The organism is Allobosea sp. 10N428, assembly GCF_056394545.1.
Map to the genome: position 1 here is coordinate 339,675 of NZ_JBFTIC010000004.1, position 56,139 is coordinate 395,813.

A 56,139-nucleotide genomic window follows, 5' to 3' on the forward strand; every position below is an offset into this window, starting at 1 on the left:
TTTCTGCGCAGTTCCGGCGCGACCCTGACGACTTCTTGCCGCGGATCCTTCGATCGCATCAGGTAGCGCTGCTGCATGGCCGACGGCACCGGCGCAACGAAGGCGCGCGGATAGATGGCCGCTCTCGCCTCGCGCAGGACCTCCGTCGAGATATCCGTGCCCAGGATCGAGAAGCGGATCGGCTTGGCGGCATTCACCAAATCCTGCAGCACCATGGCGACCGTGTAGGCTTCCGCCCCCGTCGAGCAGGCGGCGCTCCAGACCTTCAGGCCGGCCGGGAGCGAGTCATGCCGCTGCAGCAACTGCGGCACGGCGACATTGCGCAGAAACTCGAAATGGCTCGGCTCGCGAAAGAAATCGGTCTTGTTGGTGGTCACGCAATCGATCAGGTGCACAAGCTCGTCGTCGAGCCCGCCGCGTTCGAACAGATGGGCGCCATAGCCGGACACCCCTGCCAGGCCAAGCGCACGGGCGCGCTTTCGCAGCCGCCCCTCGACCATGGTGCGTTTGGTGGGTGGCAGCTTGATGCCAACCCGACTCTCGATGATCGCAGCGATGGCCGAAAAATGCTTATCAGCCAGATAATCCGATGTGTCCGACATGGTTGGCCTCATCGGCGTCAAGCTGCCTTGCCGGCAGCGAGATCGGCCAGAGGAAGACCATCGGCTTCCATCAGGCGCTCAAGATCGAAGATGACGATGAAGGCTTCGCCCTTGCGGCCGATCCCGGCGATGTAGTTCGATTGCCAGCGGCCGCCGACATCGGGGGCGGCCTCGGTCTGGTCGGCATCGAGGCCGGTGACCTCGAAGACGCGATCGGCGACGAAGCCGACGCCCCGGGTGCGGCTCTTGACCGGCACGTCCAGGATGATGATGCGCGTCGCCTCGGTTGGCTCGGCGCGCGGCAGGCCGAGCTTCGTGCGCAGATCCACGATCGGATAGCCGGCACCGCGAACATCGATCATGCCGAGCAGGAAGGCCGGCGCATGCGGCAGCTTCGAGATCGGACGCATGTCGAGGATCTCGCGGACATTGCGGATATCGATGCCGAAGAGCTCATGATCGATGCCAAGGGTCAGGTATTGTGCGGTGTCGGCCATGGGAGACTCGCGATGCGGCTGGGGAGCCAGGCGGATTGAGGCGCGGAGAGGCCGGCCCCGCCGCCTGGGCGGGGCCGGCATGCGCTCAGGCGCGGTGGAAAGCGGCGTCGTGCTGGTCCTCGCCGTCATCCATGTCAAAGGCGAAGCCGCCATTGACGACCTTCTTGGCCGGACGTGTGCTGGAGGCAGGCGCCCGCTTCGGCTGGAGCGCGCTTGCCATGGCCGTGGCCTTGCCGCGCAGCATGGTGACGGCCCTGTCGACCCCAGCCGGGCGCGGGCCGTCCTTGCGCGCGCCGCCTTCGCCGAGCCGGAAGAAGGCAATCGTGGCCTGTAGCGTCTCGGCCTGAGCCGAGAGTTCCTCGGAGGTCGCGGAGACCTGTTCGGAGGCGGCCGCGTTCTGCTGCGTCACCTTGTCGAGCTGCTGGATCGCCTGATTGATCTGGGCGGCGCCGACATCCTGTTCGCGGCTGGCGGAGGTGATCTCCTCGACAAGCTCGGCGGTCTTCTTGATGTCGGGCACCAGCCTGGCCAGCATCGAGCCGGCCTCCTGCGCGACCTTGACGGTATCGGACGACAAGGTCCCGATCTCGGCTGCAGCCGCCTGGCTGCGCTCGGCGAGCTTGCGCACTTCCGAGGCGACCACCGCGAAGCCCTTGCCATGCTCGCCGGCACGGGCCGCCTCGACCGCCGCGTTCAGCGCCAGCAGATCGGTCTGGCGGGCGATCTCCTGGACGATGTTGATCTTGGCGGCGATCGTCTGCATCGCATCGACCGCCTTGCCCACCGCAACACCGCTCGCCTCGGCATCCTTCGCGGACTGCGTGGCCATCTTCTCCGTCTGGCTGGCGTTCTCGGCGTTCTGCTTCACATTGGCCGCCATCTCCTCCATCGACGAGGAGGCTTCCTCCGTCGAAGAGGCCTGCTCGGTGGAGCCTTGCGAGAGCTGTTCGGCGCTGGCCGACAGCTCCTGGCTGCCCGCCGACATGTTCTCGGCGGCGCTGGTCACCTGGCCGACGACATCGCGCAGCTTCTCGACCATGTTCTCGAGAGCAATGCCGAGGGTGTCCTTCTCCGACATCCTCTTCGCCTCAACGGTCAGGTCGCCGTTGGAGATCGCATTGGCGACAGCGGCGGTATCGCTGAGATTCGCCGTCATCGCGTTCAGCGCGGTGACCAGATCGCCGATCTCGTCCTTGCTCTTCACGGAGATCGACTGTCCGAGGTCGCCGATCGCAACCGCGTTGGCCAGTCCGACCGCGCTCGACAGGCCGCGGCTGATCGAAAGAGCAATCCAGGTGGCCGCGATGATGGCGATCAACAGCGAGCCCAGGACGATGCCGATGAGGAGCGTCTTCGCGAAGGCCGCCTGTTCGCTTGCTTCCTTGGCGGCGGCGGCAGCCGACTGCTTGATGAAGTCGGTATACTCATCAAGGCCTGCCATCATGTCGGTGACGGCCTCGCCGCCCTCGCCCATCGAAACCGTGCTGGCCTTGATGTTCCCCGCCTCGCCCGCAACGGCTGCGATCCGGAGGGCAGCATCGATCCCCTTGTCGAAGGCAGCGAGCATGTTTGCCGGCGACACCCCCTGCTCCGCGAAGGGGGCGGCCGCCTTGGCGAGCGCGGCGCGGACGTCGCGGGCCTGCGCCTCGGCCGATTTCTGCAGCTTCTCGACCTCGGCCACGCTCGTCGCGCCGAACAACTGCCCGATCGACCGCGTCAAGCGCAGCCATTCCAGCCGCACCGACTGGAAATCGAGAGCCAACCGCAGCGCCTCCGGCGAAGCGGAAGGCTTGGTGAGCTCGTTCAGGACCGCCGTGGAGGCGACCGTGACGCCTTGGATGAGCGGCGTCATCTCGCTGCCCCAGAGTTCCGCGGCGCGGTTGTTCGAATTCAGCTTGGCGTTGCGGATAACCTCGTCCTGCGCTGCGAAGAAGCGGTTGATCTTGGGCGTCAGAGCCTCCCAGCGGCGTTTTCCGGCCTCGCCGGCCTGGGCCTGGATTTGCTCCTTGAGCTTCATGGCGTCGAGGCGATTCTGAACCGCACTCGCGGCTTGAGCGAGTATCTCCTTGTCGGTTGCCGCCATGACGGCATTCTTTTCAGAACGCACCGATCTGTTCATCATGCTGCGCACGTCGCTTATCTGATCCAGCCGGTTGGTCCAGTTGATCAGCACGCCCTGCGTCTCGGACATGTCGGACAGCTTTTGATAGGAAAGCCCGCCTGCCACCATGGACAAGGCGATGACGATGCCGAAGGCACCGGCCAGTTTGGTCTTGATCGTCAATCTCATACTCAGTCCCCGATAAGCAACGTAACGATTTCATGCGCTGAATTGGCAGCGCTTCAGCTCAAAATCTTCTCGAGATCGGGAACGATCACGAATTCGTCGTTCCACTTGGTGATGAAACGGATGAATTCAGGCCGCCAGTGCATTCCCAGGCGCGGCGTCTGCTGGATCTGGGCCGTCGAGATTTCGGTCACCTCGTAGACCTTGTCCGCCATGATCCCGAGCGCAACGGGATCACCGTCGATCTCGATCTCGACGACAACGATGCGCGTGTCCGCAGTGTCGGCTCGCCGTCCCATGCCGAAGCGCAGACGCAGATCCGCCAAGGGGATGACATTGCCGCGCACATTGATCAGCGCCGGCAGAAAGGCGCGCGCGCCTGCAACCCGCGTCGCAGGGACCGGGTCGATGATCTCGCGCACCGCCTCGGCTTCGATCGCGAAGATCTCGCCACCGAGGCCAATCATCAGGACCTGAAGCCGCATCTCCCCGGCATGCTGCGCGCGATGGCTGGCGCTGCCCTGTGTCTGAATCCGCATCATGCCGCCTCAGGAGTCTTTTCGGTTTCGGCGCGGCTCTGGCCGAGCGAAATGAGTTGAGCGACGTCAAGAATGAGCGCAGCGGAACCGTCGCCGAGGATCGTCGCGCCCGAGAACATCGTGACATCGGAATGGAGCTTGGAGAGCGACTTGATCACGGTCTGATGGCTGCCGATGATCTGGTCGACGACGAGGCCGGCGCGCGTGTCCCCCGTCGTGATGATGATGACCTTCTGGTGCGGGTCGGACTCGCCATCAGCCTCGAAGAGATCGCGCAGCCTCAGGAAGGGCACGAGGTCGCCGCGAACGTTCAGGAAGTTGCGCCCGCGCGCCCGGGCGTCCTCGGCCGCGGTCAGTTCGACGCATTCCTCTATCGCCGAGAGCGGAATGATGTAGCGCCCCTCGCCGACGCGGATCAGCAACCCTTCGATAATGGCAAGCGTCAGCGGCAGCCGCAGCGTCACCGTGCTTCCATAGCCAGGCACGGTCGCAAGATCGATCGTGCCGCGCATGGCTTCGATCGTGCGCTTCACCACGTCCATGCCGACACCGCGGCCTGACAGCGCGGAGATCGTCCGAGCGGTGGAGAAGCCGGGATGGAACAGGAACTGATGGATCTCGTGCTCGCTCAAGGGCGCTCCAGCCGCGATCAGCCCCTGCTCCTCGGCTTTGGCGCGGATGCGGGCCGTGTCGAGCCCGGCGCCGTCATCCTGCACGGTGACAAGCACTTGAGCGCCGACATAGCGCGCGGCGAGTTCAATGCGCCCCGTCGCCGATTTGGTGGAGCCGGCGCGTGTCTCGGGCGCTTCGATGCCGTGGTCGATCGCGTTTCGGATGAGATGGACCAACGGGTCGGCAAGACGCTCGATCATGGTCTTGTCGAGTTCGGTATCCTCGCCGACGGTGATGAAATCGACGGGCTTGCCGAGATCGCGCGAGAGGTCGTGGACGAGACGGCGGAAGCGGCCGAAGAGCGAGCCCATCGGCACCATGCGCACCCCCATCGTCGAATCGCGCAGTCCCGACGCCAAGCGCTCGATTTCCTCGGCGATCGATTTGATCGCGAGGTCGGTTCCGGAATGAGCGAGCTGGCTGAGCCGCGCCTGCGCAATGACGAGTTCGCCAACGCGGTCCATCAACTCATCGAGACGCTCGGCCTGGACGCGGACGGTCGAGGTCTTGTCCTCGCCACGGCGGACGGCCTCGCTCCGCTCACCCGTTGCACGCTCCACCGGCACGGGTTGCGACTCTTTCGCAATGGCGGCAGCGGGGGCCGCGGCGGCAACCACCTCCTCGTCCCCCATCGTCGTGAGCTGCTGCGCATCCGCGCTCGCGGCCGGGCCGCGCGGCGCGATGCCAAGCTTCATCTCGTCGCGGACGAACATGAAGACATCCTCGATGTCCTCACGCGAGCAGCCGCTTTCGAGCTCGACCGACCATGCGATCATGCACGTCTCCGGATCGAGCGTGCCGAGGTCCGGGAGGGCGTCGAGATGCGCGGCAACCGTGCATGAGCCGAGCGCACGGAGATCGTCCAGCAGCACCAGCGGATTGGTGCCGTTGCGCAGGATATCCGGCTCGAAAGCAATCTCGATCAGCCAGCCCGTGCCATATGCGGCGGGCGCGGCAGGAGTCTCGTCGGCGGCAACGCTGGCGGGGGATGCCACGTCTCCTGCCGTGCCCGCGGCGATCAGGGCCTGGAGTTCTTCGACGATCGCCTCGCCAATGATCGGATCGGTCGAGTCGGGATCGTCGATCAGCGCGCGAATATAGTCCTTGGCGGCCAAGGAGACGGTGATGATGTCACGCTCCGCCGAGATCTTGCCCTTGCGGATCATATCGAAGGCGGTTTCGAAATCATGGGTGAAGGCGGCGACCCGGTCGAAGCCGAACATCGCCCCGGACCCCTTGATCGTGTGCAGCGCCCGGAAAGCCGCATCGATCAGATCGCTGTCCTGCGGCGTCTGACCGAGATCGAGCAGCGCCGCTTCCAGACTGTCCAGCAGGTCGCTGGCCTCCTGCCGGAATGTTTCAGCCGGGTCCAGCTCCATCATGTCCGCACCAGCTTGGCGACGACCGCAAGCAGTTGCTCCGGCTTGAAAGGCTTGGTGATCCACCCGGTCGCACCCGCGGCCTTTGCCTGCTGCTTGATCCCGTCATCGGACTCGGTTGTGAGGAAGACGATCGGCACTCCCGTGAAGGACGGGAGCGCACGCAAGCTGCGGATCATCTCGAGGCCGTTCATCACAGGCATGTTCAGATCGGTGATGACGAGTTCGAAGCGCTCCGCCTTCGCCTTGGCCAAGCCTTCGGAACCATCGCCCGCCTCCACCACCCTATGGCCGGAGGGCGCCAGCACGACCTTGATCATCTGCCGCACGCTCGGGGAATCGTCGACAGTCAGAATTGACGCCATGCCACTCAAGCCTTGTTGGTGAGATTGCAGTCACCGAGCTGCGCGGGCGAGATCCCTGCGCGCGCCAGCGCGGCGTTCAAGATTTCGGACGGCCCCCGCAGACTGATGCGCTTGCCCGCGGCACGTGCGGTGCGGCCGGCTGAAACCAGGAGCTGAAGCCCGGCGAGGTCGATCATGCCGAGGGCCGAACAATCGATTTCGACCTCCGCCTCCGCCTGGACAGCAGAGCTGATCTCATCGAACAGGTGGCGCACCGTTCGGAGCGAGCAATCCCGCGGAAGCATTAACGTTAGCACGAATCGAACCTTTTATGCTTGGGCGCACGTTCCTTCCGGTCACCGAGATCTCATCTGCGATCTAATGTGGAATTCAGCCATTAGTTGGCAGAATTACACGCGAACAATTGAGATGGTTTAGACCTGAAACGTTTGAACAAGCCCAGCTTTACGTTCAATTCTGATCAATATATTAATCGCGAATCAGATGTTGCACTGTTTGTCAGGCGGTTGCGCCCGGCGAATCCAAGTTGCGCAATCTGTCTCCTTGCTACGCCTACCGCAAAAAACAACGACGGCGGATTCAGGCGATCCGCCTGGCCTAGGAATTTCTGGATGGGTCGACACCTGGGATATCCGGCGCCGCCATGCGGCCAAGCGCGCGGCAGCAAGCTTGCCGCCGTTAATTGTCCGGGCCGCGCGCCGAGATCGAGAGTGGCGTGATGACACGACACTATCACCGTGCACCGGCGCGGCGGCAGGCACTGCATCACTTCGTCACCCACGACCCTCATGAAGCGATGGAGCACTTTGCAGCATGCGGAGCGAGCATCGCGATCTCGCAGCCGAACAGGCCGTCGGGACGCATTGAGATCAGCACGCTCAATCATGCGTCGGATGGCATTGTCTTCACCCGGACGAGCTTCGAGGATCCGGTCGAGATCCAGCCGCGGCAGAGCCCATGTGGATACGAGCTTCTGCTGGCGCTCAAGGGGGCGACAAACATCGAACTCGAGGATCGCGTCATTCGCTGCGAAAGGCTGCAGGCGGCGATTTTCGACGTCGGCGAGACCAAGGCGCTGCATCGCTCGGCTCACTCCGAAAACTATTCCGTCCTCCTCGACAGAAACCTGCTGACCAACCGCCTGTTCGAACTGACAGGGGCGCCGGTCATGCACAAGCTCAGATTCGAGGCCGAGCTCGACCTCGAGCAGCCTTCGGTCGGCGCCCTGAGATGCTTCCTGATGGGGCTCGATCTGTCGATGCTGGTGGAATTGCTGCAGGATTCCCGGCATGGCGCGCGACGTTTGAGCGCCCTGCTGGCCGATCTCATTCTCGAGGTTCTGCCCCATAACCATACCAAGGCGCTGGAACGGAGCTCCCATGTCATCGCCCCAAAGCACGTCAAGCGGACGATCGAATTCATCCGGGAGAATGCCCGCCGGCCGATCACTCCCGAGGAGCTCGCTGCGGTCGCCGGCGTCAGCTTGCGGGCTCTGCAGTACGGCTTTCAGAAGTTTCTGAGGGTGTCGATCTCGGAATACGAACGGTCGGTGCGGCTGGAGGGCGTCCGACGCGAGATCGAAGGCAATTCTGGTGAATCCGTCGGAGAGATTGCCCGCCGCTGGCGCTTCTCCAATTTCACTCGCTTCAATGCGCAGTTCGAGGCAGCCTTTGGCGTGAACGCGGTCGCGCTGCGCGCTCAACTCGGCCAATTCCCGTAATCACGAGCACCCGCGAATTGGAATCGGATGCAATGATCGGCACGTTTTCGTCGTGCTTGCGCCCGATACCACCGGTCGCGCGTGGAATGCCTGGCCGCGACGGAACTGGGACGCGATGAGGCAGGGCTTGCGGCCGGCCTACGCGCCGCGGATTCTGGGCGTATCGTTCTCATTGGAGCGCGATCGCGCCCGATGATCCGGATGGGCCGATGGTCCGGCCGCGACGGTCGGCCCGGCACGAGCATGGGATTCCGGCGAGCGGGGACCCGGTGCAACAACTGCGTTCGCCACGCCGTCATTCCTGCGGAGGGTCTGGCGGAAGATCTGGCCACTGCCGATATTGCTTTGGATATCGGTGCTCTCCGCGGTTCCATGAACCTGACAGCGCCGGGCGATGTGCTCAGCACGATGAGCGCGTCGGTGCGGCGAAAAGGGGAACGAACCCAACTCCGAAAGGTGAATCGCCATGACGAAGCTGATCATCCGCAACCCGGAGGAATGCGTTGCCGCGGTAAAACGCGCCCAGGCTTTGAGCGGCGCCACAGCGGGAAGCGAACAAGAGCAAGAGTTTGAAGCGCTCTCCCATGCGATCAAGGTCTATGAAGATTCGATCGCGATGATGCGCGGCGTTGGGCGGAAAGCCTCCGAACAACCAGAAGAGGGCGTCTCCGATATTGCCGGGCAGGAATGATAGCCGAGACTGCCAACCCGCTGGCCGCAACGGCTAGACCGTCATCCGCGTGCTTCGGTGGCAGGCGCGCAAGATCATTCAAGTGATCGAGCGATCTCCCGGCAGCGAAATGGCAGGCCTCGCTTCGGCGGGACCGGCTCGTTGGCTTAAGGCGTGATCTCGCCCAACGCTTTTCAAGCGGTACTCGCCGCCGATATTCTGGCGGCGACCCATTGCTTGTGGGAAATCAAAACAAAAGAAGGGGGCCGGAACATTAAGGCCGGCTCCCTTCAGGTGGCGCGGTGCTAGGCTTATACGCCGCGCAACGGAATAACGCGGACAACGCTGCACAAGTTCCCTTTGGGTAAGCATATGCGCTGGGGGAGCCGCGGTTTTCCGGCAATCTTTCCGGCAGATCGCACGGGGCTCGACCTCGCCCGGGGCCGGCCCGTCTTCGAGATCGAAGACCCGACCTTTCGATCGCGCGTGGCGCTGGCGCCGGGCTGGCGAGACGGCGCCAGCATCGGCGATTGACAACGCAAACGCCTATATTTCAAACTTAAAATATTAGACCCAGGGGAACGGGCATATGCGGGTGATCATCGTAGGTGGCGGCATCGGCGGATTGACGCTGGCGCTGATGCTTCACGCGCGCGGAGTCGCAGCGACGGTCTACGAGCAGGCCAGCGAGATCCGTGAGGTCGGCGTCGGCATCAACACGCTGCCGCATGCGATCCGGGAGCTCGCCGATCTCGGCCTGCTGCCGGCGCTCGACGAGGCCGGCATCCGCACGCGCGAACTCGTCTACATGAACCGCTTCGGGCAGGCGGTCTGGCGCGAGCCGCGGGGCCTGCATGCGGGGGCGCCGGTGCCGCAGTTCTCGATCCATCGCGGCAGGCTGCAGCGCGTCATCCGCGACGCCGTCGCCGAGCGTCTGGGTGGCGACGCGATCCTCACCGGCCGCCGCCTGCTCGGCTTCATCCAGGACGAGGGCGGCGTCACCGCCCATTTCAGCGACGCGCGCTTCGGCGAGGCCGGCGAGACCGCCCGCGGCGACGTCCTGATCGGCGCCGACGGCATCCACTCTGCCGTACGGGCCTGCTACTTCCCGAACCAGGGACCGCCGTGCTGGCAGGGCGTCCAGATGTGGCGCGGCGCCTGCGATTGGCCGGTCTTCCTCGACGGCGAGAGCATGATCATCGCTGGCGGCATGGCCGGCAAGCTGGTGCTCTATCCGATCGGCAAGGGAGCGAGCACGACCACGCGGCTCACCAACTGGGTCGTCAATATCCGCAACGGCGACCCCGAACGCCCGCCACCGAAGGAGGCCTGGTCCAAGCCCGGCCGGCTCGAGGACGTGCTGCCTTTCGCGCGCCGCTTCAGCGTGCCGGACATGGATATTCTCGGGCTGATCCGCGCTACCTCGACCTTCTGGGAATATCCGATGTGCGACCGCGACCCGCTGCCCCGCTGGACCCATGGCCGCGTCACATTGCTTGGCGACGCCGCCCACCCGATGTATCCGGTCGGCTCGAACGGCGCCTCGCAGGCGATCCTCGATGCGCGCTGCCTCGCCGACTGGCTGGTGAAGGCCGAGCATCCGCGCCAGGCGCTCGCGGCTTATGAGGCACAGCGCCTGCCGGCAACGGCCGAGGTGGTGGCGATGAACCGGGTCGGCGGGCCTGAGCGGGTCATCGACGCGGTGGAAGCGCTGGCGCCGAACGGCTTCGACGATGTCGAGCGCGTGCTGGGCTATGCCAAGCGCGAGCAGATCGTGAAGTCCTATGCCGGCAAAGCAGGGTTTTCGGCCGAGCAACTCGCAGTCCGCAAGGGCTGATCAGCCGGCTTCGGTCAACTGGCGGATGCGAGCCTTCAGGCCGACATTGGCCGTCTCGCAAGCCTTGAGACGGCGCATCAGGTCGAGCGGCACCGCCGCGGCCGGCTCGGTGAAGACAATGCCGATCCGTTCGCCGCTACGCCAGACCGCGCGGGCCGAATATTGACGCTGCCGCGACGGGATTTCGATCTCGAAGGCCTGGGGCAGCGCGACCGCATCCGACAGAACCATCAGGGCGCCGGCCTCCGACAGATTGCGGATCGTGCAATCCAGGGTGGAGCGCCCGCCGTTGAAGGCGGCCACTCCGCTCAGCAGGGTGCGCTGGCGCGGTGCTCGGCGACGTTCGGCATCCATGGTGACTGCCCCTTCGCGGTTTCACAACCTTAGATTGCAGAACGTTAAGCAGAGGTTGCGCGCTTTTACACGCTCAACGATGGATTATCCTTAACGACAGCGTCGGCCGGGGCCGAAGCGGCCGGTGGCGAATGGATGCCGCCCGCGCGTGGCGCCCGCTCACGCCCCGTCGGGCGGCGGCGGCAGGAAGTCGACCTCGTGCCTCGCCGAAAGCGCGACGACATCGGCTGGCTTCTGCTCGGCCATCGAATGGATGCCCCAGAACAGGTCGTAGAGCCGGCCGGTCGGCGAAACCCAGAACAGGCACTTCACCGTTGCATCGCTCTTGTTGAACAGGCCGTGCGGCACGTTGCGCGGCAGGCGGATCAGGTCGCCGGCAGTGGCGAAGCTCTCCTGCCCATCGAGCACGAGATCGAGCCGGCCTTCCAGCATGTAGACGAACTCGTCCTGCGTCGTGTGGATATGCGGCGGCACGAAGGTGCCGGGCGGGAAGGTGGCGTGCCAGGAGAAGCTGTCCTCCGACAGCGTTTTCGGCACATAGGTCTGGCCGAGGATGTTCCAGGAGATTCCGTCGAGTCCCTCATTGGCGCGCGTCACGCCGGCGGTCAGCGGCTTCATGGGTGTTTCCTCTCTGTTGAAGATCGGTTGATCGTAGAACACATCGTCATCCCGGACGCAGCGAAGCGGAGATCCGGGATCCATCGTCGAGCGCCGGCGTCCTTCGATGGATACCGGCTCGGCGCGGCTTTCGCCGCTTGGCCGGGATGACGGCGCGGGTGAGTGAGATGTCCGGAGACGCGAAAACTCGATTGTCCTCTGCCCTCAGAAATGCAGGAAGCGATCCTTGACGGCGCTGTCGTTGCGTAGCTCCGCGCTGGTGCCGCGCCAGACGACGCGCCCCTTCTCCAAGACGACATGGCGGTCGGCGATCCGGACGAGAGCATCGACGTTCTTGTCGATGACGAGGATCGATTCTCCTTCAGCCTTCAGCGCCGTCAAGCAGTTCCAGATCTCCTCGCGGATCAGGGGTGCGAGCCCCTCGGTGGCTTCGTCGAGGATGATCAGCTTCGGGTTGGTCATCAGCGCGCGGCCGATCGCCAGCATTTGCTGCTCGCCGCCGGAGAGCTGATTGCCGCGGTTCTCCCGCCTTTCCCTGAGGCGCGGGAAGAAGGCGTAAATCCGTTCCAGGTCCCAGCGCTTCTTGCCGGAACGGTCGGCCGCAGTGGCAATCAAATTCTCTTCGACCGAGAGCGTCGGGAAGATCTGGCGCCCCTCTGGCACGAGCCCGATGCCGGCCTGCGCGATGCGGAAAGGCGCGGCGCCAGTGAGATCGCGCCCGGCGAAAGCGACACGGCCGGCCCGCGCCGGCAGCAGCCCCATGATCGCGCGCACCGTCGTGGTCTTGCCCATGCCGTTGCGGCCGAGCAGCGTCACCACCTCGCCTTCGCCGACAGCGAGATCGACATCGAACAGGATCTGCGCTTCGCCATAGCCGGCATCGAGCCCTTCGACGGTCAACATGGCGCGTAGCCGGCCTTTGTCATTCCGGGGCGCGCAGCGAACCCGGAACCCACGACTGGGTCCGACAATCCCGCAGTGTCCAAACTGGCTCGCCCGGTCGTGGGTTCCGGGTTCTTCGCTTCGCGAAGCCCCGGAATGACAAGGCGAGAGTAATAGACCGCCATCTCAGCCCTCCTCGCCGAGATAGGCCTGCCGCACGGCGGGATCAGCCTTGACGGCAGCGGGCTCGCCCGAAGCGATCACGTCGCCATAGACCAGTACGGTGACGCGGTCGGCGAGCGCGAAGACGGCGCTCATGTCGTGCTCCACCAGCAGCATGGCGAAGCGACCCTTGAGGCTCTTCAAGAGTGCGATCAGCCGCTCGCCCTCCTCATGGCCGACGCCGGCCAGGGGCTCGTCGAGCAGGATGAGCTTCGGCTGCAGGGTGAGCGCCATCGCGATTTCGAGCGCGCGCTTCTCGCCATGGGACAGGCTGCCGGCCGGAGCATGGGCGCGACCGGCGAGACCGACGGCCTCCAGAGCCTCCCAGGCGGGTGCGTTGAGCGCCTCGTCGCGCGCCGCGTCGCGGAACAGCGAGAGCGGATGAGCGCTGCGCGCCTGCACGCCGAGCGCGACATTCTCCAGCGCCGAGAGCGAAGCGATGGTCGAGGTGATCTGGAAAGTGCGGGCGAGCCCCGCTTGCGCCCGCTTCTGCGGCGGCAGGCGGGTGATGTCCGTACCGCCGAACAGGATAGCGCCGGAATCCGGCCGCAGCGTGCCGGAGATCTGATGGACGAGCGTCGTCTTGCCGGCGCCGTTGGGGCCGATCAACGCATGGAGCTCGCCCGGCGCGATGGTGAGGTCGACCCCGTTGGTGACCTTGAGCGCGCCGAAGGATTTGGCGAGCCCCTTCAGTGTGAGCGCCGGTTCAGCCATTGCCGGGCCCCATGAGCTTGGCGATGAGGCCGGCGATGCCGCCACGGGTGAACAGCACGAAAAGCACGATCATCGGGCCGTAGATCGCCTTCCAGTTCTGGGTCAGCGCGGAGAGCACATCCTCCACCGCCAGAAGGGCGATGGCGCCGACGATCGCGCCATAGAGCGAGCCGACGCCGCCGAGCACGACCATGAAGATCAATTCGCCCGAGCGCTGCCAGGACATGAAGGCCGGGCTGACGAAATCGGTCTGGTTGGCGAGCAGGAAGCCGGAGACCCCCGCCATCATGCCGCTGATCACATAGGCGGCGAGCCGGACATGACCGACATCATAGCCGGTGACCGTGACGCGCACGGCGTTCTCTCGGGACGCCCTGAGCACGCGACCGAAGCGCGAGGCGACYAGCCGGCGCGCCAGCCAGTAGCAGACCGCCAGCGTGCCGAGCGCGATGTAGTAGAAGCCGGTGCGGTTGGCGAAGATCTCCCGCCCCAGGAACGTGCTCTTCTCGTAGAGCGTCAGCCCGTCATCGCCGCCATAGGCCGAGAGCGCCTGGGCGAAATAGAAGGCCATCTGACCGAAGGCGAGCGTGATCATGATGAAGGCGACGCCGCGCGTGCGCAGCGAGACATAGCCGGTGACGGCCGCGAAGATCGCGCAGACGATGAGGATCAGCGGCAACGCGACCAGCAGTTCGGTCTGGCCTTCGGTGATTAGGATGCCCGCGCCATAGGCCCCGATGCCAATGAAGGCCGCGTGGCCGAAGGAGACGAGACCGCCGACGCCGAGAATGAGATCAAGCGAAAGCGCCGCGATCGCGAAGATCATCGCCCGCGTCACCAGCGTCAGCCAATGCGAGGGCAGGCCGAGCGCGGTCGCGATCGGCAATAGCGCCAGTAGGCCGAGGATGACGAGCGGCGCCAGCCGGCGGGCGGTGGGAAGTGCCGGGCGCCCGATGGCCGAAGGCGTCGTAACCGCGCTCATGAGCGCCCCTTGGCCGGCAGCAGCCCCTCCGGCCGCACGAACAGCACGGCCGCCATCACCAGATAGATCAGCATCGAGGAGAGAGCCGCCCCGGTCGCCCGCGCCGAGGCCGGCGCCATGAACAACCGCAGCAAATCGTTCATGAAGGAGCGGCCGAGCGTGTCGACCAACCCGACGATCAGCGCCCCGACGAAGGCGCCGCGGATCGAGCCGATGCCGCCGACCACGATAACGACGAAGGCGAGGATCAGCACTGTGTCGCCCATGCCGGGCTCGACTGAGAGGATCGGCGCCGCCATCACCCCGGCAAAACCGGCGAGCATTGTGCCGAAGGCGAAGACGATCATGAACAGCTTGCGGATGTCGACGCCGAGCGCGGAGACCATCGGCGCGTTCGAAGCACCTGCCCTGAGCAGCATGCCGGTCCGGGTCTTCTCGACGACGAACCAGAGCAATGCGCCGACGCCCAAGCCAGCCGCGATCAGGGCGAAGCGGTAGACGGGATAGAGGACGTCGCCGAGCAGCCGGACGTTGCCTGAGAGGAATTCCGGCACCGGCACCGAGAGCGGCGCCGCGCCCCAGATCATCTTCACCGCCTGGTTGAGCAGCAGGATCAGCCCGAAGGTCGCCAGCACTTGATCGAGATGGTCCCGTTCATAGAGGTGGCGGAAGACCAGGAACTCGAAGGCCAACCCTAGTAGCAGCGCCGCCGCGAGCGCCAGCACGAGCCCGAGCATGAAGGAGCCGGTCAGACCGACGAAGGTGACGGCGAGATAAGCGCCCAGCATGTACTGGACGCCGTGGGCGAGGTTGATGAAGTCCATCACGCCGAAGACCAGCGTCAGGCCGGCGGCGACCAGGAACAGCAGGATGCCGAACTGGAGGCCGTTCAGGAGCTGGACGATCAGGAGGCTCGTGGTCATCGCGCGGTCCTACGTCAGGGCCGGTCATGAGACGTCATGCTCGGGCCTGACCCGAGCATCTCGTGACGAAGAGATCCCCGGGTCGAAGCTTCGCTTCGCCCGAGGATGACGCTTCGCGTCACTTCAGCGCGCAATCCTTGGCGTGCGGATCGGCATAGTCGGCAAACACCTTTTCCGCGATCTCGGTCTGGAACTTGCCGTCGGCGCGCTTGGCGACCTTGACGAGGTAGAAGTCCTGGATCGGATAGCCGTTGGTGTTGAACTTGAACTTGCCGCGCAGCGAGGTGAAGTCAGCCTTCTTGATGGCGTCGCGCAGCTTGTCGGGATTGCCGGTGCCGCCGGCCGCCTTCACGGCCGAATCGATCAGCATCGCCGCGTCATAGGCCTGCTGGGCGTAGGAACCCGGCACGATCTTATAGGCGGCTTCATAGGCCTGGACGAACGCCTTGGTCTGCGGGTTGTCCATATTGGGCGCCCAGGTCATGCCGCCATAGAGCCCGACCGCCGCATCCTGCTGCGCCGGCAGGGTCGATTCATCGACCGTGAAGGCGGAGAGGAAGGGGATCTTGCCCTGCAGCCCGGCCTGCGACCACTGCTTGACGAAGTTGACGCCGAGGCCGCCGGGGAGGAAGGCGAAGACGACGTCGGGCTTCGTTGAGGCGATCTTGGCGAGGTCAGCCGAGAAATCCAGCGCGTTCAGCGGCGCGTAGACCTCGTCGACGATCTCGCCCTTGAAATAGCGCTTGAAGCCGGCGAGCGAGTCCTTACCGGCCTGATAGTTCGGCGCGATAATGTAGGCGGTCTTATACTTCTGGTCCTGCGCGTATTTGCCGAGGACCTCGTGCACCTGGTCGTTCTGGTAGGAGGTGACGAAGAAGTTCTTGTTGCAGGCCTTGCCGGCCATGGTGGACGGGCCGGCATTCGGGCTGATCAGGAAGGCACCGGAATCGAGCACGGGCTTGGCGATGGCGCCAAGGATGTTCGAGAAGACCGGGCCGACGACAAAGGCCGGCTTCTCGCTTTCGACATAACTCCGCACCCGGTCGACCGCGACGTCGGGCTTCAGCTCGTCATCGATCACCGTGATCTTGACCGGCACGCCGCCGAGCTTGCCGCCGTTCTTGTCGACCGCGAGCTGGAAGCCGTCGCGGACCTGCTGGCCGAGCGCCGCCCCGGGGCCGGTCAGCACGCTGACCACACCGATCTTCATCGGCTCCTGCGCCTGTGCGGATGCAATGGAGAATGCCAGCGCCCCGCAACCCAGCGCGAGTGCGAATTTGAGTGTCGTCATCGATACCCTCCCGGGACGAACGAGCGAAAAGGGGGCGCGGCCGGGTTCCCTTGGACTTCTATGGCTCGCGCCGGAGCATAATGTTTCAAGCTTAAAATATCTGCAAGGGTCTGCCCGGCAGAAATTTTGCGCCGCCGCGCCCAAATGATTCACACTCTGATGCCGGACGCCAGTGGGGCGCACGCATTCCAACACGACCGCTTGCGAATTCATGCGGCGTGAATAATCTCGAAAGCTCCGTTCCTCCGAGCCGGGTGTCGCCGTGTCATTTGTTACACAGCCCGTCGTCGCCCTCTTCATTTCGCTGGCTCTCGGCTATCTCATCGGCAAGATCAGGGTGGGGCCCGTCCAGGTCGGCGGCGTCTGCGGGACCTTGTTCGTTGCCCTCGCCCTCGGGCAATTCGGCGTGACGATCAGCCCGGATCTGAAGAACGTCGCCTTCGCGCTCTTCATCTATGCGCTCGGCTTCACCGCCGGGCCGCAGTTCTTCAACAATATCCGCGGCGGACTGCGCTACGGCGTCCTCTCCTTCGTCGAGGTCGCGACGGTGCTGGCCCTGGTCGCGGTCGCCGTGCTGCTGTTCAATCTGGATGCGGGCACGGCTTCTGGCCTGTTCGCGGGCGCGGCGACGGAATCGGCAGTGCTCGGCACGGCCTCCGACGCAATCTCGCGCCTGGCCCTGCCAGCGGCCGAGATCTCCCGGCTGCAGGCCAATATGGCCACCGCCTACAGCGTCACCTATCTGTTCGGGCTCGTCGCCATCGTGGTCTTTACGACGCAAATCGCCCCGCTGCTGCTCGGGATCGATCTGCGCAAGGAGGCCACGGCTCTGGCGCAGCAGCTTGGGGCGGAGAGCGACAACGGCACGGAGAACGGCGTCCCCGAGATCGTCTCGCGTGCGTTCCGTGCCGGCCCCGTCAGCGGCAGCATGGTCGGCGCCTTCGAAAGCAGCGTCAATGGCGTCGTCACGATCGAACAGATCGGGCGCAGCTCGGGGTTCATCAAGGCGACGCCGGAAACCCAGATCGAACCCGATGACGTCGTCCTGGTCATCGGCCGTCGTCGCTCGGTCATCGCGGTCAGCGAGCGCTTCGGCGCCGAGGTGCCGATGCCGGCCGGCGACAATGTCCCCCTTGTCGAGCGTCAGGTCGTGCTCGTGCGCCGCGAGGTGACCGGCCTGCGCATCCGCGACCTGCGCCGGCTCGCCAGCGACGAGCAGCGGCGGGGCGTCTTCATTTCCCGCGTGCGGCGCCTCGGCCAGAGCATCCCGGCCCTGCCCGGCACCGTGCTGGAGCAGGGCGATATCCTGACGCTCTATGGATCCGAGGATGCGATCACGCGCGCTGCGACCGAACTGGGTCATATGCTGCCGACAACGTCGGCGACGGATTTCGTCATGCTCGGTCTCGGCGTCGTCGCCGGCCTCCTGCTGGGCGAACTCGCGATTCAGGTCGGTCCGCTCAATCTGACGCTCGGCACAGGCGGTGGTGCCCTGATCTCGGGGCTCGTCTTCGGCTGGGTGCACATGCACCGCCCGCTCCTCGGCGCCATTCCGCCCGCAGCGGCCGAGTTCATGAAGGATTTCGGCCTGGCGACCTTCATCGCGGCCATCGGCCTCTCCGTCGGCCCGGACGCCCTCGCGCTGCTCAAGCAATACGGGCTGATGCTGCCGGTGCTGTCGATCCTGGTTTCGGCCGTACCGGGCCTGATCTCTCTCTATATCGGCCACCATCTGCTGAAGATCGAGGCACCGATCCTGCTCGGGGCGATCGCCGGCCAGCATTGCAGCACGCCGTCGATCAGCGCGCTGGTCTCGCTCGCAGGCAATTCGACGCCTGTGATCGGCTATACCGTGACCTATGCGATCTCGAACGTGCTGCTGCCGCTGATGGGGCCCGTCGTCGTCGGCATGATCGAGCTGATCCACTGAAACAGTGGCAGCCGCAGCAGGGGAAGACTGCGGACACGTGATCCTGGCCGCCCGGCCGCCGGCCAGCCTTGACCTCGTTTTCCGTCTTCTCTTTAAATCCGAAGCGGGGGGCGCCGCAGGGATCACCATGCTACGCGCCATCATTCTCGCTGCCGGGCTCCTCGTTCTTTCCGGGCCGGCTCATGCCTATAGCAACGCACTCAGCCGCGGCCTCGCGGATTTCCTCAACATCTTCAGCGAACAGCCGATTCCGCGCCAGGTCGTGCCGTGGAGCGGCCAGCAGCCTCCCGGCACCGTGGTGATCTCGACGAGCCATCGGCGTCTCTACTACGTCCTCGGCAGAGGCCAGGCACTGCGCTACGGCGTCGGCGTCGGGCGGCAGGGCTTCAGCTGGGCCGGCACCAAGACGGTCTCGATGAAGCGCGAATGGCCGGATTGGCGGCCGCCGGCGCAGATGCTCAAGCGCCGCCCGGATCTGCCGCGCCATATGGCCGGCGGCATGGACAATCCGCTCGGCGCGCGCGCGATCTATCTCGGATCGAGCCTCTACCGCATCCACGGCTCCAACGAGCCCGACACGATCGGCGCGGCGGTCTCCTCCGGCTGCATCCGCATGACCAACCGCGACGTCATGGACCTCTACGACCGCGTCCGGCTCGGTACGAAAGTGGTGGTGCTTCGATAGGGTTGCCTAACCAACCCGAAGCCCGCTTCAGTGCACCGGATTCTGCCGCCCGCCATGTCGCCGCATAGGCCGAGGCGGAGCGAGCGAGATTGCTGGCACGCGGTTCCAATCTCGGCAGGAGGGCGAAGAGTACGGTCATCGCCATCGCGAAGACCGGCATCGCGAGACAGGCGATCAAAGGATCGGCGAATCGGTCGGATTGGCCGGCTGCATCAAAATGGATCGCGTTTCCTGTGTCGGGCGGCCCCTGCCCGAGCGAAGGCGGACGCGGCGAGCATCGCGCCGATCACGAGGTGGCTTTCGAGGAGCGACGACCGGGTCAGGGCTGGTGTGACCGTTGTGCCACGTTTGCCGCTCTGGAAGAGGTCGGCTTCGCACAGGACTGCGACGCGGCCGCGGCCTCAAGAACGCAAAAGCCAGCCGGATGAGGGCTGGCTTCGGTCATCTAACAATGCTGGTGAAGAGTGATTTGGTGGAGCCAGGCGGAATCGAACCGCCGACCTCTTGAATGCCATTCAAGCGCTCTCCCAACTGAGCTATGGCCCCACACGCGACGACCGAGTTGGGATTCGGCCGTCAAAACCGGGTCTTTCGAACCACCTCGATGGTTCCGTCCGGGCCGCCGTCCAGCGACGCAGCGGTCTATAGGCGGCCCGGGCTGAAGACACAAGCGCTTAATGTCGCCTTGTCGTCATCTTTTTTCGAGGCTGTGGATCAGTTGTCCTCGTCGCCCTCGATATCCCCGTCGATCAGGTCGGAAACGTCGTCGTCGCCTTCCTCATCTTCCTCGAGGAAGGTGTCGTCGTCCTCAGCGCCGATGTCGTCTTCGACCTCGATGTCGTCCTCGGTCGTGACGACGGCGTCCTTCTCCGACGCTTCCGCATCGGCTTCGTCGAGCGAGACGATCTCGACCGCGCCATCGGCAGCCTCGGTCTCCTCCTCCTCTTCGGCCGCCGGCTTGCTAGGCGCCTTGGCCTGCGGCTCGAACATCGTCCGCGGATACGCCTGCCCCGTATAGGGCGAGACGATGGGATCCTTGTTCAAATCATAGAACTTGCGCCCCGTGACCGGGCAAACGCGCTTCGTTCCGAGTTCCGGTTTCGCCACTGCGTCGGACCCTTCAATCATCATGTTCTGAAAAGCAGGCGCGTCCGTTAGTCGGGGCGCGCCGCGCTGTCAAATGCTGATTTGATCTATGCGGCAACTGCGCGCAAGAGCGGAACCGTTTCAACCGCCCCTCAGGTGGCGGCGCGACCGCGCATTGGCGCGGCTTGCGCCAGCGTGCTAGAGCCGAATCCGGTCAGGTTGAAGCAACCTGATCGGTGAATCCGTCTCTCACATACCGATAGAGAACGCGTGATCCGATCAGGTTGCATGGCAGTCTGATCGGCGCGGGCTCCAGGGCGGGCACGCACACGTTGCTTCCGGAGCGCAGAGACCCCGACCCCGTGTCCCACGACCACGAACCCGTCCCCGTCACCGCCCGCACTGAGGGCCCGCTCAAAGGCCGCGTCCGGGTGCCTGGCGACAAGTCGATCTCGCACCGGGCGATGATCTTCGGCCTGCTGGCGATCGGCGAGACCAAGGTCATCGGCCTGCTCGAAGGCGAGGACGTGATGCGCACTGCCGCTGCCGCGCGGGCGCTCGGCGCGATCGTCCATCACGATGGCCCGGGGGCGTGGCGTGTGCAGGGCGTCGGTGTCGGTGGTCTGCGCGAACCGGCTGATGTGCTCGATTTCGGCAATGCCGGCACCGGCTCGCGGCTGATGATGGGCGTCTGCGGCTCGCATCCGATCACCACGACCTTCGACGGCGACGCCTCGCTGCGCAAGCGGCCGATGCGGCGTATCCTCGACCCGCTCGAGCAGATGGGCACGGTCATCGTCTCGCAGCAGGAGGGCGGACGCGTGCCCCTGTCCCTGCGCGGGCCGAAAGAGGCGATCCCGATCGTCTATCGCCCGCCGGTCGCCTCGGCGCAGATCAAGTCGGCCGTGCTGCTCGCCGGCCTGGCCGCGCCGGGCGAGACGACCGTGATCGAGGCGGAAGCGACGCGCGACCATACCGAGAAGATGCTCACTCATTTCGGCGCCGAAATCATCGTGACGCCGGAGGGCGAACATGGCCGGCGCATCGTGCTGAAGGGCCAGCCCGAGCTGCAGGCGGCGCCGATCGTTGTGCCGGCTGATCCCTCCTCCGCCGCCTTCCCGCTGGTCGCGGGCTTGATCGTGCCGGGCTCCGACATCCTGATCGAAAGCGTGATGACCAATCCGCTGCGCTCGGGCCTGCTGACGACGCTGCTTGAGATGGGCGCCGACATCACCATCGAGCGCGAGGCGAACGAAGGCGGCGAGACCGTCGCCGATCTGCGCGTGCGCGCCTCCGGGCTCAAAGGCGTGACGGTGCCGCCGGAGCGCGCGCCGTCGATGATCGACGAATATCCGGTGCTGGCGGTGGCTGCCGCCTTCGCCACCGGCACGACGCGGATGCGCGGCCTGCAGGAGCTCCGGGTCAAGGAATCCGACCGCCTCGCCGCGGTCGAGGCGGGTTTGCGAGCAGCCGGCGTGACCTGTGCCATCGAGGGTGACGACCTGATCGTCGAAGGCTCGGGCGGCGCGCCCGTGCGTGGCGGCGGGCCAATCGCGACCCATCTCGACCACCGCATCGCGATGAGCTTCCTCGTCATGGGCCTCGCGACCCAGGAGCCGGTCGTGGTCGATGACGGGCGGATGATCGCGACGAGTTTCCCGAGCTTCGTCTCCCTGATGAACGGCCTCGGAGGCCGGATCGGATGAGCTCCGGCAAGCGCAACCTCGTCATCGCCGTCGACGGCCCTGCCGCCTCCGGCAAGGGCACGCTGGCGCGCCGGCTCGCGGCCCATTATCGCCTGCCCTATCTCGACACCGGCCTGCTCTACCGGATGGTGGCGCGGGCGATGCTCGACGCGGGCCACGACATCCGCGACGCCGCGGCGGCCGAGCAGGTCGTCGGCAGCTTCGACGAGACCGCCTTTCCGGAGGACCGGCTGCGTGGTCGCGAGATCGGCGAGGCGGCGTCGGTTGTCGCGGCCGTGCCGGCCGTGCGCGCCGGCTTGCTCACAAGGCAGCGGCGTTTCGCGGCGCAAACCGGCGGCGCCGTGCTCGACGGACGCGACATCGGCACGGTGATCTGCCCGGAGGCACCGGCGAAGCTCTTCGTCACCGCGACGCCCGAAGTACGTGCCGCGCGCCGGCACAAGGAACTCGCCGGACGCGGCGAGGCCGTGACCTTCGACGGCATCCTCGCCGATATCCGCCGGCGCGACGCCCGCGATTCCGGGCGCAGCGACGCCCCGCTCAAGGCGGCGGAAGATGCCGTCACGCTCGACACCTCGGCGCTGACAGTCGAGGAGGCCGTCGCGGCCGCCATCGACATCGTCGAAGGGCGCCGCGCCGGTTGAGACCCTCCTCCTCGCGCATTTGCTATCGAAACGGGCGGCGGCAGCCGGATTTTCCGGCTTGGCGATCATCGCAGCCAGAGGCACACTCCTTTCCGCGACAGGACGAAGGAGGTGGCGATGCGGCGCTGGCTGTGCGGTCTGTCATGTCTGGCAGTGGCGGCGCTCTGGCAGCCTGCCCTGCCGCGGGCCCAGACGGCTGGCGCTCCGCCCGAAGAGGTCGATGTCGCGCTCGTGCTCGCGGTCGACGTCTCCTATTCGATGGACCTCGACGAGCTTGCCCTGCAGCGCAACGGCTATATCGAGGCCTTCCGCTCAAAGCAGCTCCATGACGCGATCGCCAAAGGCGCGATCGGCAAGATCGCCGTGACCTATATCGAATGGGCGGGCACCAGCTTCCAATACGTCGTGCGGCCATGGAAGGTGATCGATGGCCCGGCCGCGGCCGTCGCCTTTGCCGAGGAGCTGGGCGAGGCGCCGACGCGGCGCGGACGACGCACCTCGATCTCGGGCGCGATCGATCTCGGCGTGCAACTGCTCGAACAGGCCAATGTCGCGGCGATGCGGCGCGTCATCGACATCTCCGGCGATGGCGCCAACAATGACGGGCGGCCAGTGACGGCGGCGCGCGACGAGGCTGGCGCCAAGGGCATCGCGATCAACGGCCTGCCGGTAATGCTGAAGCAGGCCGGGTATTTCGACATCGACAATCTCGACGTCTACTACAAGGACTGCGTCGTCACCGGCATCGGCGCCTTCGTCATCCCGATCCGCGAGAAGCACCAGTTCGTCGAGGCGACCAAGACCAAGCTGCTGCGCGAGATCGCCGAGGCGCCGGCCGATGCGACCGTTCACAGGGCTCAGGCGGGCGACACGGCCTCCTGCCTTGCCGGCGAGCGGCAATGGCGCGACCGCATGGGCAATTGAGGGGAGGCGACGCCGTGGCAGCCCGCCGTCATGCTCGGGCTTGACCCGGGCATCTGGAGAACCAGCGCCCTCCCGCCCGGAGCTTCTCGAGTCTGCGCTTCGCTCCGCCCGAGAATAACGCTGGCGCTCAGGTGCCTCTGGGCTTGGCCCGCGTCGTCGGCAGCGCGGCGGCGGGATCGTCCGGCCAGAGATGGCGGGGGTAGCGACCCTTCATCTCCGATTTCACCGCTGCCCAGGAACCGCGCCAGAAACCGGGCAGGTCACGCGTCACCTGGATCGGCCGATGGGCCGGGGAGAGCAGCTCCAGCACCAGTGGCACCCGTCCACCGGCCAGGGCAGGATGCGTCGCAAGACCGTAGAGCTCCTGCACCCGAACTGAAATGGTCGGCCCGGCCTCGGCGGCATAGTCGACCGCCAGCGACGAACCCGTCGGCGCAGTGAAATGAGTCGGCGCTTCGGCATCGAGCCGGCGCTTCAGCTCCCAGGGCAGCAGGCTCGCCAAGGCAGAATCGAGATCGGAAGGCTGGATCGAAGCGAGCGAGGCGCGGCCGACGAGATGCGGCGCCAGCCAGAGTTCAGGCTCTCGCGCAAGCCCCTCATCCGACAGGTCGGGCCAATCTTCCTCCGGTTCCGCCTTGCGCAGGAAGGCGGCGCGCTCGCGCAGCTGGTTCTGAGCTTTCGTCCAGGGCAGGAGACCGATGTCGAGCGAAGCGATGCCCTTGGCCAGCGCCTCGGCATTCCCCGGCGTATCCGCGACGGAGAGCGGCCGCTCGGACAAGGCGAGCCCGCCATAACGCCGCACCGCCCGAACCCGCAGCGCCCGGGCCGTCCGGTCGAAATTCGCTTCCTCGCGCTCGGCGATGGTGAAAGGCGCGAGGCCATGACCAACGAGCATCGCGATCTCGGCTTCGGTGATCGGGGCTGCGGCCATGATGCGGGCCTGCTGGGCCGCACCGGTCATTTCCGCGACGACGATATAGGGTTCGCGCGCCAGACGTTGCGACGGTTCCAGCGCGCCGCCCCGGCCATTGGCGAGGAGATATTGCCCGGACCCCGGCGAGCGGGTCTTGGCGACGCGGTCCGGATAGGCGAAGGCGAGCAGGAGACCGGCAGAAAGCAGTTCGCCTGCTTCGACCCTTTCCTCAGCGCTCCGCTCTGCGGTTCGTGCCCAGCCTTCGGCCAGGCGACGCATGTCCCCGGCCCGGCCGCCGCGCTCGCGACTGAACCGCTCCAGTCTCTCACCGAGATCGACGGCATCGCCGCCGAGACCGCGCTCGACCAGCACGGCAGCGAGATCGGCCGCGGCGTCGGCCTCGCCGAAGCGGGCGGCAACCACGACCATGCGGGCGAGCCGCGGCGGCAGTGGCAGCGCCTGCAAGGCGCGCCCGTCCGGCGTGATGCGGCCGTCGGCATCGAGCGCGCCGATATTGCTGAGGAGGGAACGCGCTTCCTTGAGGGCGGGAGCGGGCGGTGGATCCAGGAAAGCCAGCGTCGTCGGATCAGCCACGCCCCAGGCCGCGCAGTCGAGCAGCAATGGGCTCAGATCGGCAGACAGAATTTCGGGCCGCGCGAAAGCTTCGAGCGCGCCGGTCGCGGCCTCCTCCCAGAGCCGGTAGCAGACACCCGGCTCAGTACGGCCGGCGCGGCCGCGGCGCTGATCGGCGGCGGCGCGGCTGACGCGACGGGTCTCCAGCCGGGTCACGCCGATATCGGGCTCGTAGACCGGCACGCGAGCGAGGCCGGAATCGATGACGACGCGCACGCCCTCGATGGTCAGCGAGGTCTCCGCGATGGCCGTCGCCAGCACGATCTTGCGCTTGCCGGCCGGCGGCGGCAGCACGGCGCGGTCCTGATCGCGCTGGTCGAGCGCACCATAGAGCGGCGCTATCTCGACGGCGGGGTCGCGCAATTTCTCGCGCAGGCGCTCCTCGACGCGGCGGATCTCGCCCTGCCCCGGGAGGAAGACGAGCTGCGAGCCCGGCTGCTCGTTGAGGGCGAGCAGGATCGTCTCGGTGACCTGATCCTCGATGCGCTTCAGCGGGTCTCGGCTGCGATAGCGCGTCTCGATCGGATAGGCGCGGCCTTCGCTCTCGATCACCGGCGCATCGCCAAGCAGCTTCGCGACACGCGCACCGTCGAGCGTCGCCGACATGACGACGATACGCAGGTCTTCGCGCAGGCCGCCCTGGGCATCGAGCGCCAGCGCGAGCCCGAAGTCGGCATCGAGCGAGCGCTCATGGAACTCATCGAAGAGCACGGCGGCGACGCCCTCCAACGCGGGATCGTCGAGGATCATCCGGGCGAAGACGCCCTCGGTGACGACCTCGATGCGTGTCTTGGGGCCAATTTTCGAGCCGAGCCGGACGCGTAGGCCGACGGTATCGCCGACCCGTTCGCCGAGCGTCTGCGCCATCCGGTTTGCGGCACCGCGCGCCGCCAGCCGCCGCGGCTCGAGCACGATCAGCTTGCCGCCCCTGGTCCAGGGCTCGTCGAGCAGCGCGAGTGGCACGCGCGTGGTCTTGCCCGCGCCGGGCGGGGCGACGAGCACGGCGTTCGGCCGCGCCCGCAGGGCGGCTGCGAGGTCGCCGAGAACGGCATCGATCGGGAGGGCGGTGTCGAAGGCGCGCATGCCCGGCCGATGTGGCGCAGGCTCGCGTCGCGCGCAAGCCACTCGCCAGCCAGCGCTTCCCATGCTAACCGCAGGCGCATGACAGAGACCGGCCAGACCCGTATCCAGAACCGCTTCCAGGCCTGCGCCCGCGAGGGGCGAGCAGCGCTCGTGACCTTCGTCACGGCCGGCGACCCCGATTTCGCGACGGCGAGCGCCATTCTCGCGGCGCTTCCCGGAGCCGGCGCCGACGTGATCGAGCTCGGCGTGCCCTTCACCGATCCGATGGCGGACGGCGTGCCGGTCCAGCTCGCCGGGCAGCGCGCGCTCAAGGCCGGTCAGACCCTCAGGAAGACGCTCGCCATGGTCGAGAGCTTCCGCAAGGCTGGGCACGACACGCCGATCGTGCTGATGGGCTACTACAATCCGATCTACGTCTATGGCGTCGAAGCCTTCCTGACCGAGGCGCGCCGCGTCGGCGTCGACGGCCTCATCGTCGTCGACCTGCCGCCTGAAGAGGACGAGGAGCTCTGCCTGCCGGCGCTCAAGGCCGGCGTCTCGTTCATCCGCCTGGCCACGCCGACGACCGACGACAAGCGCCTGCCCAAGGTGCTGCAGAACACCTCGGGCTTCGTCTACTACGTCTCAATGACTGGCGTGACCGGCGGCGCCATTGCCGATTACGGCGCGGTCGGCGATGCCGTTGCCCGCATCAAGCGCCATACCGACCTGCCCGTCGCGGTCGGCTTCGGCGTGAAGACCGCGACTGACGCCGCCACCATCGCCAAGAGCGCGGACGGCGTCGTCGTCGGCTCGGCGCTTGTGGAGCGCGTCCGGCTGTCGCTCGACAGCGAGGGCAAGGCCACGGAAAAGACGGTTTCGGCTGTCACCTCGCTGGTCAGCGAACTCGCCCAGGGCGTCCGCTCGGCGGCCAAGGCGGCCTGAGGCCGGTTTCGTTCAACAGTCGCGTCGCTTGCCCGCCGGCAGGCGCGACCCCATTTTTCGGCGTGACGGCGCCAAGGCCCAGAAAGCCTCCGCCGAAAGCCCATCAGGGATTCATCCGATGAACTGGATTTCCGAAGTCGTCCGGCCGCGCATCAAGACGCTGTTCAAGCGCGAGACCCCGGAGAACCTCTGGGTCAAATGCCCCGATTCCGGGCAGATGGTGTTCCACAAGGATGTCGAGGCCAATGGCTACGTCATCCCCGGCTCCGAGCACCATATGCGCGTCACCGCGCCTGAACGGCTGCGGCTGACCTTCGACGACGGCAAATGGCTCGACGTCGCGCTGCCCGAGGTTGCCGTCGATCCGCTGAAGTTCCGCGACGAGAAGCGCTATGTCGACCGGCTGAAAGACGCGCGCGCCAAGACCGGCGCGCAGGACGCCTTCAAGATCGGCTATGGCCGGGTCAAGGGCCTGCCGATGACGGTCGCCGTGCAGGACTTCCACTTCATGGGCGGCTCGCTCGGCATGGCCGCCGGCGAGGCCTTCGTGAAAGGGGCCGAGACCGCGCTGGAAAAGAAGACGCCCTATGTCGTCTTCGCGGCGTCGGGCGGCGCACGCATGCAGGAAGGCATCCTTTCGCTGATGCAGCTGCCGCGGACGACCGTCGCGGTGCGCCGCCTGCGCGCGGCCTGCCTGCCCTATTTCGTGGTGCTGACCAACCCGACCACCGGCGGCGTCACCGCCTCCTACGCCATGCTGGGCGACATCCACATCGCCGAGCCCGGCGCGCTGATCGGCTTTGCCGGGCCGCGCGTGATCGAGCAGACCATCCGCGAGAAGCTGCCGGAAGGCTTCCAGCGCTCAGAATATCTCAAGGATCACGGCATGGTCGACATGGTCGTGCATCGCCGCGACATCCCGGAGACGCTGGCCCGTCTCGGCCGCCTGCTGACCAAGCAGCCGGCCGTGAAGAGCGAGGCGGCCGCTGCCGCACCCGCACGCCCGGTGGCCGAAGCGGTCTGACGGTTCCAGAACAGATCCGCGTTTCTCCGAACCGCGGATCTGTTTTAGCCTTTTTTTCCTGCATTCTCTTCAAGCGAACCGGTACGCACTTCGCTTGAAAATGCTCTAGGCCGGGAGCGGTCTCATCATGGGGTCTTCCGACACGCTGCTGGCGCGCTTCATGGCGCTGCACCCCAAGCTGATCGACCTCTCGCTCGGCCGCATCCTCACCTTGCTGGAGCGGCTGGGCGATCCGCACAAGCGCCTGCCGCCGGTGATCCATGTCGCCGGCACCAACGGCAAGGGCTCGACCATCGCCTTCATGCGGGCGATCCTCGAGGCTGCGGGCCTCTCCGTCCATGTCTACATCTCCCCGCATCTGGTGCGCTTCCATGAGCGCATCCGGCTCGGCGCGCCGGGTGGCGGGCGCTTCGTCGACGAGGACACGCTCGTCGAGGCGCTGCAGCGCTGCGAGGCCATCAATGCCGGCGACCCCATCACCTTCTTCGAGATGACGACGGCGGCGGGCCTTCTGCTGTTCGCCGAGAACCCCGCCGATGTGCTGCTGCTGGAGGTCGGGCTCGGCGGGCGCTTCGACGCGACCAATGTCATCGCGCACCCGGCCTGCACGGTGGTGACGCCGGTCTCGCTCGACCACTCCGAATATCTCGGCGACACCGTCACCAAAATCGCCGGCGAGAAAGCCGGCATCTTCAAGCGCGGCGCGCCGGCGGTGATCGCGCCGCAGGAACCGGAGCCGACCGCGGTTCTCGAAGCCGCAGCCGAACGGGCCGGCGCTTCCAAGATCATGATCGGCGCGCAGGACTTCAATGTCCATGAAGCCGGCGGGCGGCTGGTCTATGAGGATCAGGACGGATTGCTCGACCTGCCGCTGCCGCGATTGGCCGGGCGGCATCAGCACATCAATGCCGGAACCGCGATCGCGGCGCTGCGTGCGGCTGGCTATGGCGCCCTGCCTGCCCATGTTTTCGAGGAAGGCATGCGCAATGCCGACTGGCCGGCGCGGCTGCAGCGGCTGGCGCGCGGGCGCCTCGCCGAGATCGTGCCGGAACGCGCCGAACTCTGGCTCGACGGCGGCCACAACCCCGATGGCGGGCGCGTGCTGGCCCAGGCCATGGCCGATCTCGCCGACCGCAACCCGGCGCCGCTGGTAATGATCGCCGGCCTGCTCTCGACCAAGGACGCAACCGCCACGCTCGGCCATTTCAAGGGGCTGGCTCAGGCGCTCTATGCCGTGCCGATCCAGAACTCGCTGGCCGCACGCCCGGCCGAGGAGGTTGCCGATGCCGCCCGTGGCGCCGGCCTCGCGGCCGAAGTCTCCGGCTCCGTCGAGCAGGCGCTCAGGACGATCGCGGGGCGCGACTGGCCGGCACCGCCCCGCATCCTGATCTGCGGCTCGCTCTATCTCGCCGGCGAGGTTCTCTCGGCCAATGGAACCCCGCCGACCTGAGCAGTGCGGCACCGGCAAGCCCGGCTGTCGCGGGCCCGACAGCTTCGGCGCGCGCGATAGTGACGGCTCGATCCGCCATGCGCAGTTGGGGTCGAGGTCTAATTCCGCTCCAGCATCAGGGGAGAGCATCATGAAGCGCAGCTTCGGAGCCGCGGGGCCGACCGTTTCCGTCATCGGCCAGGGCAGCTGGTACAGCGAACAGGGCGACCGGCGCGAGGCGATCACCGCCTTCCGGCGCGGGCTCGATCTCGGGCTCGATCATATCGACACCGCCGAAATGTATGGCGACGGGCGCTCCGAAGCGCTGATCGGCGAAGCCATCGAAGGCCGGCGCGACGAGGTCTTCCTGGTCTCGAAGGTGCTGCCCCACAACGCCTCGCGGCAGGGCGTGCGCGCCGCCTGCGAGCGCTCGCTCAAACATCTCAGGACCGACAGGCTCGACTGCTACCTGCTGCACTGGCGCGGTCCGCATCCATTGGCCGATACCTTCGCCGCCTTCGAGGCGCTGAAGCAGGAAGGCAAGATCCTGTCCTGGGGCGTCAGCAATTTCGACGAGGACGATCTCGACGAAGCGTTGGCAGCTGCCGGCAAGGGCAGGATCGCCTGCAACCAGGTGCTCTACCATCTCCGCGAGCGCGCCATCGAGCACGCCGTGATCCCATGGTGCGAGCGGCACGGCGTCGCCGTCACCGCCTACAGCCCCTTCGGCCATGACGATTTCCCGGCCTCCGGCAGCGCACAGGGCAAGGTCCTCGCCGAGATCGCCACGGCTCATGGCGCGACGCCGCGGCAGGTCGCGCTCGCCTTCCTCACGCGGCGATCGAGCATCTTCGCTATCCCGAAGGCGGGCAGGGTCAGCCATGTCGAAGACAATGCCGGAGCGCTGCATCTTGCCCTCGCGGAGGCCGACATCGCCCGCATCGACGCCGCCTTCCCGCGCGGCCGCAAACCGCATTCCCTGCCGATGATTTGATCGGTGCCGGAAACCACGTTCCGCCTTCCCACTTTACAGGCTCCGTCGCCCGCGCTTTCCTAGGGTCAAGGGCGATGGCCGCCAGAGCCTCACGAACGCCCGCTCAGCAGTAGCGTCTTCGGAGTTCGGGCGATGCGTCGCGTTCTCGGCATCTTGGCCGTCTTGTTCCTGTCCATGCTCGGCGCCGCACAGGCGCAGGCCGGTGTCGACGTCAGGGTCGACATCGCCGGCCAGCGCATGAAGGTCACCACCGGCGCAGGCGAGGTCTATGACTGGAAGATCTCCTCCGGTCGCAGCGGTTTCCGCTCGCCCAACGGCGTGTATCGGCCGACCCGCCTCGAGAGAAGCTGGTATTCGCGCAAATATGGCGGAGCGATGCCCTACGCGGTTTTCTTCCGCGGCGGCTACGCCATCCACGGCACGACAGCGGTCGGCGCGCTTGGCCGCCCGGCTTCGCATGGCTGCATCCGGCTGCATCCCGCTAATGCCGCCAAGCTGTTCGCATTGGTGAAGAAGTACGGTGCCGGCCAGACCCGGATCGCTTTGAACGGCGCTGCGACCGACAACCTCTCGCGCTTCGCCAAGGCGTCCGCAACCTCGAAGGCCAAGTTCGCCAAGGCCGCGCCCTCCAAGCAGACGTTTGCCAAGGCGAAGCATCGCGGCCAGGACAGCACGATCGCCCAGCAGCGCCAGGGCAATGGCTGGGAGGCGGCGCGCGGCCAGATCCTGCTGCGGCCCGCCCTGCCTGCCAATGCCTATGGCTATCAGCCCTACTACCCCAGCGGCTATGGCTGGCGCTGAGCCGGCGCCGAAAGCTAGAACGCTTCCGGCACGATCCTGAGCCAACCCTCCAGGGCCTCGCCGGGCGCAAGGCGCTTCAACGGCGCAGCCGCGCGTGCCGCCGGCTCGCTCGGCGCGCCGATAGCGTGGCTCTGCGGCTCGATACAGAGGAAATCCGCTCCGGCCGGCGCCCACACGACCGGGCAGTTCAGGCTTTCGCTCGCCGTCAGCGTCACGGCGAGCCCGGTCGAGGGCGTCTCGATCCGGGCAAGGCCGTCCCAGCCGAGGAAGCTCCACGCCGTTACGGACCCGGAACGGAACGGGCGCGGATCGACAAAGGGACCGCCCTGCATGAAAGCCTCCTGCCCCGTGGCGCGAAAGGCTTCGCCGAAGATCAGCGCGCCGGAGGCCCGCATCGCCAGGCGCGTATCGGCCGCGCAGGGGAACCAGGGATGATGACCGATCCCGAAGGGTAGTGCCGTTTCCGCCTCGTTCTCGATCGAGAGGCGGATGGTCATACCGGCTTCGTCGAGGACAATCTCCTGGCGGGCGCGGTAACGATAGGGGTCAGGCTCCTCCGCGCGCCGATGTTCGAGGAGGGTACGACCGCGGTCATACCGCAGCACCTCCCAGGCCGACTGCCAACCGAAGCCATGGATGGTGCCGGCCGGATCATTGGCCGGAACCTCGAAGCTGCGCTCGCCGTCATCGATGACGCTGCCGAAGGCCCGGTTGGCAAAGGGGAGCATGGCCCAGCTGCCGAAGAAATTGGGGGAGGCGATCGAGGGCTCGCTCGCCGGCGGGCGCAGAACGTCGTGCCGGCGTCCGTCGGGCCCGGTCCAGATCAGGCGCGAGACGATGCCGCCGATCTCAGGGATGACCACGGCCTCCAGACCGCCAGCTTGCAGCTCCAGCATCGAATTTGTCCGATTCGTCCGTTATCCGAGGGCGCAGCGTTGCCGCGATTGCAGGGCGGGCACAAGCCGACCCGCCTTGACCCGGCCCGGCACCGCAGTGACAGTCGCGCGGCCTAACCGGAGCCTGCCATGCCCAAACCTCTGATCGCGCTCGACTGGGGCACCACCCGCGCGCGCGCCTTCCTGATCGCGGAGACAGGCGAGGTTGTGCAGCGGCGCATCGCCGATCAAGGCATCCAGTCCGTACCGGCCGGCGGCTACCCCACCGCCTTCGAGGCACTTGCCGGCGATTTCCGGCGCGCCGCTCCGAGCGCCGCCATCGCGCTCGCCGGCATGGTGGGCAGCCGCAATGGCTGGATCGAAGCCCCCTATGTCGCCTGCCCGGCCTCGCCGGCCGCGATCTCCGCCTCTGCGATCCGGGTCGAGCTCGACAGGGAGACCACGGCAACCATTGTCCCCGGCCTGAGCTGCGACGATGGCGCCTTCGACGTGATGCGCGGCGAGGAGACGCTGATCGTCGGGCTTGGGCTCGATGATGGCATCGCCTGCTTGCCGGGCACCCATTCGAAATGGGCGGAGATCAAGGGCAGGCGGATCACGCGCTTCGCCAGCTTCATGACGGGCGAGATCTACGGGCTGCTGCGCAACGGCTCGATCCTGGGCCGCCTGGCGGAGGAGCCTGCCGAAGGCGACGCCGCCAGCGGCGCCGCGCGCGGACAGGCCGGCGCACAACGCCCCGGCGGCCTGCTCAATACGGCCTTCGCCGCGCGCACCGAGGTTCTCGCCGGCCGGATGCGCGGCGGCGAGGTCGGCCCGTATCTGTCCGCGCTTCTGGTCGCACAGGAGATCGCCGGTGCCCAAGCCATGTTCGGACGGCAGAACCACGTCCACCTCGTCGCTGACGGCGCTCTGGCCGACAGCTATGGCGGTGCGCTGGCTGCTGCGGGGCTCACCGTGACCGTGGTCACGCCCGAAGCGGCCTTTGTCGCGGGCATCAGGCGGCTCGCGGGCGATATCGCCGGATAGGCGTCGCCGACGTCCCGGCGCAGCTATACCAATTGCCGAAAGCTCGCCCCGGTAAGCGCCGATTAAGTCTACGGACAATCCGCGCCCCGGCACCGGCCATTGCGGAGAATCCCGCCTAACCTCTTCACCCTTCCTCAGGGCACGGCGTGCAACGGTGTTGCCTGGATAAGGTTGGGGAAGACCGTGACATCGCACCCGATAGCTTGGGCCTTGGGCGTGGCCGGCTTCGCCGTCGTCGGCTCTCTCGGCTACACGCAATGGCTCGCCCCTCGCCCCGGGAACCAGGCGCCGTCGCTGGCGCTCGCCTCCACCGAGCCGGCCCCTCCGGGGCCGCGCCAGCCCGTGACGCTCGCCGTCGCAGCCGACTATCGCGGGCACTACATCGTCCATCCGAGCGTCGACAACTATCGGATCAAGATGATGGTCGACACCGGCGCCAGCATCGTCGCGCTGAGCGCAGACGACGCCCGGGCGCTCGGCATCAGGACGGATGCCAATGCGCGCAAGATGATGCTCAGCACGGCCAATGGCACGGTCACCGGCTATCGTACTGTGCTGCGTGAAGTCCGCCTCGGCGACATCGTCGTGCGCAATGTCGACGCCGTCGTGCTGCCCGCGGGCGCCCTTTCGATGAGCCTGCTCGGCAATTCATTTCTGAGCAAGCTGCAGGGCTATGAGGTGCAGACGGGGCGAATGGTGCTGAGGGGCTGAAACAGGTCGCCCCGGACAGGCCCGCTGCGTTTGCGATCCGTTTCGACCGACCTGTCCGCTTCAGTTGAACTTGGGACAGCCGGTCACGTCGCTGCGCACGATCTGCTCGATGCTGTTGTCTCCGGCAGGCCTGCCGTTGCGCGGGCGCGTGTAGATCGGATTGTCGCCGAGTGTCACATCGCCTTTTGTCGCTGTCCCACCGAACAGTTCGAAAACCTTGTCGCTAATCGGGAGCGTAAATGCGTAGCTGGCCCGGGCCATGATCACAGAGGTATTGGCGACGCGGACGCTGTCGGGAACCGAAACTGTATCTCCGCGCGCCGGCATCGATGTACCGAGCGGATAGCTGCTGGCCCAGCAGACTTTTGCGATGCGATTGGCGTCGATGACGATGCTGGCTATGACCATCTTGGCTTTCTGCCCATCGTAGGGGAGCAGGACCGTCATCGCTGCATTGAAGATATTGCTGATCTCTGACGTCGGAACGGTCGGAAGACGTGCCGTCAAATCGCTCAAGGTCGATGTCAGCTGCGTCACCTTGCGATTGACCATGACCATCTGTGCGATATTGACCATCCCCACATAGGCCACCAGAAGAACGGGCAGCACCATCGCGAACTCGATGGCAGCCACACCACCACGATTGCAGAAAAAGCGGCGCCATAGGCTGAAAGATCCAGCCCAGCTCATCTTCGCTTTGGACCGGGTCATGGGACAAACGGCTCCGCACGGAAGGCCAAGCTCGCCACAATGCCGCGTCGGCCCGAGCCTATGTTGGCAAGGCTGCTCGACGCCCAGTTCGTGAGAAACAGCTGGTAGTCGAGCACGGCCCGGACAACGACGATCTGGTTGGTATCGGGCTGACGATAAGAAAAGCTGCTCGTATCGAGATTGCCACCGGCGAGGGGGTTGCTGCTGGACGTCCCGGAACTGGCGGCGGAAAAGTCGCCATAGGTGCGGACGTCGATAGCCAGCTTGCTGCAGTCGATCAGCTTCATCCCCCGCGCGCAGACATCGTCGCGGAATGCAGCGGCATTGACGGAGGCTTTGTCGGATTTGTAGAGGTCGCGTGACTCGCCGGTCAGCAACGCCCGAGAAGCCTGCGACAACGATTCCTCCAGAATCTGGCTGGTCCAGAACATCAGCCCGGTCTCGATGATCGCCCAGATCAGCATGAAGAAGGGCAATGCGATGAAGCTGAACTCGACCGCCGTCGCTGCGTTCTCGGAACGCCGGAAGCGCCGGATGACGGAATGCCCGCCACCGTGCTTTTGCTGGGCTGCGCCGTTTTCCTTCTCCGTGCGCGCAATAGGGTGAAGCATTCGCTGACCTCGCCGAGCCCGTCGCTCCGACCAGCCGATATGTACGGCAAAACAATTTCCGATCGGTTAGGGCCAATTCACCGGCACAGACGGAACGGCAAAGATCTTATTTACCTTGCGCGTCGAACGGCCGGCGCGCTTTGGCGTGCAAATCCGCAGTGACCGGCGTCGGCTACCACCGCTGAGCGGAGGCACCGGCAGTTCGCGCGCGCCACAGGCTGTTTGCCGCGTCCCTACTTTGACGAACCGGTCGCCTGGGCATTGCGGCTTGTCGCCTGCGCCTCAACCTCGCCGAAATATTTCTGGCCGTCGCCTAGCTGAGCCGAAGGCTGGCATGTGGGGGTGCAGGAATAACTCTCGCGCTCCATACCACGCTGCACAGTCAGAACGTTATCCGACGCCGCACCTACACGGACCAGCGACTCCGCAAGCAACGCGCCAGTTCCGTCGAGCGCTATCAGATTGGTTACGCCGAAGCTCTTGCCGGTGACCACCATCACTCCGTTGCGCTGAACGGACACATCGGCGATGGCCGGATTGCCGACGATGACGGTCTGAGCCTTCTCCGGCAAGCGCACGACCTTGGCATGATCGACCAGAACCAGCACGCTCTCGGTCTGGCTGTCCTGTGACGCCGCGACCGCTGGACCGATGGCCGAGCCAATCATGGCGAGGATCATGGCGACCGCCCAAGGCGCAGACAGGCGGCACCTCTCAAGCGTGTGATTGGTCGACATGGCAATGCCCCAAGCTCTGCAACTCCGTCAAACAAGCGCAAAATGATGAACCGAGTCTTAAAACCGTTTGAGGCAACGAATTCTGGCGTCGCGACGGCAGTTGACCAAGCGGAATGCATACTGCACGGAGCGCTCATCCACGCGATCAATCCAAATACAACGTACGCGTAGAGTCAGTTAAATATATCGTTTACCGAATTTTTCATAGATTAATTCTTGGTAATTTTGCAGAATACCCTCTATATTCTCTTTAAATAGCGCATTAACCATGGCTAAAACATCCAGGTATTCCGATCAATTCTTTGATCGCCTTAACCGATCAGCAAGGGGAGCGAGCTAAATTGGTTCCTGTCGCTGACCGAAGCCGCTTCAGAGCGAAGGCAGCCGTCAAACCGTGGTGTAAAAGGAGTTCCATCATGACCAATGTCTTCGCTCGCTTCGTCAAGGACGAGTCCGGCGCCACCGCCATCGAGTACGGCCTGATCGCCGCCCTGATCTCCGTCGTCTGCATCACCGTCTGGCAGACGACCGGCCAGAGCCTGCTCACCAAGTTCACCGAAGTCGACACGGCCCTCAAGACCAAGTGAGCCAAACTCTGGCCTGAGGCGGCGTTCCGCCGCCTTCGAACCTTTCAGAACGCCCCGGCCTATCGGGGCGTTCCGCCGTTTCGGCGCCAAGAATCTTTACGCGTATCCTAAATTTCACTGGGCTTTCGCAAGGCCTGCCTGTCTTTCACGGACCGGATCGGATCAAGCCATGTCGCTGTCGCTGGTCATCATCCTCGGGGTCTTTCCCCTCGCCATGGCCTATGCCGCCGCAAGCGATCTCGTCTCGATGACGATTTCGAACCGGCTTTGCCTCTCTCTGGTCGTCTCCTTCGCCTTCTGCGCCGCGCTGCTAGACCTCAGCCTCAACGATATCGCCTGGCATCTGGCGGCAGGCATGCTGGTCCTTGTCGGCGCCTTCTGCCTTTTTGCCGGCGGCTGGATCGGCGGCGGCGATGCCAAGCTGGCGGCGGCCACCGCTCTCTGGTTCGGCTTCGACCAGCTCATGCCTTACCTCGTTCTTTCTAGCTTCGGCGGCGGCTTGCTGACGCTGCTTATCCTTCGCCTGCGCGCTTACCCGCTTCCTTACCGCGCGGCCAACTGGGATTGGGCGCAGCGCCTGCACGCGCCGAAGGAGGGTGTCCCTTACGGAATCGCCCTAGCGTTCGCTGCTCTGATCATCCTGCCGGAAACCGCCATCTGGCGCGCAGCCATCGGCGTCTAGGAAGCACGGGCGACCTAACGTCACCCCGCTTCAAAAAATATACGTCCGATTAACCATAAGTTGACGTTTCGCGACGACGATCGGGGATGAGGGCCAGCTCCGTCTGGCTGAGGATCGTTCGTCGATGAGTCCCGCACGCATCATCATTCTCGTGGTCGCGCTGGCTGCAGGCCTGGGCGCGGCGCTGCTCGTCCAGCGGCCATCGCAGGCACCGGCTCCGGTGGCCAAGGTGGAGCAGGCGCCGACCGTACCCGTGCTCGTCGCGGCCAGCGACATCCCGATCGGCAACACCGTAACGGCCAACGACCTGCGCTGGCTGAACTGGCCGATCGCCGGCGTGCCGGGTGGCGTCATCCGCAAGGACGAAGCCCCCGAAGCCGAGAAGGAGATCATCGGCCAGGTCGCCCGCTACGCCATTCTCGGCGCCGAGCCGATCCGGCGCGAGAAGCTGATCAGGACCGACGGAACCGGCTTCCTCTCGGCCGTGCTGCCCTCCGGCATGCGCGCCGTGGCGATCAGCACCGACAGCCGCGGCGCCAATACCGCCGGTGGCTTCATCCTGCCAAATGATCGTGTCGACGTGATCTGCACCTGGCGCGGGGAGTCGACCTCCGGCCGCGGCGAAGCACAGGTCAGCGAAACCATCCTCCGCAATATCCGCGTTCTGGCGATCGGCCAGAACGTGCAGGAGCGCAACGGCGAGAAGGTCGTGGTCGGCGAAACCGCGACGCTCGAGGTCGATCCCGGCCAGGTCGAAGTCCTGATCCAGGCGCAGAAGAGCGGGACACTCTCGCTGGCGCTGCGCAGCCTGAAGGACGTCAACCAGCCGGCTCCCCCGCCCTCCGCCGACAATTCGATGACCCTGGTGCGCTACGGTGTCATCTCGAAGAGCGTAAAGCCATGACCAGATGCTCGTTTCGCCTCGCAACGGCTCTCGCGCTCGTCCTGATCGCCGGCGGCGTCCGTGCGCAGTCGCCCGCCCGGGACGCCGCTCCGGTGCTCAATGTCGGAACGAGCGAGCACGCCATCTCGCGCAAGCTCGACCTCTCGATCGGGCGCTCGCTCATCGTCGAACTGCCACGTGACGCCAAGGAGGTGTTCGTCGCGAATCCGAAGGTCGCCAATGCGGTTGTAAGGACCGCGCGCAAACTCTTCGTCATCGGCATCGCCGACGGCGCGACCTCGATGTTCGTGATGGACGGCGAGGGCCGCCAGATCACCGCGCTCGAGATCAATGTCGGGCGAGACCTCAATGTCCTGCGTCAGACCCTGCGCACCGCGCTGCCGAATTCGCAGATCGAGATCAAGCCGGCCGGCGATTCGATCCTCCTGGTCGGGATCGTTCCCAACGCCTCTGAGGCGACGCAGGCCGTCGACATCGCCAACGCCTTCGTCGGCGTCTCCGACAAGAGCAACGCCAAGGGCGCGGTGATCAACTCGCTGACGATCCGCGACCGCGATCAGGTAATGGTCAAGGTGACGGTATCGGAAGTCTCGCGCAAGGCAATCAAGCAGCTCGGCATCAATTCGAGCGGGGAGTGGAAGCTCGGCAATTTCTCGGTCTTTCCCAGGATCGACAATCCCTTCTCGCTGTCGCCGCAGACCCTGTCCGCCACGGCGATCACGGCGGGGATCGGCAATTCGCAGAATTTCACGCTGCGGGCTCTCGAGCGGGCGGGCCTTGCCCGCGTTCTGGCCGAGCCGAACGTCACTGCGATCTCAGGCGAGAGCGCGAAGTTCACGGCTGGCGGCGAAGTTCCCATCCCCACCGGCTACACCTGTGACCCGGCGAAGGCCGTCTGCACACTCGGCGTCCAGTACAAGCCGATCGGCGTCGCCCTCAACTTCACGCCGATCGTGCTCTCGGCCAACAAGATCAGCATGCGCATCGCGACCGAGGTCACCGAGCTCGACTTCGAGAACCAGATCGTGCTCCAGGGCGGAGCTGGTCAGCCAAACGTCACGGTTCCCGCCTTTCGCGTGCGCAAATCGGACACGACGGTCGAATTGCCTTCCGGCGGGACGCTAGCCACGGCTGGCCTGATCCAGCGCGTATCCAAGACGTCTCTCAACGGCCTGCCCGGGTTGATGAACCTGCCGATCATCGGGGTGCTGTTCCGCTCGCGCGACTACCAGCGCGAGGAGACCGAGCTGATGATCACGGCCACTCCCTATATCGCCAAGCCGATGCAGCCGAACGAAGTCCAAAGGCCCGATGACGGCTTCGTGGAGACCCACGACGCCCAGGCCTACCTGCTCGGCCGCCTCAACAAGCTCTACGGCAGTGGCGGCGGCCCGATCCCACAGGCCTACAAAGGCCGCGTCGGCTTCATCGCAGACTGACCGAACCGGATGGATAGCATCATGATGGATGTCCCGACCATGACGGTCCCCCTCCGGGAGAAGGCCATAGCACCGCGCCTGCTGACCCTCGCTCTGGCTCTCGGCGCCCTTGTCGGGGGCTGCGCCGGCAAGGGTCCGAACGCAGATCCAGCCGCCCTAGCGCCCGTCGATGTCCGGGAGCGGCATCCGATCGTCCTGCGCGACGCGCCGCGTTCGCTCGACGTCTTCGTCGGCCGGGCCGGCGCCGCGCTCGACAGCCGCCAGGCGGAAGATGTCGCCGATTTCGCCGAGGCCTATCGCAAATCCGGCAAGGGCGGCCTCGTCGCGGAGGTGCCGACCGGTTCCCGGCGCGAGCGGGCCACCCACGACACCCTCAATGGAATCCGCGCGGCGCTCGCCCGCAACGGCGTGCCGGCGGGCGCCCTCAGCATCCGCAGCTACCCGATCCAGGATCCCGGCCTTGCCTCGCCGATCCGGCTGAGCTTCGCTTCGCTGCAAGCCGTCGTGCCACATCAGTGCGGCCAGTGGCCCACCGATCTCGGCGTTTCCGATTTGAAGTTCTCGGCATCGAACGAGCCATACTGGAATTTCGGCTGCGCCTCCCAGGCCACGCTGGCCGCGCAGGTTGCCGATCCGATCGATCTGGTGAGAGCACGCGACGAAGGCCGCCCCGACATCGTCAAGCGGATGGGCGCCATTGCGAAGATCCGCGATGGAAAGGACCCGTCGACCCAGTATCGCCAGCAGACGCCGCAGATCAATTCGACGGTCGGAGGCAGCAACTGATGCAGCCCGCGACAGGCGAAACACCCTCGGTCGAGGCGGCCAGCGACGCGATCATCGCGCCGCTGCCGCGCATCACGCTGCAGGCCTTCTGCGAGACTCCTGCCGTCGCCGCGACGATGCAGGCGGCAGTTGCCGACCGGCGCATGGACAAGACCCATGCCCGCATCCAGATGGGCGGAGCGGCCGCTGCCGTCGAAGCCTTCCGGACGGCGCCTACGCCGAACGTCATCGTGCTCGAGACCATGTCCGACGCAGCGACCCTGGTCGGGCATCTCGACGCGCTGTCGGAAAGCTGCGACCCCGGCACGAAGGTGGTGGTGATCGGCCATGTCAACGACGTGCAGCTCTATCGGGAGCTGCTGCGCCGCGGGGTCAGCGAATATCTGATCGCGCCGCTTGAGACGCTCGACCTGCTGCGCACCCTGTCGGAACTCTACATCGCCCCGGAAGCCCGCCATCTCGGCCGCGTCATCGCAGTCGTGGGCGCGAAGGGCGGTGTCGGCGCCTCCACCATCGCACACAACATGTCCTGGGCGATCGCGCGGAATCTCGACGCCTCCACCGTGATCGTCGATCTCGACATCGCCTGGGGCACCGCAGGCCTCAACTTCAACCAGGATCCGCCCCAGGGCATCGCGGAAGCGGTCTTCGCCCCGGAGCGCCTCGACTCGAACATGCTGGACAGGCTTCTTTCGCGTTGCAGCGACAATCTGGCCCTGCTTGCGGCGCCAGCAGTTCTCGACCGGACCATCGATCTCGACGAGGACGCGCTGGAGCAGTTGCTGGAGTTGCTGCGCGCCAGCGTGCCCTGCATCGTCCTCGACGTGCCGCATCAGTGGAGCAGCTGGGTCAAGCGGACGCTCGTCGGTGCGGACGAGATCGTGGTGGTCGCCGAGCCGGAGCTCGCTTCCCTGCGCAATGCCAAGAACATCGTCGATCTGTCGCGCGCGACCCGGCCCAACGACGCGGTCGCCCGTCTCGTACTGAACAAGGTCGGCGTGCCCAAACGGCCGGAGATCAGTGCCGGCGAGTTCTCCAAGGCGCTTGGCATCGACGTCCTCTGCACGATCCCCTTCGACGCACAGCTCTTCGGCACGGCTGCCAACAACGGGCAGATGATCGCCGAGGTCCAGGCCGGCAGCAAGGCGAGCGAGGCGTTCACCCAGGTCGCCAGCGCGCTGACCGGCCGCGGCGAGGCCAAGCGCGGCCGACGCAGCCTGTTCGAGCCCCTGGTCGCGAAGCTGAAGCGTCGCAAGGCTTCCTGATGACGCGAAACGGGCCGGACGGACAGTCTGTCGGAGGATCGGGCCGGGCAAGCAGGAATGTGCGTGCGCACGCGGCACGCGCGGGAGTGTGTTGAGATGTTCGGGAAGCGATCCGCGGGCGCGACCGTCGCGCCGAACCTGAGCCCAAGGAGCCTCGCGGCCCTTCAGCCGGCGCGCATGCCGGAGCAGGTCCAGCCCTCGGCCGAGGAGCGCAAGCTAGCGCCGGTCGAAGCGGCGACGCGCTCCGAAGAATATTATCAGATGAAGAGCATGATCTTCGGGGCGCTGATCGAGGCGATCGATCTGTCGCAGCTCGCGAAGCTCGACTCGGAATCGGCGCGCGAGGAAATCCGCGACATCATCAACGAGATCATCTCGCTGAAGAATGTCGTGCTTTCCATCGCCGAGCAGGAAGAACTGCTCGACGACATCTGCAACGACGTCCTCGGCTACGGCCCGCTCGAGCCGCTGCTGGCGCGCGACGACATCGCCGACATCATGGTCAACGGCTCGAACCGCACCTTCATCGAGACGGGCGGCAAGATCCAGCTCACCAACATCCGCTTCCGCGACAATGCGCAGCTGATGAACATCTGCCAGCGCATCGTCAGCCAGGTCGGCCGGCGGGTCGACGAAAGCTCGCCGATCTGCGACGCGCGCCTGGCGGACGGCTCGCGCGTCAACGTCATCGCGCCGCCGCTCGCGATCGACGGACCCGCGCTCACGATCCGCAAATTCAGGAAGGACAAGCTGACGCTCGACCAGCTCGTCAAGTTCGGCGCGGTCTCGCCGCCGGCCGCCGAGATCCTGAAGATCATCGGCCGCGTCCGCTGCAACATCGTCATCTCCGGCGGAACCGGTTCCGGCAAAACGACGCTGCTGAACTGCCTGACCAACTTCATCGACCATGACGAACGCGTCATCACCTGCGAGGACGCCGCCGAGCTCCAGCTCCAGCAGCCGCATGTGGTGCGCCTCGAGACGCGCCCGCCCAATCTCGAGGGCACCGGCGCGGTGACGATGCGCGATCTCGTCAAGAACTGCCTGCGCATGCGTCCCGAGCGGATCATCGTCGGCGAGGTGCGCGGACCGGAGGCCTTCGACCTTCTCCAGGCGATGAACACCGGCCATGACGGCTCGATGGGCACACTCCACGCCAACTCGCCGCGCGAATGTCTCAGTCGTATCGAGTCGATGATCACCATGGGAGGCTTCTCGCTGCCGTCGAAGACCCTGCGCGAGATGATCTGCTCCTCGGTCGATGTCATCATCCAGGCGCAGCGCCTGCGCGACGGCTCGCGCCGCATCACCCACATCACGGAGGTGATGGGGATGGAAGGCGAGGTCATCACGACGCAGGACCTGATGCTCTACGACGTGCTCGGCGAGGACGCCGCGGGCAAGCTCATCGGCCGCCACCGTTCGACCGGCATCGGCCGTCCGCGCTTCTGGGAACGGGCCCGTTATTTCGGCGAGGAGCAGCGGCTTGCTACCGCCCTCGACCAGCTCGAGCAGGTCAATGAAGGCTTTGCAGCCTGAGCGGAGGCCCTTGTCGGGAGTCAGCCCATGAATTCGAGCACGCTCGCCATTGCCGTCCTGGCCATGTTCGCCGTCGGCGGCGTCGTCTATGCGCTGCTGTACCCCACGCTGAGCGGCGAGAAGCGGGCCGAAAAGCGGCGGAAGGAATTCGCCGGCCCGAGCACGATGCGCAGCATCGACCGGGAAGCGCAGGCCAGGGCGAAACGCGGGCAGGTCGCGCAAAGCCTCAAGGAGATCGAAAACCGCGAAAATGCGCGCAACAAGCTGACGCTAGAACAACGTATCGGCCAAGCGGGCTTGGGCTGGACCCGCCGGAAATACTATGTGACCTGCGCGGTGACCGCCATCGTCACAGGCCTCGTCCTGCTGATCTTGAGCGGCAATATGATCATGGCGGCCGTCGGTCTTTTCATCGGAGGGCTGGGCCTGCCGGCCTGGTTCCTGAAGCACTGCAAAACGAAACGCCTGAAGCGGTTCGCCATCGAGTTCCCCAACGCACTCGACGTTATCGTCCGTGGCATCAAAGCCGGTCTACCCGTCAATGATTGTCTGCGCATCATTGCATCGGAAGCCACTGAGCCCGTCAGGGGGGAGTTCCGCCAGATCATCGAGGCTCAGACGCTCGGCCTGCCGCTCGCCGAAGCCACCGGCAAGCTCTACGAGCGGATGCCTTGCGCGGAAGCCAATTTCTTCGGCATCGTGATCGCCATCCAGCAGAGAACCGGCGGCAATCTGTCCGAGACCCTGGCGAATCTCTCGCGCGTCCTGCGCGAGCGGCGCAAGATGCGCGACAAGATCCAGGCGGTCTCGATGGAGGCCAAGGCGTCCGCCGGGATCATCGGCGCCCTGCCGCCGACGGTGGCATTTCTCGTCTATCTCACCAGCCCGAAATATATCGAACTCCTATGGCTTACCCAGATGGGCAAGCTCGTCCTCGTCGGCTGCGGCATATGGATGCTGACGGGCGTCCTGATCATGCGCAAGATGATCAATTTCGAGATCTGAGGTGAAAGCGTGATTTCCCAGATCGTCGACAGGCTCACCGATCCGCAATTCATGCTCGCCCTGCTGGCCTCCATCGCGGCGGCCGCCACGGTGCTGACCGTCGCGATCCCGCTGACCGAGGGCAACACCCTCCAGAAGCGCATGAAGAACGTCGCGACGGAGCGGGAGAAGATCCGGGCGCGAGAGCGCGAGCGGCTCAACCGCCAGAACGAGAAGGTCAGCCTGCGCCAGGAGCCGAAAGCCTATATGCGGCGCGTCGTCGAGCAGTTCAAGCTCGGCGACTGGCTCGGAACCGAGAGCGCCAAGAGGCAGCTCACCATGGCAGGCTATCGTGGGCCGCAGTCGGAAATCACCTTCCTGTTCTTCCGGCTGGCCGTCCCCGTCGGCTTTTTCCTGTTCGCGCTGTTCTATCTCTTCCTCATCAACGGTTTCGGTCAATCGCTGCTGATGAAAATCGCGATCGCGATCGGCGGCGCCTATCTCGGCATCAAGGCGCCGGAACTCTTCCTGTCCAACCAGATCAGCAAGCGGCAGCTCTCGATGCGCCTGGCTTTCCCGGACGCGCTCGACCTGCTGCTGATCTGCGTGGAATCAGGCATGTCGATCGAGCAGGCCTTCCGCAAGGTCGCGAACGAGATCGGCGGCCAGTCCGTGCCGTTGGCCGAGGAGTTCGCTCTCTGCACGGCGGAGCTTTCCTATCTGACCGACCGCAGGTTCGCCTATGAGAACCTTGCGATGCGGACCGGGCTCGAAGGCGTCAAGTCGGTCTCGACGGCCCTGATCCAGGCGGAACGCTACGGGACTCCGCTCGGCACGGCGCTGCGCACCCTGGCGCAGGAGAGCCGCGATCAGCGCATGAACGCCGCCGAGAAGAAAGCCGCCTCCCTGCCGCCGAAACTGACCGTGCCGATGATCCTGTTCTTCCTGCCGGTGCTCTTCGTCATCATCATGTTCCCGGCGCTGGTAAAGGTCTTCGATTGGAAATGATCGGGCCGGGGCGGCTGGTGCCGCATCTTGTCCAAGGACAGATTGTCTAGGTAGCTAAGAGGACGAGGGTCCCAGCCCGGCACCGACCGACTGTCACCGTGAGGCGTTCTGGCGTCCGATGTCTCGCGCTAACACGGCGCAATCCGCCGTCAGATGCAGCTTGAGAAATTAACGGATGCGCTGCCCGCAGCTGGCGAGATAGCGGCAGATGCTGAGTTCCAGTTCTGCCCGCTCTCGTCCTCTGGGAGCATCGCCGGCCTCGAATTCAAGACACCGTAGCCGCTCCAGTGCGTCTCGAAATTGTTCGGGCGTTTCGATTGGATTGGGGGCTATGAGTGGGCGATTTTCTGTCACGATAAGCATCGTCATCCTCCAGCGAGGATACGGCGTGGATGATCTGTCGAGCTTTGTGGAAGCCGTAAACTAACAACCCTTGCCCAGCAGCGAAGTTCCGACCTGCGACACGCCATGCACGATCGAAACAAACGCGGCTGAGACCTGCAGGCGGCGCGGGCTGCACTGACGGACCGTCCGCAGATGTAGCCTGAAAGCCGAGAGCCGGGACGGCGGATTCTAACCGTGCCCGCGCCGTCGCAGCCCAGATGCTGCCGAAGAGCCGCCCGGAACCTTGTCCTTCGCCATTCTCAGCGAAGCCGGTCTGTGAGACGTTTCGAGGCCCCGCGCCTAGCTGCTAACAATCGCGCGAGTCGAACGCTAATTATTTCAGATGGTTATACCGAACCGCTTATTTGATCACGGGTCCTTCATGCGATAGCCGGCCGGCACGCCGGCATGGGCATTTTGCTGGACATCCTGACCGGGGGACCTAGTAAGCCCAGAGACGTCTATCGAGAGGGCGGATCGCTTGCCGTATTCCCCTGGCAGAATACGAATTATCCGGCGCTCCCGCGCCTTGGCGGTGACGCCGCGCTACTGGCGCCAACGGCTGGTCTTCTGGCTCGGCGCGCTGGCCATCGGCGTCGTCAGCGCAGCGTTTGCCATGCTGGCCGACAAGGCGCAGCTCCTGTTCGAACTGGTCTCCGGCCGGGAGGGCGGCCTGCGCTTCCTACCTCTGTTGGTCACGCCGCTTGGGTTCTTGTCCTGCGCCTTCGTGGCGGCTCGCTTCGTGCAGGGTTCGCAGGGGAGCGGCATCCCCCAGGCCATCGCCGCGCGTCACCTGCGTGAGGATAGCGACCGCTCCGGCTTTCTGTCCTTGCGGATCGCCTCGGGCAAGATCGTCTTGACGGTCATGGGCTTGCTCTGCGGCGCGTCCATCGGCCGCGAGGGGCCGACCGTGCAGGTCGGAGCGTCGATCATGCTGCAAGTGGCCCGGTGGGGCGGGATGGCCCGGGCGCGGGGCCTGATCCTCGCAGGCTCCGCCGCCGGCATCGCCGCCGCCTTCAACACGCCGCTCGCGGGCATCGTCTTCGCCATCGAGGAGATGAGCAAGACATACCAGGCCCGAACGAACGGCATCGTCCTCTCGGCGGTCATCATCGCCGGCCTCGCCTCCCTCGCCATCGTCGGCAATTACACCTATTTCGGCATCACGGATGCAACCGCGGATCTCCGGCGGGACTGGTTGCTGGTCGTCGCCTGCGGTGTCGTCGGGGGCGGCTTCGGAGCCTGCTTCAGTATGGGCTTGATCGCGCTGACGCGACGCATTCGGCGCTGGCGAGGTTTCACGCCTCTGGTCCGCACGCTCATTGTTGCGGCCTTGACCGGATTGCTGGTGGCCGTCATCGGCATCGCCTCCGACGGGATGACCTTCGGCACCGGCTATGCACAGGCACGAAGCGCGATCGAGGGAACACCGCTGCCGTTTTCGTTTTTTCTAGCGAAGTTCCTCGCGAGCCTGGCCTCGTCCGTCTCAGGCATTCCAGGCGGGCTGTTCGCGCCGTCGCTATCCGTCGGCGCCGGCCTCGGCAGCACTTTGGGCACTGTCCTCGGCTCTCCGGTCGGCCTTGCCGCAGTGCTCGGCATGGCGGGATATTTCTCGGGCGTCGTCCAGGCTCCAATGACCGCCTTCGTCATCATTCTGGAGATGACGGGGAACCACGACAATGTGTTGGCACTGATGGCCGCTTCGATGCTGGGCTATGGGACCGCGCGCCTGATTTCGCGTGAATCGCTGTATCACGCGCTTTCCCGCCTTTTCATCGCGGACGTGCTTCGCAACAAGCGCGCACAGACGATCGCGGCCGTGCCACCGGCGACGGGTTAGCCGGCAATTCTCTGCGGCCGGGCGGCTAGCCGTTTTCGCTCGCCCCGCGCGCATCGCGGATAGCGCGCCAGATCCGGGCCGGCGTCGCGGGCATGTCCAGATGCGTGACGCCGAGAGGCCGAAGCGCGTCGAGGATGGCGTGGATGACGGTCTGGGGAGCGCCGATACAGCCGGCCTGCCCCGCCCCCTTGGCGCCGATCGGATTGGCCGCGGTCGCCAATTCCACCATGGATAGCTCGAATGAAGGCAGGTCCACCGCGCGCGGCATCGCATAATCCATGAAGGTTGCGCTCAGGAGCTGGCCGCCATCTGGATCGTAGCGGGCTTCCTCCATCAGTGCCTGCCCGATGCCTTGCGCCAGCCCGCCATGCACCTGCGCTTCGGTCAGCAGGGGATTGATCAAGGAGCCGTAGTCGTCGACGGCGACATAGCGCAGCAGGGCGACTTCTCCGGTATCGGGATCAACCTCGACCTCGGCCGCCTGCGCGCCGTTCGGAAAGGTCAATGGAGCGTCGCGCCGCGCGCCATGGCTGGCGAGCGGCCGCCCTGTCGTCTCCGCGACATGGCGCGCAACACCGGCGAGATCGACTTCGCCGGCTCCGGGAGCACGGAAGCGGCCCCCCTCGAAGGTGACCGCACCGGGATCGCTCTGGAGGAGTTGGCCCGCAGCGAGCTTGCCGGCCTCGACCAGCGCCCTCGCCGCGAGGACCAGCGCGCCGCCGCCCATATGCAGGGAACGCGCGCCGCCATGGCCGCCGCCGCTGGGCACGCGCGCCGTATCGCCCTGGACGAGATGAAAGTACTCCAGCGGCAGGCCCAACTCGCGCGAGAGCAGTTGAGCGAAGCTTGTCTCGTGACCCTGGCCGTTCGACTGGGTACCGACCGCCATGTCGACACCGCCATCGACGCGGAACGACAACCAGGCGTCTTCGTTCGGGGCGCCGCGCGAGGTTTCCAGGAAGCAGCCGATGCCAAAGCCGCGCAGCTTGCCGCGCCGACGCGATTGCGCCTTGCGGCTGCGAAAGCCGGGGCGGTCGGCCGCGGCCAGCACGCGGTCGAGATTGCCGCCGAAGCTGCCGCAGTCGAGCACGGCGCCGAAGGGCTTCCGATAGGGGAAGCGACGAATGAAATTGCGCTTGCGCAAGGTGGCGGGGTCGATGCCCAAGCGATGGGCCGCTTCGTCCACCAGCCTTTCGATCAGATAGTTGGCCTCCGGCTTGCCGGCGCCTCTATAGGCGTCGATCGGAACGGTATTGGTGAAGATGCAGCGGACATCCATCGTCATCGCCGGGATGTCGTAGAGTCCTCCCATGGCCGGAGTTGGCGCCGTCGTAGCGCTGCCCGGGCCAAGCGAGGAGACATAGGCGCCGAGATTGGCGATGGTTTCGACTTGAAGCGCCAGGAAGCGCCCCTTTTGGTCCAGGGCAAGCCGCCCCGTCGTCAGATTGTCCCGGGCGTGGACACCGCCCGAAAAATCCTCGATGCGCTCGGCCAACCAGCGCACCGGCCTGCCGAGGCGTTCGGCCGCGACGAGCACCAGCGCGTATTCCGGATAGGTGACATTCTTCATGCCGAACCCGCCACCGACATCGGGGCAGGCGACATCGAGCCGTTCGGGCGCAATGCATAGCACTGCCGCAAGCTCGCGGCGGATGTCATGGACCGAAGCGCCGCTGAGCGACAGCCGGTAGCGGCCGCTGGCCGGATCGAAACGTCCCAGCGCAGCGCGCGGCTCGATAGCAGCTGCCACGATCCTGTTGTTCACGACCCGGCAGCTCACGATGTGCGCAGCCCGCTCGAAGGCGGCAGCCACGACGGCTTCGTCCCCGAGGCGATAGCGCAGCGCCAGATTGCCGGGCGCCTGCGGCCAGATTGCCGGTGCGCCGGGCTCGGCGGCGGCAGCGAGGTCGGTGACGGCCGGCAGGATGTCGTAGTCGACTGCGATGAGCTCGCAGGCTTCGCGAGCGTGATCGAGCGTCTCGGCCACGACGAAGGCGACGGGATCGCCGACATGCCGGGCGCAATCACGCGCGAGAGCCTGCCTGGTTGGCACGATCAACGGCGCGTCACCGGCAACCGCCAGCGAGCAGGGCAGCGCGCCGAGGTCGGCGATATCCGCCGCGGTGTAGATCGCATGGACGCCCGGAAGCTCGCGGGCAGCCGAGGCATCGACGGAGAGGATCGCGGCATGGGCGTGCGGCGAGCGCAGCACCATCGCATGCAGCACATCGGGGACGAGCTCGTCGTCGACGTAATGGCCTCGCCCCGTCAGGAAGCGCTCATCCTCGAAGCGGCGCAGGGAGCGCGGGTCCGCCGAGGCCGAATCCACGACGGGCGCCTCATTCTCGTGGCTCGAAACGCTCGCATGCATCAGGCTGTCACTCGTCCACCGGCCATCAAGGCCATACTCCGATTCTTACGCCAGTGTCCGCCTCGTCGTTGGCGGGGGGCACTCAGGCGAAGCGGGCGAAAGCCGCCGCTTCCCGTCCGGCGATGCGGCCGCTGAAGCAGCTGGGGCCGACCATCATCCCTTCGAGCGGCTTGATGCCGCCGATATGGCCGCCGGCCATCCCCGCCACCTCGCCCGCAGCATAGAGGCCGGGCAGAGTTCCGCCGAGCTCCAGCAGGGCGCGGCATTGCCGGTCGGTCTGCACCCCGCCCATCACCTTGCGGCCGATCGGCACGAAGCGGACCGCGTGGAAGGGCGGTTCGGCCAGCGGCGAAAGGCCGGCGAGCGGCCGATGCGTCGCGGGGTCGCGTACCAGTCCGGCGGCAAGCCCGGCGTTCCACTGCGCGACGGTATGTCCGGCGCCATCCGCATCGATGCCGGTGCGGCGGAAGAGTTCGTCGAGCGTATCGGCCTGCCACGCCCAGCCGGAATGAGCGAGATGGCGCCTCGCAGCCTCGTTGCCGGTTTCCGAGCCAGGCGGGACATGATGGTCGTCGACGGTGATCGCAGGCAGCATGGCTTCGTCGAAGATCGCCCATGCCGTCGCACCGGGCTGGGCCAGCAGGCGCGGCACGGCGAGGTTGCCGCTGGTCGACTGGCTTTCGTCGTGGAAGCGTGCGCCGACCCGATTGAGCCAGAGCCAACCGATATTGCCCCTGAAGACGACGCCGCGCTCGCCGGCCGGGTCGCGATAATCGGGAACGCCCGTCGCGTAGCAGTAGAGTTCGTCGAGATGGTCGAAGCGAACGCCATGGCGTTGCAGGATGCTGATCGCCTCACCCTGGGCGCCGGGGCCGCCGCCCGCCAGAACCTGCGGCACGCCCGCGAGCCGGCGGGCATGGCGGCGGATCATCGCCAGGCTGCCGGCGAAGCCGCCGATGGCGATCACGACCGCCGGGGCGCGCAGCCGCTGCTCGCGCCCCTTTCCGTCATGGCAGATCACGCCGCCCACCCTGCCGTCCGCGATAATGAGTTCGGTCAGCCGCCAGCCGAAACGCCAGGCCGATGGCGAGCCGCATTCCCTGATGCGCTGCCAGAGCACGTCCATGAGCCCGGCACCCCCGTCCAGCGGACGGTGGAAGCGCGGAACGCTGTCGCCTTCGAAATGCCTGATGTCTGGAAAGCTCACGCCGAGCCCGATGAGCCAATCGATCAGTTCCGCGGAACCACGCTCGAAATAACAGCGAGCCCAATCGCGGTCGAATTCATGACCGCCGGCTTCGAGGTCCGCAAAGGCGAGATCGGCCGAGTCGACGATGCCGCGCGCGGCCTGAAGCGATGTCCCCGGCACGCACATGCCGCCGCCGGCGAGCCGGGCGGTGCCGCCGAAACCGGGAGCGGCGTCGATGCCGATGACGACGGCACCGGCCGTCGCCGCTTCGAGGAAGGCGCTGGCGCCGGCCACGCCTGCGCCGACGACGATGACATCGGCGTCCTTGTCGTTCTCAGGCGCCATGGCAGTCCTCCGTTTGGCCGGGTCCGAGCAGATCCCGCGTGAGCTCGCCTATGGTGCGGCTTCCGGTCAGCGCCATCGTGCGGTCCAGTTCGGCTTGCAGCAGGCCGAGCACGTGACTCGCACCCGCCTCGCCCGCGGCCGCGACGCCGTAGAGCGGGGCGCTGCCGGCGAGCACGGCTCCGGCGCCCAGCGCGAGCGCCTTCGCGATGTCGCTGCCGCGGCGGATGCCGCCATCGACCAGGACGGAGCCGCTGCCGCCGGCCGCGGCGACGATGCGGGGCAGCGCGCCGAGCGTGCTGGCGGCACCGTCGAGATTGCGTCCGCCGTGGTTGGAGACGACGACGCCGTCGCAGCCGAGGGCGAAAGCGCGCCCCGCCTCCTCCTCGCGCATGATGCCCTTCAGCAGCAGCTTGTGCGGCCAGCGCTGGCGAAGCCTGGCGATGTCGTCCCAGGTCACGGATGGGCAGAGCGAGGTGCGTCGGGCAATCTCCTCGGCTCCGAGACCGGAAGCCGGCGGCGGACGATTGACGACGCGCGGCAAGCCGCCGGTTGCGAGATAGCGCAGGGCAACGCCGGCGAGCCAGCGGGGATGGCGCAGCATCTCCACGCAGGATGCCAGCGAGGGGCCATGGGGCGGTAGCAACCGGTCGCGCCGGAGATATTCGCGCTGGCCGAGCACGGGCGTGTCGACCGTCACGACAAGGACGCGAAAGTCCAGATCGCGCGCCCGGTCGACGATGGCGTCGGTGAGCGAGCGGTCGCTCCAGAAATAGAGTTGTTGCCAGACGGTCGCCCCCGTCGCCGCGACATCGGCCATGGCGACGGTGGAGTAGGTCGAGAGGGTGAAAGGCAGATTGGCGCGTGCCGCGGCCTTGGCCAGCGCAAGCTCGCCGCGATACCACAACAGGCCAGCCGGCCCGGCTGGCGCGACCGCGAGCGGCATAGCATGGCGCCGGCCGAACAGCACGCATTCGGTCGAGCGTTCCGCGACGTCGACGAGCGTGCGCGGCAGAAACGTCAGCGCGCGAAACGCGGCGCGATTGCGGTCCCGCGCCAAGTCGTCCTCGGTTGCCCGGTCGATGAAGTTGAACAGGCCCTTTGGCAGCCGCCGCTTTGCGAGGCGGCGCACATCCTCGACATCGAAGCAGCGCGCGAGCGCCATCGCCTCAGGCTTTCGACATCGCGGTTTCCTGCGCCGTGATGAACTCGAGCAGGACCGGCTGGCCTTCCTTCGTCCTGGCGATACCGCGCTCGATCGCGCCGCGGATCTCGGACGGGTCGGTGATGCGCTCCGCATAGGCGCCAAAGGCGCGCGCCATCTCGCAGTAATTGCCGGTGATGCGATTGGCGGCGTAGAGGCGTATCGCGTTGGGGATGCTGTTCAGCTCAGTGGCCATGCCGCCGTTGTTGAACAGGATCGAGAGGATCGGGATGCGCTCGCGCGCCGCCGTCTCGATATCCATGCCGGTAAAGCCGATCGCCGCGTCGCCCCAGACATTGATGCAGAGCTTGTCCGGCCGTGCGAGCTTTGCGCCCATGGCGATGCCGAGGCCATAGCCGAGCTGGGTGGTCTTGCCCCAACCGACGAAGCTCAGCGGGTCGCGCGCGACCCAGAAGGGCGTGAGCTGGTCGCGCGGGCGCCCGGCGTCGTTGGTGATGATCGTTGGCTCGTTGCGCGTCGCCGCCATCAGCTCCCAGACGACCCGGTAGGGATTGATCGGCGTCTCGGCCGAGGTCAGCTTCGGCATCCATTCGGCGAGCCAGGCTTCGCGGGCCCTGCGGATGCGGGCGGCAACGGCCTCGCCCTTGTCGGAGTGTACGCCGCGCCGCTCCAGTTCGGCGAGCAGCCCCTGCAACGCCAGTTTCGCGTCGCCGACGAGGCCGATGTCGGCGGGCACATCCTTGTTGAGATGCGCCGAATCGAGCGTCATGTGGATGATGCGCTTGCCCTTCGGCACCGGCACGGCGAACAGCGTCTCGGTGAAGCTGCAGCCAATGCCGAGGATGACGTCGGCCTCGTCGAGGAAGGCCTTCACCGGCATGGGATAGGTCAGGCCGCCGGAGCCGAGCGAGAGGGGGTGATCCTCGGGGAACGCGCTCTTGCCGGGCAGCGTGGTGACGACCGGGCAGGCGAGGCGCTCGGCCAATGCGCGCAGCTCGTCCCAGGCTTCGGCGTAGTGCACGCCCTGGCCGGCGTGGATCACGAGGTTGCGGGCCGCGCCGATCAACTCGGCAGCGCGGATGATGTCGTCGGGATCGGGCGCCGTGCGGTGGCCGCGAACCGGGACGTAATCCTCCGGCTGCGCCAGCTCGGCGGTCCAGAGATCGTTCGGCACCTCGACGAGCACGGGCCCACCGCGGCCGTTACGAAGCTGGCTCAGGGCACGGCGCATCACATTGACGACCTCGCCGGGGAGATTGAGCTGCTCCGCCGACTTGGTGATGTCGCGCATGCTCTGGACGGCGTTGAAGTTAGGCTTGATGCCGGAGACCCGCTGCGGATAGCCCTGCGGGATCACGAGCACAGGCACGGAATCGGCATAGGCCTGCGCGACGGAGCCGTAGGAGTTCTCGATGCCCGGCCCGTGCTGCATAGCGAAGACGCCGAACTTCCGGCCTGAAGACAGCCGCGAATAGGCATCGGCCATATGCATCCCGGTGCGTTCCTGGCGCACGACGATCGGCCGGATGCCGACGAGGGCGGCCTCGTCGATCAGCTTGTTCGTCGGGTAGCAGAAGAGCAGTTCCACCCCTTCCTTCTTGAGGATGGCGGTCATGGCCTGGGCAACGTTCATTGCGCACTCTCCGGTTCTCAGGCCTGATCGGCCGCTCGACGCAAATCGGCGAGGGCAGGCGCCCCCAGCATTCCCATGGTGATCCCGAGTTCGTTGGCGAGGATGTCGAGGATGCGGCCCGCTCCTTCCGCTCCCCCGATCGCCACGCCATAGAGCGGCGCGCGCCCAATGAGGACGCCACTTGCGCCCAGCGCGAGGAAGCGGGCGATGTCGGCGCCGCGGCGCACGCCGCTATCGGCCAGGATCTCGAGCCGGCCGGCGACCGCATCGGCGATCGCCGGCAGCACCTGCGTCGGGCCGGGGGCGCAGTCGAGATTGCGCGCGCCATGGTTCGATACGATGATGGCGTCAACGCCGTGAGCCGCCGCCGCCTGCGCATCGTCCACCCGCAGGATGCCCTTGAGCACGAGCTTGCCGCGCCAGTGCCGGCGCAACAGCTCGATGTCCTTCCAGGTCACGTCGGTCGCCAGGCTGAGTTCGTCGGAAAGCGAGGCGCGCCCGAGCTTCGTGCGGAACTCATCGGGATAATGCGCATAAGTCGGCACGCCGCCCGTCGCCAGCGCGCGCAGCATGACAGAGGCGGTCCAGCGCGGGTGCAGCGCGAGGTCGAGGCCGGCCCGCCACGAGGCCTTGAGAGGGATGCCGAAGCCGTTGCGGAGGTTGTATTCGCGGTTCGGGCCGACGGCGGTGTCGACGGTCAGGACAAGCGTCTCGGCGCCGGCAGCCCAGGCCCGGTCGAGCAGAGCGAGCATGCGCTGCCGGTTCTTCCAGACATAGAGCTGGAACCAGAGCCGGGCGCCTGACTCCGCCGCGATGCGTTCGATCGCGGTGATCGACTGGGTCGAGACGCAGAACGGAACGCCCGCGGCCGCCGCCGCTTTGGCGATCGCGATCTCGCCATCGTGCCAGACGAGGCCGGCGACGGCGGTTGGCGCGATGACCAGGGGAAGCGGCTGGCGGCGGCCGAGGATCTCGGCCTCGGTCGAACGTTGCGAGACATTGACCAACACGGCGGGAGAAAGCCTGATCGCATCGAGCCGGCTGCGATTGGTCGCGATCGAGACCTCGTCTTCGCTGCCGCGATCGACATATTCGAACAGGCCGCGGGGCAGCCGCCGCGAAGCGGCGCGGCGCGCATCGGCAACGTTGAGGATATGGGCGAAGGCGGCCCTGGCATTCATCGCGGCAGCATCGCCCCGATGCCGCGTTCGCGCGCTTGACCGACGACGAGATGCGCAAGCGCCAGATCGGCAAGGGCAAAGCCGCGGAAGCAGAAGAAGGAACGGCTGCCCGGCGCCGTGGGATGGGCTGCGTTCGCAAGCTCGACCAGATCGTGGCCGAAGCGGACCGTCGTCACCGGGTTGCCATCGATGTCGTAGGGCGCCTTCGACTGCGCCAGGCTGTCCGTGACCAGCACGTCGAAGGCCGGCAGGTTCTCGGGTATCCAGCTGCGGCCGATATCGACGGCGGCGGCAAAGGCGTTCGGCTTCATCAGCCGGGCATCGAGGAAGGGCTTCAAACCCGGTGCGCCCGGCACCATCGAGATGACGATGTCGCTGCGGGCGAGCAGCGTGTCGGCCTCCGCGACGATTTCCGTGGCGAGCCCTCGTTCCGAGGCAGCCTCTGCCAGGCGTTCCGCCGAGGAGCGGCTGCGGCTCAAGGCCAGCACCGTGGTCAGGCCGGGATAAAGGTCGAGGAAGGCGGCGAGATGGGCATGGGCCTGTAGACCGCAGCCGACGAAGCCGATGGTCTTGGGCGCGGCTGGCGCCATGCGCGCGGCGGCGGCGGCCGAGAGCGCTGCGGTGCGGATCAGCGTGATCTCGTCGCCGTCGAGCACGGCCAGCGGCGCGCCGCTGCCGTAGTCGCTGACGCAGATCAGGGCGTTGATGCCGGGCACCGCGCTGCCCGCGCCGACCGGCGCCATCGCGACCCATTTCAGCGTGGCGATTCCGTCCGCCTGCGAGGCGGCCGTCATCGCCTGGAAGCCATGGCCGGGACC

Annotated in this window: 52 protein-coding genes and 1 tRNA gene (2 of these 53 running past the window's edge); 26 read left to right on the forward strand and 27 right to left on the reverse strand. The window is 66.2% G+C overall.

Annotation, left to right across the window (positions count from 1 at the left end; genetic code table 11):
* The 7 genes from AC1DDA_RS15615 to AC1DDA_RS15645 form a co-directional block, all read right to left on the reverse strand.
* Window positions 1-614 carry the 5' portion of a CheR family methyltransferase gene (locus AC1DDA_RS15615; RefSeq protein WP_441509732.1) on the reverse strand. It extends 271 nt beyond the left edge of the window, so the window shows 614 of its 885 coding nt (coding positions 1-614); it begins with the start codon at window positions 612-614; the stop codon falls past the left edge of the window.
* Between the two features lie 5 nt (window positions 615-619).
* Complete coding sequence (locus AC1DDA_RS15620; protein ID WP_476796429.1) at window positions 620-1,099, reverse strand: chemotaxis protein CheW; 480 nt, start codon at window positions 1,097-1,099, stop codon at window positions 620-622.
* Between the two features lie 85 nt (window positions 1,100-1,184).
* Window positions 1,185-3,389, reverse strand: a complete 2,205-nt coding sequence (locus tag AC1DDA_RS15625) for a HAMP domain-containing methyl-accepting chemotaxis protein (RefSeq protein WP_441509734.1) — start codon at window positions 3,387-3,389, stop codon at window positions 1,185-1,187.
* A gap of 53 nt (window positions 3,390-3,442) precedes the next feature.
* Window positions 3,443-3,925 carry a chemotaxis protein CheW gene (locus AC1DDA_RS15630; protein ID WP_476796430.1) on the reverse strand — a complete coding sequence of 161 codons (483 nt, stop codon included), beginning with the start codon at window positions 3,923-3,925 and terminating at the stop codon, window positions 3,443-3,445.
* Window positions 3,925-5,979, reverse strand: a complete 2,055-nt coding sequence (locus AC1DDA_RS15635) for a chemotaxis protein CheA (protein WP_476796431.1) — start codon at window positions 5,977-5,979, stop codon at window positions 3,925-3,927. The genes AC1DDA_RS15630 and AC1DDA_RS15635 overlap by 1 nt, the downstream gene beginning before the upstream one ends.
* On the reverse strand, window positions 5,976-6,341 hold the full coding sequence (locus AC1DDA_RS15640) for a response regulator (protein WP_476796432.1): 366 nt from the start codon (window positions 6,339-6,341) through the stop codon (window positions 5,976-5,978). Before AC1DDA_RS15640 ends, AC1DDA_RS15635 begins: the two co-directional genes overlap by 4 nt.
* A 5-nt stretch (window positions 6,342-6,346) precedes the next feature.
* Entirely contained in the window at window positions 6,347-6,625 is a 279-nt protein-coding gene (locus tag AC1DDA_RS15645; protein WP_476796543.1) for an STAS domain-containing protein, read from the reverse strand.
* A 434-nt stretch (window positions 6,626-7,059) separates the two neighbouring features.
* Between AC1DDA_RS15645 and AC1DDA_RS15650 the strand changes: the two genes are divergently transcribed.
* The 3 genes from AC1DDA_RS15650 to AC1DDA_RS15660 all read left to right on the forward strand — a co-directional run bounded on the left by AC1DDA_RS15650 (window position 7,060) and on the right by AC1DDA_RS15660 (window position 10,568).
* Window positions 7,060-8,061, forward strand: a complete 1,002-nt coding sequence (locus AC1DDA_RS15650) for a helix-turn-helix transcriptional regulator (RefSeq protein WP_476796433.1) — start codon at window positions 7,060-7,062, stop codon at window positions 8,059-8,061.
* A 466-nt stretch (window positions 8,062-8,527) separates the two neighbouring features.
* Window positions 8,528-8,752, forward strand: a complete 225-nt coding sequence (locus AC1DDA_RS15655; RefSeq protein ID WP_441509739.1) for a hypothetical protein — start codon at window positions 8,528-8,530, stop codon at window positions 8,750-8,752.
* Window positions 8,753-9,320: 568 nt separating this feature from the next.
* Window positions 9,321-10,568, forward strand: coding sequence for a flavin-dependent oxidoreductase (locus AC1DDA_RS15660; RefSeq protein WP_476780777.1), 1,248 nt, complete (start codon window positions 9,321-9,323; stop codon window positions 10,566-10,568).
* Here the strand turns inward: AC1DDA_RS15660 and AC1DDA_RS15665 are convergent, their stop codons facing one another.
* The 7 genes from AC1DDA_RS15665 to AC1DDA_RS15695 all read right to left on the reverse strand — a co-directional run bounded on the left by AC1DDA_RS15665 (window position 10,569) and on the right by AC1DDA_RS15695 (window position 16,554).
* Window positions 10,569-10,922: a PilZ domain-containing protein gene (locus AC1DDA_RS15665; RefSeq protein ID WP_441509741.1), complete on the reverse strand. Its 354-nt coding sequence runs from the start codon at window positions 10,920-10,922 to the stop codon at window positions 10,569-10,571.
* A gap of 159 nt (window positions 10,923-11,081) precedes the next feature.
* Complete coding sequence (locus AC1DDA_RS15670) at window positions 11,082-11,540, reverse strand: cupin domain-containing protein (RefSeq protein WP_476780778.1); 459 nt, start codon at window positions 11,538-11,540, stop codon at window positions 11,082-11,084.
* A gap of 204 nt (window positions 11,541-11,744) precedes the next feature.
* The gene (locus AC1DDA_RS15675; RefSeq protein ID WP_476796434.1) at window positions 11,745-12,443 is read right to left on the reverse strand and encodes an ABC transporter ATP-binding protein; all 699 of its coding nucleotides are present in this window, start codon (window positions 12,441-12,443) and stop codon (window positions 11,745-11,747) included.
* A gap of 165 nt (window positions 12,444-12,608) precedes the next feature.
* On the reverse strand, window positions 12,609-13,358 hold the full coding sequence (locus tag AC1DDA_RS15680) for an ABC transporter ATP-binding protein (protein WP_476796435.1): 750 nt from the start codon (window positions 13,356-13,358) through the stop codon (window positions 12,609-12,611).
* Window positions 13,351-14,340: a branched-chain amino acid ABC transporter permease gene (locus AC1DDA_RS15685; protein WP_476796436.1), complete on the reverse strand. Its 990-nt coding sequence runs from the start codon at window positions 14,338-14,340 to the stop codon at window positions 13,351-13,353. Before AC1DDA_RS15685 ends, AC1DDA_RS15680 begins: the two co-directional genes overlap by 8 nt.
* On the reverse strand, window positions 14,337-15,263 hold the full coding sequence (locus AC1DDA_RS15690) for a branched-chain amino acid ABC transporter permease (protein ID WP_441509746.1): 927 nt from the start codon (window positions 15,261-15,263) through the stop codon (window positions 14,337-14,339). Before AC1DDA_RS15690 ends, AC1DDA_RS15685 begins: the two co-directional genes overlap by 4 nt.
* Window positions 15,264-15,381: 118 nt before the next feature.
* Window positions 15,382-16,554, reverse strand: a complete 1,173-nt coding sequence (locus AC1DDA_RS15695; protein ID WP_441509747.1) for an ABC transporter substrate-binding protein — start codon at window positions 16,552-16,554, stop codon at window positions 15,382-15,384.
* Between the two features lie 262 nt (window positions 16,555-16,816).
* On the opposite strand from AC1DDA_RS15695, the gene aspT reads away from it, so the two are divergent.
* The 3 genes from aspT to AC1DDA_RS15710 all read left to right on the forward strand — a co-directional run bounded on the left by aspT (window position 16,817) and on the right by AC1DDA_RS15710 (window position 19,597).
* A complete protein-coding gene (gene aspT, locus AC1DDA_RS15700) occupies window positions 16,817-18,484 on the forward strand; it encodes an aspartate-alanine antiporter (protein WP_476796437.1) in 1,668 nt (555 codons plus the stop codon).
* Window positions 18,485-18,611: 127 nt separating this feature from the next.
* Window positions 18,612-19,169, forward strand: coding sequence for a L,D-transpeptidase (locus AC1DDA_RS15705; protein WP_476796438.1), 558 nt, complete (start codon window positions 18,612-18,614; stop codon window positions 19,167-19,169).
* A gap of 89 nt (window positions 19,170-19,258) precedes the next feature.
* On the forward strand, window positions 19,259-19,597 hold the full coding sequence (locus tag AC1DDA_RS15710; protein WP_476796439.1) for a hypothetical protein: 339 nt from the start codon (window positions 19,259-19,261) through the stop codon (window positions 19,595-19,597).
* Between the two features lie 42 nt (window positions 19,598-19,639).
* Here the strand turns inward: AC1DDA_RS15710 and AC1DDA_RS15715 are convergent.
* Window positions 19,640-19,715: transfer RNA gene (locus AC1DDA_RS15715), tRNA-Ala, on the reverse strand.
* Between the two features lie 168 nt (window positions 19,716-19,883).
* Window positions 19,884-20,276 (reverse strand): TIGR02300 family protein, encoded by a 393-nt coding sequence (locus AC1DDA_RS15720; protein WP_476796440.1) that lies wholly within the window; start codon window positions 20,274-20,276, stop codon window positions 19,884-19,886.
* Window positions 20,277-20,617: 341 nt separating this feature from the next.
* Here AC1DDA_RS15720 and aroA point away from each other — a divergent pair, with 341 nt between their 5' ends.
* The 3 genes from aroA (at window position 20,618) to AC1DDA_RS15735 (ending at window position 23,529) form a co-directional block, all read left to right on the forward strand.
* Complete coding sequence (gene aroA / locus AC1DDA_RS15725) at window positions 20,618-21,961, forward strand: 3-phosphoshikimate 1-carboxyvinyltransferase (RefSeq protein WP_476796441.1); 1,344 nt, start codon at window positions 20,618-20,620, stop codon at window positions 21,959-21,961.
* Entirely contained in the window at window positions 21,958-22,605 is a 648-nt protein-coding gene (gene cmk, locus AC1DDA_RS15730; protein ID WP_476780805.1) for a (d)CMP kinase, read from the forward strand. The genes aroA and cmk overlap by 4 nt, the downstream gene beginning before the upstream one ends.
* A gap of 117 nt (window positions 22,606-22,722) precedes the next feature.
* Window positions 22,723-23,529: a DUF1194 domain-containing protein gene (locus AC1DDA_RS15735; RefSeq protein ID WP_476796442.1), complete on the forward strand. Its 807-nt coding sequence runs from the start codon at window positions 22,723-22,725 to the stop codon at window positions 23,527-23,529.
* Window positions 23,530-23,656: 127 nt separating this feature from the next.
* Here the strand turns inward: AC1DDA_RS15735 and hrpB are convergent, their stop codons facing one another.
* On the reverse strand, window positions 23,657-26,158 hold the full coding sequence (gene hrpB, locus AC1DDA_RS15740; RefSeq protein WP_476796443.1) for an ATP-dependent helicase HrpB: 2,502 nt from the start codon (window positions 26,156-26,158) through the stop codon (window positions 23,657-23,659).
* A 78-nt stretch (window positions 26,159-26,236) separates the two neighbouring features.
* Here hrpB and trpA point away from each other — a divergent pair, with 78 nt between their 5' ends.
* The 5 genes from trpA to AC1DDA_RS15765 all read left to right on the forward strand — a co-directional run bounded on the left by trpA (window position 26,237) and on the right by AC1DDA_RS15765 (window position 31,330).
* Complete coding sequence (gene trpA, locus AC1DDA_RS15745; protein WP_476796444.1) at window positions 26,237-27,082, forward strand: tryptophan synthase subunit alpha; 846 nt, start codon at window positions 26,237-26,239, stop codon at window positions 27,080-27,082.
* A gap of 118 nt (window positions 27,083-27,200) precedes the next feature.
* Window positions 27,201-28,106 (forward strand): acetyl-CoA carboxylase, carboxyltransferase subunit beta, encoded by a 906-nt coding sequence (accD, locus tag AC1DDA_RS15750; protein ID WP_476796445.1) that lies wholly within the window; start codon window positions 27,201-27,203, stop codon window positions 28,104-28,106.
* A 127-nt stretch (window positions 28,107-28,233) separates the two neighbouring features.
* Entirely contained in the window at window positions 28,234-29,556 is a 1,323-nt protein-coding gene (locus AC1DDA_RS15755; protein ID WP_476796446.1) for a bifunctional folylpolyglutamate synthase/dihydrofolate synthase, read from the forward strand.
* Window positions 29,557-29,686: 130 nt separating this feature from the next.
* A complete protein-coding gene (locus AC1DDA_RS15760) occupies window positions 29,687-30,529 on the forward strand; it encodes an aldo/keto reductase (protein ID WP_476796447.1) in 843 nt (280 codons plus the stop codon).
* Window positions 30,530-30,661: 132 nt separating this feature from the next.
* Entirely contained in the window at window positions 30,662-31,330 is a 669-nt protein-coding gene (locus tag AC1DDA_RS15765) for a L,D-transpeptidase (protein WP_441509759.1), read from the forward strand.
* 14 nt (window positions 31,331-31,344) lie between these two features.
* Here the strand turns inward: AC1DDA_RS15765 and AC1DDA_RS15770 are convergent, their stop codons facing one another.
* Window positions 31,345-32,226, reverse strand: coding sequence for an aldose epimerase family protein (locus AC1DDA_RS15770; RefSeq protein ID WP_476796448.1), 882 nt, complete (start codon window positions 32,224-32,226; stop codon window positions 31,345-31,347).
* Between the two features lie 129 nt (window positions 32,227-32,355).
* Between AC1DDA_RS15770 and AC1DDA_RS15775 the strand changes: the two genes are divergently transcribed.
* A complete protein-coding gene (locus AC1DDA_RS15775) occupies window positions 32,356-33,252 on the forward strand; it encodes a 2-dehydro-3-deoxygalactonokinase (protein ID WP_476796449.1) in 897 nt (298 codons plus the stop codon).
* Window positions 33,253-33,435: 183 nt separating this feature from the next.
* A complete protein-coding gene (locus AC1DDA_RS15780) occupies window positions 33,436-33,963 on the forward strand; it encodes a retropepsin-like aspartic protease family protein (RefSeq protein WP_476796450.1) in 528 nt (175 codons plus the stop codon).
* 60 nt (window positions 33,964-34,023) lie between these two features.
* Here AC1DDA_RS15780 and AC1DDA_RS15785 read toward each other — a convergent pair whose 3' ends face one another.
* From AC1DDA_RS15785 to AC1DDA_RS15795, 3 genes are all read right to left on the reverse strand, one after another.
* Window positions 34,024-34,674: a TadE/TadG family type IV pilus assembly protein gene (locus tag AC1DDA_RS15785; protein ID WP_476796451.1), complete on the reverse strand. Its 651-nt coding sequence runs from the start codon at window positions 34,672-34,674 to the stop codon at window positions 34,024-34,026.
* The gene (locus AC1DDA_RS15790; RefSeq protein ID WP_476796452.1) at window positions 34,671-35,285 is read right to left on the reverse strand and encodes a TadE/TadG family type IV pilus assembly protein; all 615 of its coding nucleotides are present in this window, start codon (window positions 35,283-35,285) and stop codon (window positions 34,671-34,673) included. The genes AC1DDA_RS15785 and AC1DDA_RS15790 overlap by 4 nt, the downstream gene beginning before the upstream one ends.
* A gap of 233 nt (window positions 35,286-35,518) precedes the next feature.
* Window positions 35,519-35,965: a pilus assembly protein N-terminal domain-containing protein gene (locus AC1DDA_RS15795; protein ID WP_476796453.1), complete on the reverse strand. Its 447-nt coding sequence runs from the start codon at window positions 35,963-35,965 to the stop codon at window positions 35,519-35,521.
* Window positions 35,966-36,438: 473 nt separating this feature from the next.
* Between AC1DDA_RS15795 and AC1DDA_RS15800 the strand changes: the two genes are divergently transcribed.
* The 10 genes from AC1DDA_RS15800 to AC1DDA_RS15845 all read left to right on the forward strand — a co-directional run bounded on the left by AC1DDA_RS15800 (window position 36,439) and on the right by AC1DDA_RS15845 (window position 47,440).
* A complete protein-coding gene (locus AC1DDA_RS15800) occupies window positions 36,439-36,609 on the forward strand; it encodes a Flp family type IVb pilin (RefSeq protein ID WP_476796454.1) in 171 nt (56 codons plus the stop codon).
* Window positions 36,610-36,778: 169 nt separating this feature from the next.
* Window positions 36,779-37,291 carry an A24 family peptidase gene (locus AC1DDA_RS15805; RefSeq protein ID WP_476796455.1) on the forward strand — a complete coding sequence of 171 codons (513 nt, stop codon included), beginning with the start codon at window positions 36,779-36,781 and terminating at the stop codon, window positions 37,289-37,291.
* A 124-nt stretch (window positions 37,292-37,415) separates the two neighbouring features.
* Window positions 37,416-38,195 carry a Flp pilus assembly protein CpaB gene (cpaB, locus tag AC1DDA_RS15810; protein WP_476796456.1) on the forward strand — a complete coding sequence of 260 codons (780 nt, stop codon included), beginning with the start codon at window positions 37,416-37,418 and terminating at the stop codon, window positions 38,193-38,195.
* The gene (locus AC1DDA_RS15815; protein ID WP_476796457.1) at window positions 38,192-39,634 is read left to right on the forward strand and encodes a type II and III secretion system protein family protein; all 1,443 of its coding nucleotides are present in this window, start codon (window positions 38,192-38,194) and stop codon (window positions 39,632-39,634) included. The genes cpaB and AC1DDA_RS15815 overlap by 4 nt, the downstream gene beginning before the upstream one ends.
* A 39-nt stretch (window positions 39,635-39,673) precedes the next feature.
* Window positions 39,674-40,420 carry a CpaD family pilus assembly protein gene (locus tag AC1DDA_RS15820; RefSeq protein WP_476796458.1) on the forward strand — a complete coding sequence of 249 codons (747 nt, stop codon included), beginning with the start codon at window positions 39,674-39,676 and terminating at the stop codon, window positions 40,418-40,420.
* Window positions 40,420-41,685 (forward strand): CpaE/TadZ family protein, encoded by a 1,266-nt coding sequence (locus AC1DDA_RS15825; protein ID WP_476796459.1) that lies wholly within the window; start codon window positions 40,420-40,422, stop codon window positions 41,683-41,685. The genes AC1DDA_RS15820 and AC1DDA_RS15825 overlap by 1 nt, the downstream gene beginning before the upstream one ends.
* A 96-nt stretch (window positions 41,686-41,781) precedes the next feature.
* The gene (locus tag AC1DDA_RS15830; RefSeq protein WP_476796460.1) at window positions 41,782-43,224 is read left to right on the forward strand and encodes a CpaF family protein; all 1,443 of its coding nucleotides are present in this window, start codon (window positions 41,782-41,784) and stop codon (window positions 43,222-43,224) included.
* A gap of 27 nt (window positions 43,225-43,251) precedes the next feature.
* The gene (locus tag AC1DDA_RS15835; protein ID WP_476796461.1) at window positions 43,252-44,229 is read left to right on the forward strand and encodes a type II secretion system F family protein; all 978 of its coding nucleotides are present in this window, start codon (window positions 43,252-43,254) and stop codon (window positions 44,227-44,229) included.
* A 9-nt stretch (window positions 44,230-44,238) separates the two neighbouring features.
* Window positions 44,239-45,216 (forward strand): type II secretion system F family protein, encoded by a 978-nt coding sequence (locus AC1DDA_RS15840; protein WP_476796462.1) that lies wholly within the window; start codon window positions 44,239-44,241, stop codon window positions 45,214-45,216.
* 865 nt (window positions 45,217-46,081) lie between these two features.
* Window positions 46,082-47,440, forward strand: a complete 1,359-nt coding sequence (locus AC1DDA_RS15845) for a chloride channel protein (protein WP_476796463.1) — start codon at window positions 46,082-46,084, stop codon at window positions 47,438-47,440.
* A gap of 25 nt (window positions 47,441-47,465) precedes the next feature.
* Here the strand turns inward: AC1DDA_RS15845 and AC1DDA_RS15850 are convergent, their stop codons facing one another.
* The 6 genes from AC1DDA_RS15850 to AC1DDA_RS15875 form a co-directional block, all read right to left on the reverse strand.
* Entirely contained in the window at window positions 47,466-49,811 is a 2,346-nt protein-coding gene (locus AC1DDA_RS15850) for a xanthine dehydrogenase family protein molybdopterin-binding subunit (protein ID WP_476796464.1), read from the reverse strand.
* A gap of 82 nt (window positions 49,812-49,893) precedes the next feature.
* The gene (locus AC1DDA_RS15855; protein ID WP_476796465.1) at window positions 49,894-51,345 is read right to left on the reverse strand and encodes an FAD-dependent oxidoreductase; all 1,452 of its coding nucleotides are present in this window, start codon (window positions 51,343-51,345) and stop codon (window positions 49,894-49,896) included.
* Complete coding sequence (locus AC1DDA_RS15860; protein ID WP_476796466.1) at window positions 51,335-52,507, reverse strand: alpha-hydroxy acid oxidase; 1,173 nt, start codon at window positions 52,505-52,507, stop codon at window positions 51,335-51,337. Before AC1DDA_RS15860 ends, AC1DDA_RS15855 begins: the two co-directional genes overlap by 11 nt.
* A 4-nt stretch (window positions 52,508-52,511) precedes the next feature.
* Window positions 52,512-54,140, reverse strand: coding sequence for a thiamine pyrophosphate-requiring protein (locus tag AC1DDA_RS15865; RefSeq protein WP_476796467.1), 1,629 nt, complete (start codon window positions 54,138-54,140; stop codon window positions 52,512-52,514).
* 17 nt (window positions 54,141-54,157) lie between these two features.
* The gene (locus tag AC1DDA_RS15870) at window positions 54,158-55,321 is read right to left on the reverse strand and encodes an alpha-hydroxy acid oxidase (RefSeq protein ID WP_476796468.1); all 1,164 of its coding nucleotides are present in this window, start codon (window positions 55,319-55,321) and stop codon (window positions 54,158-54,160) included.
* Window positions 55,318-56,139 carry the 3' portion of a hypothetical protein gene (locus tag AC1DDA_RS15875; RefSeq protein WP_476796469.1) on the reverse strand. 147 nt of this gene lie beyond the right edge of the window, so 822 of the gene's 969 nt are visible here — the last part of the coding sequence; its start codon lies beyond the right edge, outside the window — the gene reads right to left on this strand; its stop codon occupies window positions 55,318-55,320. Before AC1DDA_RS15875 ends, AC1DDA_RS15870 begins: the two co-directional genes overlap by 4 nt.

Bases quoted from the DNA above. Each gene is read 5' to 3' on its own strand.
- AC1DDA_RS15620 (WP_476796429.1), bottom strand. From the start codon at position 1,099: ATGGCCGACACCGCACAATACCTGACCCTTGGCATCGATCATGAGCTC.
- AC1DDA_RS15625 (WP_441509734.1), bottom strand. From the start codon at position 3,389: ATGAGATTGACGATCAAGACCAAACTGGCCGGTGCCTTCGGCATCGTC.
- AC1DDA_RS15630 (WP_476796430.1), bottom strand. From the start codon at position 3,925: ATGCGGATTCAGACACAGGGCAGCGCCAGCCATCGCGCGCAGCATGCC.
- AC1DDA_RS15635 (WP_476796431.1), bottom strand. From the start codon at position 5,979: ATGATGGAGCTGGACCCGGCTGAAACATTCCGGCAGGAGGCCAGCGAC.
- AC1DDA_RS15640 (WP_476796432.1), bottom strand. From the start codon at position 6,341: ATGGCGTCAATTCTGACTGTCGACGATTCCCCGAGCGTGCGGCAGATG.
- AC1DDA_RS15645 (WP_476796543.1), bottom strand. From the start codon at position 6,625: ATGCTTCCGCGGGATTGCTCGCTCCGAACGGTGCGCCACCTGTTCGAT.
- AC1DDA_RS15650 (WP_476796433.1), top strand. From the start codon at position 7,060: ATGACACGACACTATCACCGTGCACCGGCGCGGCGGCAGGCACTGCAT.
- AC1DDA_RS15655 (WP_441509739.1), top strand. From the start codon at position 8,528: ATGACGAAGCTGATCATCCGCAACCCGGAGGAATGCGTTGCCGCGGTA.
- AC1DDA_RS15660 (WP_476780777.1), top strand. From the start codon at position 9,321: ATGCGGGTGATCATCGTAGGTGGCGGCATCGGCGGATTGACGCTGGCG.
- AC1DDA_RS15665 (WP_441509741.1), bottom strand. From the start codon at position 10,922: ATGGATGCCGAACGTCGCCGAGCACCGCGCCAGCGCACCCTGCTGAGC.
- AC1DDA_RS15670 (WP_476780778.1), bottom strand. From the start codon at position 11,540: ATGAAGCCGCTGACCGCCGGCGTGACGCGCGCCAATGAGGGACTCGAC.
- AC1DDA_RS15675 (WP_476796434.1), bottom strand. From the start codon at position 12,443: ATGTTGACCGTCGAAGGGCTCGATGCCGGCTATGGCGAAGCGCAGATC.
- AC1DDA_RS15680 (WP_476796435.1), bottom strand. From the start codon at position 13,358: ATGGCTGAACCGGCGCTCACACTGAAGGGGCTCGCCAAATCCTTCGGC.
- AC1DDA_RS15690 (WP_441509746.1), bottom strand. From the start codon at position 15,263: ATGACCACGAGCCTCCTGATCGTCCAGCTCCTGAACGGCCTCCAGTTC.
- AC1DDA_RS15695 (WP_441509747.1), bottom strand. From the start codon at position 16,554: ATGACGACACTCAAATTCGCACTCGCGCTGGGTTGCGGGGCGCTGGCA.
- AC1DDA_RS15705 (WP_476796438.1), top strand. From the start codon at position 18,612: ATGCTACGCGCCATCATTCTCGCTGCCGGGCTCCTCGTTCTTTCCGGG.
- cmk (WP_476780805.1), top strand. From the start codon at position 21,958: ATGAGCTCCGGCAAGCGCAACCTCGTCATCGCCGTCGACGGCCCTGCC.
- AC1DDA_RS15735 (WP_476796442.1), top strand. From the start codon at position 22,723: ATGCGGCGCTGGCTGTGCGGTCTGTCATGTCTGGCAGTGGCGGCGCTC.
- hrpB (WP_476796443.1), bottom strand. From the start codon at position 26,158: ATGCGCGCCTTCGACACCGCCCTCCCGATCGATGCCGTTCTCGGCGAC.
- trpA (WP_476796444.1), top strand. From the start codon at position 26,237: ATGACAGAGACCGGCCAGACCCGTATCCAGAACCGCTTCCAGGCCTGC.
- accD (WP_476796445.1), top strand. From the start codon at position 27,201: ATGAACTGGATTTCCGAAGTCGTCCGGCCGCGCATCAAGACGCTGTTC.
- AC1DDA_RS15755 (WP_476796446.1), top strand. From the start codon at position 28,234: ATGGGGTCTTCCGACACGCTGCTGGCGCGCTTCATGGCGCTGCACCCC.
- AC1DDA_RS15760 (WP_476796447.1), top strand. From the start codon at position 29,687: ATGAAGCGCAGCTTCGGAGCCGCGGGGCCGACCGTTTCCGTCATCGGC.
- AC1DDA_RS15765 (WP_441509759.1), top strand. From the start codon at position 30,662: ATGCGTCGCGTTCTCGGCATCTTGGCCGTCTTGTTCCTGTCCATGCTC.
- AC1DDA_RS15770 (WP_476796448.1), bottom strand. From the start codon at position 32,226: ATGCTGGAGCTGCAAGCTGGCGGTCTGGAGGCCGTGGTCATCCCTGAG.
- AC1DDA_RS15775 (WP_476796449.1), top strand. From the start codon at position 32,356: ATGCCCAAACCTCTGATCGCGCTCGACTGGGGCACCACCCGCGCGCGC.
- AC1DDA_RS15785 (WP_476796451.1), bottom strand. From the start codon at position 34,674: ATGACCCGGTCCAAAGCGAAGATGAGCTGGGCTGGATCTTTCAGCCTA.
- AC1DDA_RS15790 (WP_476796452.1), bottom strand. From the start codon at position 35,285: ATGCTTCACCCTATTGCGCGCACGGAGAAGGAAAACGGCGCAGCCCAG.
- AC1DDA_RS15795 (WP_476796453.1), bottom strand. From the start codon at position 35,965: ATGATCCTCGCCATGATTGGCTCGGCCATCGGTCCAGCGGTCGCGGCG.
- AC1DDA_RS15800 (WP_476796454.1), top strand. From the start codon at position 36,439: ATGACCAATGTCTTCGCTCGCTTCGTCAAGGACGAGTCCGGCGCCACC.
- AC1DDA_RS15805 (WP_476796455.1), top strand. From the start codon at position 36,779: ATGTCGCTGTCGCTGGTCATCATCCTCGGGGTCTTTCCCCTCGCCATG.
- cpaB (WP_476796456.1), top strand. From the start codon at position 37,416: ATGAGTCCCGCACGCATCATCATTCTCGTGGTCGCGCTGGCTGCAGGC.
- AC1DDA_RS15815 (WP_476796457.1), top strand. From the start codon at position 38,192: ATGACCAGATGCTCGTTTCGCCTCGCAACGGCTCTCGCGCTCGTCCTG.
- AC1DDA_RS15820 (WP_476796458.1), top strand. From the start codon at position 39,674: ATGACGGTCCCCCTCCGGGAGAAGGCCATAGCACCGCGCCTGCTGACC.
- AC1DDA_RS15825 (WP_476796459.1), top strand. From the start codon at position 40,420: ATGCAGCCCGCGACAGGCGAAACACCCTCGGTCGAGGCGGCCAGCGAC.
- AC1DDA_RS15830 (WP_476796460.1), top strand. From the start codon at position 41,782: ATGTTCGGGAAGCGATCCGCGGGCGCGACCGTCGCGCCGAACCTGAGC.
- AC1DDA_RS15835 (WP_476796461.1), top strand. From the start codon at position 43,252: ATGAATTCGAGCACGCTCGCCATTGCCGTCCTGGCCATGTTCGCCGTC.
- AC1DDA_RS15850 (WP_476796464.1), bottom strand. From the start codon at position 49,811: ATGCATGCGAGCGTTTCGAGCCACGAGAATGAGGCGCCCGTCGTGGAT.
- AC1DDA_RS15855 (WP_476796465.1), bottom strand. From the start codon at position 51,345: ATGGCGCCTGAGAACGACAAGGACGCCGATGTCATCGTCGTCGGCGCA.
- AC1DDA_RS15860 (WP_476796466.1), bottom strand. From the start codon at position 52,507: ATGGCGCTCGCGCGCTGCTTCGATGTCGAGGATGTGCGCCGCCTCGCA.
- AC1DDA_RS15865 (WP_476796467.1), bottom strand. From the start codon at position 54,140: ATGAACGTTGCCCAGGCCATGACCGCCATCCTCAAGAAGGAAGGGGTG.
- AC1DDA_RS15870 (WP_476796468.1), bottom strand. From the start codon at position 55,321: ATGAATGCCAGGGCCGCCTTCGCCCATATCCTCAACGTTGCCGATGCG.